Source organism: Alphaproteobacteria bacterium (assembly GCA_019635875.1).
Lineage (GTDB): Bacteria > Pseudomonadota > Alphaproteobacteria > Reyranellales > Reyranellaceae > JAFAZJ01.
The window spans coordinates 228,288-282,513 of sequence record JAHBYP010000007.1 but is presented as its reverse complement, the minus strand read 5'-3'; the positions used below and the strand labels follow the sequence as shown (position 1 = coordinate 282,513).

Genomic DNA, 54,226 nt, shown 5'->3' with positions numbered 1-54,226 from the left:
TCGACTGGACCGACGGCCACGGCAACGCCGTCAGCACCTTCTCGCTGACCACGCCGCATCGCGAGGTCGAGCTGGTGGCGCACGGCGAATATACCTGGTCGAGCGATCACACCTGGCAGCGCTATGCCGGCCCCGATCCGCTGCCGCCCTCGTTCTGGCTGCGCAACACCGGCATGGCCAGGCACGACGCCTCGATCGACGCCGTGGTCGGCGACCTCGCGCCGCGCGTCGCCGATCTGCAGGGCCGCGTGCCGCTGCTGCACGAGATCATGTATCGCATCCGCGCGCGCATCGCCTACCGGCTGGGCGCCTCGACCGTCGACACCACGGCGCTCGAGGCGCTGCAGCGCGGCGAGGGCGTGCGCCAGGACCAGAGCCACGCCTTCATCGCCTGCTGCCGCCGCCTGGGCATCCCGGCGCGCTACGTCAGCGGCTACAAGCGCATCGACGCCGATCCGCCGGTTTCCGGCGCCAGCCACGCCTGGGCCGAGGCGCATGTGCCCGAACTCGGCTGGGTCGGCTTCGATCCGGCGAGCGGCCTGTCGCCGACCGGCGACTACCTCAAGCTCGCGGTCGGTCTCGACTACACCGAAGCCGCACCCGTCACCGGCCGGCGCACCGGCGCGTCCGAGGCGGAGATGACGGTGCGCGTCGAGGTCAGGCGCGTCGACTGAGCGCGAACACGCCGCTCCCCCTGTCTTCCCGGAGCGAACGCATATGGCGTCTTCCCTTCTCCCCGCGAAGGCGGGGAGAAGGTGCCCGAAGGGCGGATGAGGGGCTTCACGGTGCCGCGGTCAAACGCTGTGCCCATTGCAGCGCTGCGAAGCCCCTCATCCGCCTCGCTGACGCTCGGCACCTTCTCCCCGCCTTCGCGGGGAGAAGGGAAGAGCCATAGGCGATCGCTCCGTCTGTCATCCCGAGCGCAGCGAGGGATCTACGACCGGACGGGCACTATCGCTTCGCAAGGCTGAGGATGTAGGCGATGACGTCGCGCATGTCGTCGGCGTCGAGGATCAGGTTCGGCATCCGCTGATGCGAGGTCTGCAGCATCGCCTGCAGCGCCAGCTCGGTCATGCCCGGCGTCGCGGCGACGCGGCTGAAGCTGGCCGCGGCCGCGAGGGGCGAGACGGTCTGCTCCGCGCCCACCGCGTGGCAGGCGGCGCAGCGTTGCTCGGCCACTGCGCGACCGCGCTGCACGGCGGTCTGGCCCTGCGCCGGCACGGCGGCGAGCGATCCGAGCAGCAGGAAGATGACGGCGAGGCGATTGACCATGACAGTTTCCGGCGCAGGCGCGATGGTTGATCCTGAGGCTCGTGCGCGACCGCGGCAAGCCTCGCCTGATCGGCCTACACAAACCGCGGCGCGCTCACCATCTGCAGGCCCATGAGCGCCGACGACACCCACGAGATGACCGCCTGGCTGATCGAGCAGGGCCTCAACGGCACCTCGATCAAGCAATTCCTGCCCGCGCTGGCCGAGCGGCTGAACCAGCGCGGCGCCGGCCTGCGGCGCCTCAACCTGGGCGCCGACGTGCTGCACCCGACCATCGATTCGCGCAGCTTCCACTGGACGCGCGAGCGCGGCGTCGAGATGACCATGCTCGATCGCGGCGCCTTCGACGAGGCCGACGCGGAGTGGGTGCAGAGCCCGTTCCGTCACATGCTGGTCAACCGCGAGCACTTCCTGCGCCGCAAGCTGGGCGACGGCGCGCCGACCGGCGAGTTCCCGCTGCTCGACCGCTTCGCCGGCGAGGGCGCCACCGAGTACGCCGCCTTCGCCACGCGCTACGGCGCCGGCGCCACGCTGGGCGAGACCGACGGCATGTTGAGCTCGTGGCTGAGCGACGCGCCGGGCGGCTTCGGCAATGCGCAGATCACCCTGCTCGAGGCCATCCAGAAGCCGCTGGCGCTGGTCTTCAACCGCAACATCCTGCACGCCACGACGCGCACCCTGCTCGGCACCTATCTCGGCGAGGACGCGGCGAAGCGGGTGCTCGCCGGCAACATCGAGCGCGGCCGCGCCGAGAGCATCCGCGCCGTGATCTGGTTCAGTGACCTCTCGGGCTTCACGCGCGTCGCCGATTCGATCGATCGCCACCTGCTGCTCGGCCTGCTCAACGACTACGCCGGCATCGTCGTCGACACGCTGGAGGCGCATGGCGGCAATGTGCTGAAGTTCATGGGCGACGGCATGCTGGCGATCTTCCCCGGCGAGCGCATGGAGGATGCCTGCGGCCACGCGCTGAAGGCCGCGCGCGAGGCGATCGACGCGGCCGCGGCGCTCAGCGCCACGCGCAGCGTCGACGGCCTGCCGGTCACCGATCTCTATCTGGCGCTGCACGAGGGCGAACTGCTCTACGGCAATTTCGGCGGCCGCTCGCGCCTCGACTTCACGGTGCTCGGACCGGCGGTGAACGAGGCCGGCCGCATGGCTGCCCTGTCGCGCTCGATCGACCAGCGCATCGTCGTGTCGTCGGCCTTCGCCGCCGCCTGCGGCAACAAGCGCGATCGCCTGGTGTCGCTGGGCCGCTACGCGCTGCGCGGCGTGGCCCGCCCGCAGGAACTGTTCACGCTCGATCCGCAACCCGCCGGGACCTGAAGCGGGCGTCATATAGAAGAAACACAATAAATATCGAAAAAGCTCTTGAAAACGTCAGGTGCAATGCCACGTTCTGGAAAATGAACGCCTGACGCAAGATTTGCGGTCAAAGTAGCGTTCCCCCTGCGGACGGCGTGACCATTTGTGGAGCCCGCCGTGCGGATCACCGTCCTCGCGGCGCTGGTAATCGCCGCGCCGCTCCTCTCCTACGCCCGGTCCGGTGACCATGGCGCGGGTCACGCCGAGCACCACGACTGGTACCGGCAGCTGTTGCATCCCAATACCGGCGTCTCGTGCTGCGGCGACCGCGACTGCCGGCCGACGCGCGCATACGTCGACGACAACGGCGCCTGGCGGGCGCAGCTCAACGGGGCATGGGTGAAGGTGCCCAGGGCCGCCGTGCTCAGCACGCGCGCGCCCGACGGCAACAGCCACATCTGCGCCACCGACGCCGGCGTGATCCTGTGCTTCATCGGCGGCGTACCGAAGGCCTGACCATGACCCGTCCTACCATCATCGAGGTAAGCGACATCATCCTCATCGCCGACGATGTCGATCGGGCGCTGGCGAGCCTGCCTGAGGACCTACGTCGCGACATCGCGCCGCTGCTGCGACGCATGGGCGAGTGGCGCCTGGCGACGATCCAGGGCGAGGTCGCCCGCCCCACGACGCTGCTTGTGGCCTTCTCGCGATTCCTCGAACTGCTGGGCGACGAGTACAGCGCGCGCTAGAGCGACGAACGAAAAGGCGGAATCACGCGTCTTTGGGAGCGCCGGCGGGACGCCGGCGCTCCCAGAAAGACGGCTGAGTTCGTTCTGACGCTCGATGCTCAAGGCCGCGCACAAAGTGGCGTGAATCCGGCGAAACGGCGACGGCAAATGGCCGCGAGAAACCTTGTCGGAGACGCGACGTTCAGCAGCCGTCGCCCCCGCAAGCGTTGTCCCCCTCAGCGTGTGGCGCACATCGATAGATGGAGTCTGCCATGCGGGTCACGGTCCTCGCGTCGCTGCTGATCGCTGCGCCGCTCGTCTCCTTCGCGCAATCCGGCCAGCACGGCGTCGGCCATGCCGAGAACCACGACTGGTACTTGAAGCTGGAGCATCCGAAATCGGGTGCGTCCTGCTGCGACAACCGCGACTGCCGCCCGACGCGCGCCTATGTCGACGACGAGGGCGCCTGGCGAGCCCAGCTCAACGGAAGCTGGGTGAAGGTGCCCAAGGACGCCGTCCTGCAGACGCGCGCGCCCGACGGCAACAGTCACATCTGCGCCAACGAAGCCGGCATCATCCTGTGCTTCGTCGGTGGCGTACCGAAGAGTTGACCATGTCCCAATTGCGCTTTGTCGAGATCGGCGATCTCTTCCTCGTCGCCAACGACGTCAATCAGGCGCTCGAGCGCCTGCCCGAGGACGTGCGGCGCGACGTCACGCCGCTGGTGCGGCGCATGGGCGAATGGCGCCTGGCGACCATCCAGGGCGGCGTCGCGCACCCCACGCCGCTGCTGATGGCCTTCTCGCAGTTCCTCGAGCAGGTGGTCGACGAGTACGGCGAGCGCTGATCTCCTGTCGTTCCGAGCGCCGTTCCTGTCATTCCGAGCGAAGCGAGGAATCCTTCCCGGAACGCAGGCTGGCGCGCCCGGAATTCCTCGCTCCGCTCGGAATGACGGAGTTGGGATTGTGCGAGGACAAGATTTCCCGCCCCTCGCCCCGTCCCTCGCCTTGCAGGCGCGGACGGCAGCCATTAGGTTGCGCCGCCCAAAAAAGGGCGCGCGCCCGGCGGTACCCGGGCGACATCCGGGAAGCCCCAGCCATGGCCTTCATCGCCGACCGTCTCAGTCGCATCAAGCCGTCGCCCACGAACGCCGCGCAGGGCAAGTTTCTGGAGATGAAGGCGGCGGGCAAGGATGTCATCGGCCTGGCCGCCGGCGAGCCCGACTTCCCGACTCCCGATCACATCAAGGAAGCCGCCTACAAGGCGATCCGCGAGAACGACACGCGCTACACCGCGATCGCCGGCACGCCGGCGCTGCGCTCGGCGATCGTCGAGAAGTTCAAGCGCGACCACGGGCTCGACTACAAGGTGTCGCAGACCCTGGTCACCAACGGCGGCAAGCAGATCATCTTCAACGCCATGCTGGCGACGCTCAACGCCGGCGACGAGGTGATCGTGCCGGCGCCCTACTGGGTGTCCTATCCGGAGATGGTGGCGATCGCCGACGGCACGCCGGTGATCGTCGATTGCCCAGAGCCCAAGGGCTTCAAGCTGCAGCCCGAGGATCTCGAGCGCGCCATCACGCCGCGCACCAAGTGGCTGATCCTGAACTCGCCTTCGAACCCGACCGGCGCGGCCTATTCCAAGGCCGAGCTGCGCGCGCTGTGCGACGTGCTGCTGAGGCATCCGCATGTCTGGGTGCTGACCGACGACATGTACGAGAAGCTGGTCTACGACGACTTCGTCTTCAGCACGCCGGCCGAGATCGAGCCCGGGCTGTTCGACCGCACGCTCACCATGAACGGCGTGTCGAAGGCCTATTGCATGACCGGCTGGCGCATCGGCTACGCCGCCGGCCCGCAGGCGCTGATCAACGCCATGATCACCATCCAGTCGCAGAGCACGTCGAACGCCAGCTCGATCAGCCAGGCCGCGTCGGTCGCGGCGCTCAACGGGCCGACCGACTTCATCCCGAAGAACAACGCCGTCTTCAGGCAGCGCCGGGACCTCATCGTCTCGATGCTGAACCAGGCCACCGGCATCAAGTGCCCGCGGCCGGAGGGCGCGTTCTACGTCTACCCGTCCTGCGCCGGCACGATCGGCAAGAAGACGCCCGAAGGCAAGACGATCACCAACGACACCGACTTCGTGAACTACCTGCTCGAGGCCGAGGGGCTCTCGGTGGTGCAGGGCTCGGCCTTCGGCATGGGCCCGGCCTTCCGCATCTCCTACGCCACCGCCACCGAGCTGGTCGAGGAAGCCGGCCGCCGCATCCAGCGCGCCTGCGCCGCGCTGCGCTGATCGCACGTCAATACCTTCCCCCGGAGGGGGAAGGTGGCGCGCAGCGCCGGATGGGGGATGTCGAAGACGGACTCCGGCGTTCGGCTTCGACATCCCCCTTCCGCCCTTCGGGCACCTTCCCCCTCCGGGGGAAGGGAATACCTACCTCCTACTCCGCCGCCATCGGCCGCGCTTCGCGGTGCGCGGGCGGCGGCTTGTGGAAGGCGCCGTCCTTCATGATCGCCAGCAGTCGGTTGGCGTCCTGCAGGATCGAGACGTCGACCGACGGATCGCCGTCGACCAGCAGCAGGTCGGCAAGAAAGCCCTCCTTCACCAGGCCAAGCTCGGGCGCGGCGCGTTCGCTCTCGCCCGGCCCGGCGCCCCGGGCCATCAGCTCGCCGCCGTACTTCGTCGCCGCGACGATCGCCTCCATCGGCGTGAAGCCGAACAGGCTGACGAAATGCTCCATGTCGCGCGCGTTGCGCGGCATCGGGTTGAAGGCGAAGCCGTAATCACCGCCGGGCAGCACGCGCACGCCGCGCTTCTTCAGCGCCTTCATGTTCTCGATGCCCCTGACGAACTCGTTGTCGAAGCGGCGCTTCACATCGTCGGGCAGGTTGACGCCGCGCGACGGCGCCTCCTTGTAGGCGCCAACCGTGATGCCGATGGTCGGCGCCACGAAGACGCGCGCCTTCTTCGCCTCCAGCATGTCGAGCGCCTCCTCGTCGCACAGCGTGGCGTGATAGATCACGTCGACGCCGTGGCGCAGGCACATCTTCACCGCGCCGGCGCTGCGCGCATGCGCCGCCATGCGCTTCTCGTGCGCCCGTGCCACCTCGGCCACGGCGGCGACCTCGGCGTCGGTCATCACCGTCATGTGCGCCTTCGAGCCCGGCGTGCCCTCGTCGCCCGAGGGATTGATCTTCAAGACGTCGACGCCCTCGCGCACGAAGAAGCGCGCCCAGCGGCGGAACTCGTCGGCGCCGTCGGCGACCACGGCGAAGGTCTCGCGATGCAGGTGGTTGAGCCGCACGTCGCCCAGCCCGCTGGTCACCGTCATCTCCAGCGACGCCGCCAGCATGCGCGGCCCCACCAGGTCGCCGGCGTTGATGGCGTTGCGCACGGCGACGTCGAGGCGCGGCTTGGCCGCGGCGGCGCTGTGCAGCGCCGTGAAGCCGTGGTCGAGCAGCAGGCGCGCGAACTTTGCCGTGAGCAGGGTGTGCTCCTCCGGCGGCACCTCGCCCAGCGCCGGCGCGGACGGCGTGTTGATGAAGCTGGGATGGGCGTGCGCCTCGACGAGGCCCGGCATCAAGGTGGCGCCGCCGCCATCGACCACGGCGATCTCGGGCCCGACGCCGAGCGTCGCCGGTCGGCGCGCGATCGCCTTGATGCGATTGCCCTGGACCAGCACCTCGCCGGCGAAGGGCGCCTCGCCCGAGCCGTCGATCACCCGCACGTTCCTGAACAGCGTTTCGCCCATGGCCGCGTCCCTCCCCGGTCGCGTTGGCTCCCGGGGCGGACGGTAGGGAAGTTGCGTCGGGCTGTCCAACCGGAGGGGTGCGACGCCCGCCGCCTATCCCCAGGGGAGAGCTCGGGAGTCAGCGGCGGGCGCCGGCGGACAGAATGGATTCCGGCCGACTGCGCGGTGTAACTCCCGAACGGTCACAGGGTTCCCGAAGACCTACGCGGCCTTCGCGGTCTCGATATGGAAGCCCTTGGCGGTGATCAGCCATTCGCCGTCGACGCGGTGCCAGGTGAGGTAGTCGACGTAGATCGTGTCGTTGATGCGCAGGCGCAGCTTGGTCATCGCCTGCGTGTCGGAGGCGAAGTCCATCAGCAGGATCTCGTCGGCGCGCTTCGAGCCCTGCGAGACCGGCGAGGGCCGGCTGAGGAAGCCGTCGCGGAACTCCGCCGCGGTGGTCTTCTTCAGCACGCCGTCGACGAAGCCGTGCAATTGCGCCGTCGGCCGGAAGACCCGGTCGAAGCGCGAGATGTCGTTGTCCTGGCATAGGTCGAGATAGCGCTGGACGGCCCGGGTGAGGCTGGCGTGGCGGTCGGTCATGCGAGGCTCCGTTGCTTGGCGGGCCAACCATGCGACGGACACCGCGAGCGTGTCCTTGCGAAATGTAGCGCGACCTGCTTCTTCTGAGCGATATCCTGCTAATAGACGACAGGTTCGAGACACAAGATGCCAAGCACTGACCTGGACGCCATCGACCGCCGGATCATCGCCACCCTGCAGGCGGATGGCCGGCTGACCAACGTGCAGCTGGCCGAGCGCGTGGGATTGTCGCCCTCGCCCTGCCTGCGGCGGGTCAGGCGGCTGGAGCGCGAAGGCTATATCGGCGCCTATCGCGCCATGCTGGGCCGCGAGCGGGTCGGCCTGGGCCTGACCGTCTTCATCGGCGTGCGCATCGGCAACCACGCCGACGAGCGCTGCGACGATTTCGAGGCGCAGCTGGTGGCCATGCCCGAGGTCGTGGCCTGTCATATGGTGTCGGGCGAGGCCGACTATCTACTGGAAGTGGTGGTCCCCGACCTGCAGCACTACCAGCGCTTCCTGGTCGGCAAGCTCCTGAACCTGCCGGTGATCCGCGAGGTGCGCAGCAACATCGCCATCCAGACCCTGAAGTCAGGCGCGCCGCTGCCTTTGGCGCATCTCGGAGGCTGAGCCTGGAGGCCCTGTCATCCCGAGCGAAGCGAGGGATCCAGGCCCGCCGTAGATCCCTCGCTTCGCTCGGGATGACAGTTCGCGCGGCGGGGAAATATTTTCAGGGGGTGCCGTGCAACCTTCCCGGAGAGCGGCTCGTTGTGCTGTCGGTGGACCGCATTATCTCCCCCCGCGGTACCACATTTCTCCCCCGACTCGGCCCCGCACTTCCCGCGCGGGGCCTATCTTTTTGCGCCGTCAATTGCCCTTGGGCACCCAGGGCAGGCGGCCGAACTCGATGCCCTCGTCGGCCAGCGCCGCGGCCTCCTCGTCCGAGGTCTCGCCGTAGATGCCGCGCTTGTCGGCCTCGCCGTAGTGGATCTTGCGCGCCTCCTCGGCGAACTTTTCGCCGACATAGTCGCAGTTCTTCTCGACCTGGCCGCGCAGCTCCAGCAGCACCTTGCGCAGCTCCGGCGGCATGTTCGGCGGCACAGTGGCGACGGGCTGGGCCGGCGCCTCGGTCGCCGGCGGCGCGCTCTCCTCGACCTGGCGGGGCGGGCGCGCCGGGCCGGTCCTGCGGTTGCCCTTGGCTGTCACGTTGGGCGCGACCAGCGCGCGCTCGACCTTCGAATCGCCGCAGGTCGGGCACTCGAGCAGCCGCCGCTTTTCCTGCTTCTCGTAAGTGGCGCTGTCGCGGAACCAGCTGTCGAACCGGTGGTCTTTCGAGCAACGCAGCGTGTACTTGATCATTCCCCAACCACAGCCTTGGCACTCCGGATGCCGGAGTGCCAATAGATGTGGGGCAAGGCAGGCCGTTTGACAAGCCGGTTACAAGGATGACCGCCTCTTCCTGGATCACCCGCTGGGCGCCGCTGATCGCGCCGGGCGCCGCCATCCTCGATGTCGCCGCCGGCGGCGGCCGGCACACGCGCCATCTCCGCGGACGTGGGCATCCGGTCACGGCGGTGGACCGCGACATCTCCGGCCTGGCGGACCTGAGAGGCGACCCCGGCGCCGAGATAATCGCCGCCGACCTCGAGGACGGCTCGCCCTGGCCCCTGCCCGGCCGCCGCTTCGGCGCGGTGGTGGTGACCAACTACCTCCACCGCCCGCTGTGGCCAGCGCTGCTGGCGGCGCTCGCGCCCGGCGGCGTGCTGCTCTACGAGACGTTCATGGTCGGCAACGAACGCTTCGGCAAGCCGGGCAACCCCGCCTTCCTGCTGCGCGACGGCGAACTGCTCGATGTCGCGCGCGAGGGCGGCCTGTCGGTGGTCGCCTACGAAGCGGTGATGCTGAGCGACCCGCGCCCGGCGATGGTCCAACGCATCGCCGCGCGTCGGTTCTAGGCGCCGACTAGTTCGTCGCGTGCAAGCCGGCGGCGCTTGTGGTGCATCAATGCGACGACAATGATGCCGTTGTTCTCGACCAGATAGAAGAGTGCGTACGGGAACTGCCGCAGGGGTGCGCGCCGGAGATCGCCGTCGACGATTGGATAGATGAGTGGATTCTCCAACAAGAGACGCTCGCTACGGCGCAACCGCTCGACCAATGCGGCATCCAGACGCGCATCGATCGCGCCGTAGTAGTGGCGAGCATCATGGACATCGCCGCGCGCGGGGCCGGTCCAGGATACCTCAAACACCATCTCAGTCGCGGCTGCGCTCGCTCAGAATCTCCTCCAGGGTCCAACGACGGGCATCTTTGTCCGCACGGTAGCGAGCCACTCGCTCGCGCAGCTCCACCAGTTGCTCCTCAGTTAGCGGCGGCGGCGGCATTTCCTCGCCGGCGACACTGTCAATCAGCTCATGCGCCAGACGCAGCCGCTCGCCGGGCGAGAGCTTGCCAAGCTCGCGACGCAGGGGGCCGCCCGTCGCCATGGCTCTACTCCGCCGCCTTCGGCAGCGCGTAGGTGCGCACGGTGGGGCCGCTGTAGCTGCGGTCGTGGGTCAGCGAGGGCACAGCCTGGCGCGCCTCGGCGACCTTGGCCATGTCGATCTGCGCGGTGACGAAGCCCGGGCCGGAATCGCCGGCGTCGGCGATCACCTCGCCCCACGGCGCCACCACGAGCGAGTGGCCGTAGGTCTTGCGGTTGCCGGCGTGGCTGCCGACCTGGGCCGGGGCGAATACGTAGCAGCCGGTCTCGATGGCGCGCGCGCGCATCAAGGTGTGCCAGTGCGCCCGGCCGGTCGGCACGGTGAACGACGAGGGGATCGACAGCATCTGCGCCCCGCCATGCGCCAGCGCGCGATAAAGGTAGGGGAATCGCAGGTCGTAGCAGATGGTCATGCCGAGCCTGCCCCACGGCGTCTCGGCGATCACCGCCTGCTCGCCCGGGCGGAAGGTCGAGGATTCACGATAGGTCTCGCCGCCGGCGAGCTGCACGTCGAACATGTGGATCTTGTCGTAGCTGGCGACGATGCCGCCATCGGGCGCCACCAGGTAGGACCGGTTGGCATTGCGCTCGGCCTCGACCTTCACATGGATCGAGCCGACCAGGAACCACACGCCGCATTCCTTGGCGATCGCCTGCGCCGAGGCCAGCCCGGGATGGTCCTCCTCGGGCAGCGCCTTGGCCAGCGTCTCGCCGCGATTGGCGCCGATCAGGGTGGAATTCTCCGGCGTCATGACGAACTCGGCGCCCGCGTCGCGCGCGCGCCGCGTCTGCTCCTCGATGAAGGCGATGTTGGGCGCCAGCTCGTTGGTGGCGTTGACCTGGATCAGGCCGGCGGTGAACGTGGCGGACATCGGAGGCCCTCCGTCTCAGGCGGCCAGCAGCGGGTCGAGCTTGCCCGCCCGATCGAGCGCGGCCATCTCGTCGCTGCCGCCGATGTGCTTGCCGTCGATGAAGATCTGCGGCACCGAGGTGCGCCCGCCCGAGCGCGCGCGGGCTTCCTCGCGCCTGCCGGCCTCTTCCTCGACGTCGTACTCGGTGTACGGGACGCCCTTGCGCTCCAGCAACGCCCGCGCGCGGGCGCAATAGCCGCACCACTGCGTCGTGTACATCTCGACCTTGGCCATGCGCGGGCCTCTACCTGCTACGCTGACGGACAGCGCGACTATAGCCTCCCCGGTTCCCCGGGGCGAACGCCTTCCGCTCCCTCTCCCCGCGAGCGGGGAGAGGGTTGGGGTGAGGGGCTGCATCGAGTGGCGCACCACCGTCCCACGCAACCTCAATCGACCCCTCACCCCGACCCTCTCCCCGCAAGCGGGGAGAGGGAGTTGTGGCCGTCGCTCAAACGCCACACATGATCGCCCCGCTCAATCGCGGGCGGCGAGCCACTCGACAAGGGTGCGATCGTCGCCGGTTTCCAGGGCGTCGGCGACGCGCCGGCCCACCGCCGTGCCAAACTTGTAGCCATGGCCCGAGCAGGCCGAGATGATCCAGGTGGCGCCGCGGCGCTCGCCATGGAAGTGCCAGTCCTCGGTGAAGGTATAGACGCAGCGCCTCGTGTCGGTGATGCGGTATTCGTCGATGCGGACGAAGAGCGGCGCGAAGATCTCGCGCATCTCAAGCGCCGTGGCGCGGTCGACCTCGAACGGCTCGTCCGGGTGCCACGGCATGCGCGTGAAGCTGGCGCCGAACTTCAGCTGCGTGCCCATCGACGGCGGCAGCACATAGCCGTCGACGCCGAGTCCGGCCATCGACGGCGCCTTCGACCACGCCGATTTCAGGTCGGCCGGCGGCTCCAGGTAGATGACGCAGGTGCGATGGGCGACGAGGGTGCGCGCAAGGTCGGGGAACAGCGTGCCGACCCAGGCGCCGGCGGTGACGACGACGCTGTCGGCGGCGATCCTCTCGCCCGAGCGCAAGGTGACGCTGGCGGCGTCGGTGTCGATGGACTCGACGATCGCGTGGGTGCGGATGGTGACGTTCCTGGCCTGCAGCCACGCCGCCATGTCCGAGGCGATGCGCTGGCAGAGCAGCGCGCCGCCCTCGCGCGAGTAGTAGACCTCGCGCACGTGCTCGGGATCGAGGAACGGGTAGCGCTTGACCGCCTCATCCGTCTTGAACGTCTCGAACGAGAAGCCGTCGCGCGCCATGCCTTCGGCATAGGCCTGCGCACGGTCGCCCTCCTTCAGCGAGACGCTGCTGACGCCGACGCGCGCCATGTGCTCGCGCCCGAGATCGGCCCACAGCTCGTTCCACGCGGCGAAGGACTCCGTCATGCGCATGGCGTAGCCGTGCATGTCGCCATAGGCCCGGCGCGTGATGCGGTGCTGGTCGCCCGAGGCCGCCAGCGGGTTGGGCAGCACGTCGCGTTCCAGCAACGTCACCTTGTGCCCGCGCTTGGCCATCGCCCAGGCGGTGCTCAGCCCGGAGATCCCCGCACCCACGACCACCACATGCATCTTGAGACCTCTCTGTTGCGGCGAGTGTAGAGGGCGGGTCTCAGGAACGGAACTCCGGCCGAACGACGCGGGCCAGGGCCAGCACGTCGACTCGCTCGGCGCCGGCCAGGCGCAGCACGCGGGTGCAGGCCTCGACCGTGGCGCCGGTGGTCAGCACATCGTCGACCAGCACGACGCGACGGCCGCGGATGAAGGGCCGATAGCGCTCGTTGAGCGCGAAGGCGCCGGCGACGTTGCGACGGCGCTCGCGCGCGTCGCGGTCGGCCTGCGAGGGCGTGTTGCGGCGGCGGATCAGCAGGTCGGGCATCACCGTGCGGCCGGACGCCTTGCCGGCGGCATGGGCGAGCAGCGCCGCCTGGTTGTAGCGGCGCCAGAACAGCCGCCAGCGGTGCAGCGGCACCGGCGCCAGGAAGTCGGCGTCGGCCAGCAGCTCGGCGCCGGCCCGCGCCAGCCAGCGCCCATAGGCCGGCGCCGCGTCGGTGCGGTCGCCATGCTTGAAGGCGAGCACGAGGCCGCGCGAACCTTCATCGTAGCGGAAGGCGGCGCGGGCGCGGTCATAGCGCGGCGCGCGCTTCAGGCAGGCGCCGCACAGCGTGCCGGGCCCGGCATCGACCTCGAAGGGAAAGCCGCAGCGCGCGCAGAGCGGCGCGCCGAGGAAGGATACCTTCGGCCAGCAGGCGGCGCACAGCGCGCCCGGCTCGCTGACCAGTGCCGAGCACGACAGGCAGAGCGGCGGCAGCAGCGTGTCGAGCGTGCCGCGCGCGGCGCCCCGCGCCCGACGGACCAGGGCGGTCAGCGGAGCGGCACGCTCGAATTGTCGGCGCAGGGCGTCGAAGGACATCGCGGTCGGGGACCTCAGCGTCGGAATCCGACGATTCGATGGCGCTCAATACTCGACCTTGAATGCGCGCCTGATCTCCTCGATGCGGCCGGCGTCGAGCCCGGCGGGCGGATGGGCACGCAGCATCAGCCAGAGCTTGGCGGTCTCCTCCAGCTCCTCCAGCGCGAAGCTGGCGTTCGAGACCGTGTCGTTCCACACCACCGGGCCGAGCCGCTCCAGCAGCACCGCGCGCACCTTCGGCGCATGCACCAGCACCAGGTCGATCACCTCGGGATCGCCCGGCCGGCGATAGGGAATCATCGGCACGTGGCCGACCTTCATCACGTGATAGGGCGTGATCGGCGGCAGCACGTCCTCGCGGTTCACGTCGGGCAGCATGGTGAGCGCCACGAGGTTGGTCGAATGGGTGTGCACGATGCCGCCGGCATCGGGCCGCGCGTCGTAGATCGCGCGGTGCAGCAGGATGGTCTTCGAGGCGCGATCGCCGCTCACCTGCTCGCCCCTGGCATCGAGCCTGGCCAGCCGCGCCGCCTCGAGGAAGCCCAGGCAGGCGTCGGTCGGCGTGATGAGGAAGCCGTCGTCGAGCCGCGCGCTGATGTTGCCGGCCGTGCCGACGGTATAGCCGCGCCGGTACAGGCTCTCGCCGATGCGGCAGATCTCCTCGCGGATGCGTGCCTCGTCGGCCATGTGACTCTCCTTCCTTGTCTTCTTCCCTCTCCCCGCGAGCGGGGAGAGGGTTAGGGTGAGGGGTTGCAGCAGGTGGCGTACCGCCGTGATGCGCAACCAGGATCAGCCCCTCACCCCGACCCTCTCCCCGCTCGCGGGGAGAGGGAGGCGCGTGGTACACGCGCGCATGAGCATGCCCGATCCGATGCTGGTGTTCGACCGCGCGGTGGTGCGCCTGAGGCGCGAGCGCGTGGCGCGCGGCTGGGACGGCGCGGCCTTCCTCAAGCGCGAGATCGCCGCGCGGCTGGTCGACCGGCTCGACGACATCAAGCGGGCCTTTCCCGTGGCACTCGACATCGGCTGCCACGGCGGCGAGGTCGGCGCGGCGCTGGCCCGGCCCGACGGCAAGCGGCGCGGCGGCGTCGAGATCCTGCTGCAGATGGACCTCGCCGACGGCTTTGCACGCCGCGCCCGTGTGCACGGCCCGGCGCTGGTCGGCGACGAGGAGATGCTGCCGGTCGCACCGGGAAGCGTCGACCTGGCGCTGAGCGCCATGAGCCTGCACTGGGTCAACGACCTGCCCGGCACCCTGCTGCGCATCCGCCAGAGCCTGAGGCCGGACGGGCTCTTCCTCGGCGCGCTGCTGGGCGGCGAGACCTTGTGGCAGCTGCGCCAGGCGCTGGCCCAGGCCGAAAGCGACGTCGAGGGCGGCTTGAGCCCGCGCGTTTCGCCCTTCGCCGATCTGCGCGACGCCACCGGCCTGCTGCAGCGCGCCGGCTTCGCCCTGCCGGTGGGCGATGCGGAGCGCATCGAGGTCAGCTATCCCGACGCGCTGGCGCTGCTGCGCGAGCTGCGCGCCATGGGCGAGAGCAACGCCGTGCGCGGGCGCCGGCCGACGCTGTCGCGGCGCGAGACGCTGCTGCGCGCGCTGTCGATCTACGAGCAGCGTCACGGCGGCGCCAATGAGCGGGTGCCCGCCACCTTCGAGGTGATCTTCCTGCATGGCTGGGCGCCGCATGCCTCGCAGCAGCAGCCGCTGGCGCCCGGCGCCGCGACCCGCCGGCTGGCCGACGCGCTGGGCACCATCGAACGGCCGGCCGGGGAAAAAGCAGGAAGCTGACGCGAGACTGGCACCGCGCGCGTGGGACCGCCATATTGAGGCGGCATGAGCTCGCCGCCGCCGCTGCATTTCCCCGACGTCATGTCGCAGACCTTCCGGTTGTCCTTCGGCAATCTGCGGGCGTTCTTCGACCTGGCGCTGATCCCGACCATCATCTCGGTCGCGCTGATGATCGGCGTGCGTCTGGTGACCGATGGCGCGCTCTCGCCGCAGCTGATGGGCATCGTCAAGCTGCTCGATCTGGTCCCCACCGCGATGTTCGCCGTCGGCTGGTACCGCTGGCTGCTGCTCGGCCCGCCGCAGGCCTCGATCGTCGCCGGGCTGAGCTGGTCGGCGCGCGAGACCGGCTTCCTGCGCGAGTTCCTCGTCATCTTCGGCATACCGATCGCGGTCATGGCCGTGTTCCTGTTCCAGATGCCCGACGACCTGCCGATGACGCAGCAGGACGTGCGCGCGCTGCCGGCGGAGGTGCGGGCACTGGGCATCCTCGTGCCCATCGCCCTGGTCGGCGCGCTGATCGGCATGCGGCTGAGCTTCGGCCTGGCCGCGCCGGCCGTCGACATGACGTGGCGCGCCTCGATGGCCTGGCAGTACAGCAAGGGCAACGCGATGGTGAGCCTCGGCACCGTGTTCGTGGTCACCGTGATCGGCATGATCGGCCAGCTGTTCCTGCTGGGCATCGCCACGGCCCTGATGCGCTCGCTGGTCGGGCCGGGCGCGGGTCTCGGCGCGGCCCTGGTGCTCGGCCTGATCGTCGCCACGCTCGACTACTTCAAGCTGGCCCTGGTCGCCGCGACCCAGGCGGTGATCTTCCGCCAGCTCACCGGCTGGCGCCCCGGGGCGGCGCTGCAGCCGCCGACGACCTGATCCCGATATCGCGGCAAGCGCCGGAGTTTCTCGCTCGCCTCCGTCGTCCATCCTGCGGCCATGCCCGATGCGTCGGGCCGGCCCAAACGAGGAGAGCGACCCATGTCCAGGCAAAGCGACAACAAGGCCATCGTCGGCCGCTGGTTCACCGAGTTCTGGGGCGAGACCTGCGATCTCGCCGTCGTCGACGCGCTTGCCGCGCCCGACATGCTGCTGCGCTACTCGCTGCACGAGCCGCGCCGCGGCCGCGACGACATCAAGGCCTTCATGACCGACTTCCGCACCGCGTTCCCCGACCTGCGCTTCTGGGGCACCGCCGACCTGATCGCCGAAGGCGACTGGGTCGTCGGCCAGTGGGAAGGCGGCGGGACCCATACCGGGCCGGCGTTCGGCGACTTCCTGTCGGGCTCGCTGCCGGCGGCAAGCGGCCGCAGGATGCACTTCACCGGCACGACGGTGCTGAAGCTCGAGGGCGGCCGCATCGTCTCCGAGGTCGGCCTCGACGACGGCGTGACGGCGCTGACCCAGCTCGGCCTGCTGCGCGCCGCCTAGAGCAGGTCGCGCAGCTGGGCGACGAGGGGGATATCGGCGGGCGGCATCGGGTAGTCGCCGAGCGCCCGCACCTCGACCCATTTCAGCACCTGGCCCTCGCGCGGCCGCGGTGTGCCCTGCCACTTGCGGCAGGCGTAGAGCGGCATCAGCAGGTGGAAGCTCTCGTAGCCGTGCGAGGCGAAGGCGATCGGCGCCAGGCAGCTGCCCGTGGTCTCGACGCCCAGCTCCTCGCGCAGCTCGCGCACCAGCGCCTCCTCGGGCGTCTCGCCGGGGTCGACCTTGCCGCCGGGGAACTCCCACAGCCCGGCCATCGGCTTGCCTGATGGCCGCTGGGCGACCAGCACGCGGCCGTCGATGTCGATCATCGCCACGGCGGCGACCAGCACCAGCTTGCGGCCGGCCAGCGGCGGCTGGCCGCCGGGGCAGGGTTCGAACTTGTCCATGTGGAGCGGCCAGCTCTGTCATCCCGAGCGCAGCGAGGGATCCAGGACCGGCCTGGATCCCTCGCTGCGCTCGGGATGACAGGTAACGCGAGACACGAGCCGACGATCAGCTGCGGTAGCTGCCATTGATGTCGATGTAGCGATGCGTCAGGTCGCAGGTCCACACCGTGGAGCGGCCGCGGCCGAGGCCCAGCTCGATGTCGATCACGACGTCCGAGCCCTTGATGTGCTTCACGACGGGCGTCTCGTCGTAGTTGGGCACCACCTGGCCGTTGTCGGTGATGCGCACGCCGCCCATCGAGATGCGCAGCTTGTCGCGGTCGGCCTTCTCGCCGGCCTTGCCGATGGCCATCACCACGCGGCCCCAGTTGGCGTCCTCGCCGGCGATCGCCGTCTTGACCAGCGGCGAGTTGGCCACGGCGAGACCGATCTTGCGCGCCGCCCCGTTGCTCGTCGCGCCGGTGACGTTGATGGTGATGAACTTCGAGGCGCCCTCGCCGTCCTTGGCCACCAGCTGCGCCAGCTCGATCATCAGCTCGTCGAGCGCGCGGCGGAAATCGGCCAGCAGCGGATCGTCGGCCTCCTCGACGCGCGGATGGCGCGCCGCGGCGGTCGAGGCCAGCAGGAAGGTGTCGCTGGTCGAGGTGTCGCCGTCGACCGTGACGCAGTTGAACGACTTGTCGGTCGAATCGGCCAGCAGCTTCTGCAGCACGACAGGCGGCAGCTTGGCGTCGGTGAAAGCGAAGCCCAGCATGGTCGCCATGTCGGGCGCGATCATGCCCGAGCCCTTGGCGAAGCCGTTGATCGTCACCGTGCCGTCGCCGATGCGCGCGGTACGGGTAGCCAGCTTGGGGAAGGTGTCGGTGGTCATGATCGAGGCCGCCGCCTCGTCCCACGATTCCTCGCGCGCCGCCTTGAGCAGGCCGGGCACCGCCTTGGTGATCGGCGCCGGATCCATCGGCTGGCCGATCACGCCGGTCGAGGCCATGAACACCTCGTTGCGGGCGCAGCCCAGCGCCTGGGCCACGGCGCGCGTGGACTCCTCGACCGACTTGTCGCCCAGCTTGCCGGTGAAGGCGTTGGCGTTGCCGGCGTTGACCAGGATGGCGCGCACCTTGCCGCGCGCCAGATTCTTGCGGCACCAGTCGACCGGCGCCGAAGCCGTCTTCGAGCGGGTCAGCACGCCGGCGATGATCGAGCCGACGGGCAGCACGGCGATCATCAGATCAGGGCGGCCCTTGTATCGGATGCCGGCTTCAACCGCGCCGAGCCTGATGCCGGCGATGCGCGGCAGGCTGGGCGTCGTCTTGGGCGCCAGCGGAGAAACCGGGATGGGTGCGCTCATCGTCGCCTCTCGGGCGGCAGGCCATGGAAAGCGGGGTACGCAAGCGTTTCGGCGCGCCCGCAAGGACGCGCCGCAACAGGAGAACGGAGGTTACACCATCCAAGCCACCGATTCACAGTGGCGTGGCGGTGTTTGACCCCGACCCGACCTACTTCTTCTCGGGGGGCTTGGCGGCCGGCGGCGAACCTGGCGGCACCGGCGTCTCGGTGATGCGCGAGCCGTCCATGTTGAACTTCTCGATCTTGGCCGCCTTGCGCAGGCCCTCGATCATGGTCGAGAAGGCCTCGCGGGTGAGCTCGCCCTTGATCTCGTCCTCGAGCTCGGCGAGCGGCGGCGGGCCGGCCTTGCGGCGGTCCTCCAGGCGGATGACGTGGAAGCCGAACTGGGTCTTCACCGGCGCCGTCGTGGTCTTGCCCTTCTCGAGCGCGAAGGCGGCCTCGGCGAACTCCTTCACCATGTCGCCCTTCTTGAACCAGCCGAGGTCGCCGCCCTGGGCGCCCGAGGCCTTGTCGGTCGACTTCTCCTTGGCGATCTTGGCGAAGTCGCCGCCCTTGCCGAGCTCCTCGATGATCTTCTTGGCGTCGTCCTCGGTGACGACCAGGATGTGCTTGGCCGAGACCTCGTCCTCCGGGGGCCGATCCTTGACCTTCTTCTCGTAGCGCGCCTTGATCAGCTCGGGCGTGACGCGGCGCTCGACCTCGCGGGTCAGCCAGACGTCCTGCGCCAGGCGCTCCTCGAGATCGGCGATGCGGCGCTTGTAGTCCTCGGTCTTCTGGATCTCGGACTTGCGCGCCTCGACGATCATCAGGCGCCGGTCGACCATCTGGTCGAGCAGGGCCGGAAAGATCATGTGCAGCGGCAGGGCACGGTATTGCTCGGGCAGGGTGGCCTGCTGGCGCTGCACGTCGGACAGGCGGATCGGCTGGCCGTTGACGGTAGCGACCACCGGGTCGGCGGCCGGGGCCGGAGCGGGTGCTGGAGCCGGGGCGGTCTGGGCGATGGCGCTGGCGGCGAGCGCCGAGCCGCCGGCAAGGCCAAGCACCAGGGCGGCGGCAAGGCCGCGCGGGCTGCGGAACATGATGCGTGAGGCTCCGTATCGAGGGGATTCGCGCTCGACGTCCAGGGACGATCGGCGAAAGGCGGCAGCATAAACCATACGCCCCGGGCGCCCGCAAGTTGCGCCGGGCCGCACGGCCGCGCACGTCGGCGTGAATAACGTCGGAAGTGGCCGCGTTGACACTCACCAGTGGCGTCTCTATGTCTCAGCGGCTGGTCGCGGGCTCCGCCCGCGACCCACTGATTTTTCGAGGTTTTTCAATGCTCGGCGCCCTCGCGCGACAGATCTTCGGGACCTCCAACGACCGCATCGTCAAGGGCCTCGGCAAGCCGGTGACACGGATCAACGCGCTGGAGCCGGAGCTCAAGGGCCTGTCCGACGAGCAGCTGCGGGCACGCACCGCCGCCTTCCGCGAGCGCCTGGCCAAGGGCGAGAGCCTGGACGACCTGCTGGCCGAGGCCTTCGCCACGGTGCGCGAGGCGGCGATCCGCACGCTGGGCCAGCGGCATTTCGACGTCCAGCTCAAGGGCGGCATGGTGCTGCACCAGGGCAAGATCGCGGAGATGAAGACCGGCGAGGGCAAGACCCTGGTCGCCACGCTGGCCGTCTACCTCAACGCGCTCGCCGGCAAGGGCGTGCATGTCGTCACCGTCAACGACTACCTCGCCCGCCGCGACTCCGAATGGATGGGCCAGATCTACCGGTTCCTCGGGCTCACCGTGGGCTGCATCGTGCACGACCTCAGCGACGAGGAGCGCCGCGCGGCCTATGCCTGCGACGTCACCTACGGCACCAATAACGAGATCGGCTTCGACTACCTGCGCGACAACATGAAGTTCAACGCCGACGCAATGGTGCAGCGGCCGTTCAACTTCGCCATCGTCGACGAGGTCGACTCGATCCTGATCGACGAGGCGCGCACGCCGCTGATCATCTCCGGCCCGGCCGAGGATTCCTCCGAGCTCTACCGCAACGTCGACGCCCTGATCCCGCTGCTGGCGGCCGAGCATTTCGAGAAGGACGAGAAGCAGCGCACCGTGTCCTTCACCGAGATCGGCGCCGAGCGCATCGAGGAGCTGATGAAGGAGAACGGCCTGCTCGAGGCCGACTCCAACCTCTACGCCGTGCACAACGTCTCGCTGGTGCACCACGCCACGCAGGCGCTGCGCGCCCACAAGCTGTTCACGCGCGACGTCGACTACATCGTCAAGGACAACCAGGTCATCATCATCGACGAGTTCACCGGCCGCATGATGACCGGCCGGCGCTACTCCGAGGGCCTGCACCAGGCGCTGGAGGCCAAGGAACGGGTCGAGATCCAGCGCGAGAACCAGACGCTGGCCTCGATCACCTTCCAGAACCTGTTCCGCATGTATCCCAAGCTCTCCGGCATGACCGGCACGGCGATGACCGAGGCGGCGGAGTTCGGCGAGATCTACGGGCTGGAGGTCGTCGAGATCCCGACCAACGTCACGGTGGCGCGCAAGGACCACGACGACGAGGTCTACCGCACCGCCAAGGAGAAGCAGACGGCGATCATCGCCGAGATCGAGGCGGCCCGCAAACGCGAGCAGCCGGTGCTGGTCGGCACCGTGTCGATCGAGAAATCCGAGGAGCTGTCGGCGGCGCTCAGGGACAAGGGCGTCCAGCACCAGGTGCTGAACGCGCGCTTCCACGAGCAGGAGGCGACGATCATCGCCCAGGCCGGGCGGCCGGGCGAGGTGACCATCGCCACCAACATGGCCGGTCGCGGCACCGACATCCAGCTCGGCGGCAACCTCGAGATGCGCCTGCGCGCCGAGCTGGCCGATGTCGCCGAGGGCGGCGCGCGCGACCAGCGCAAGGCGGAGATCGAGGTCGAGATCGCCCAGGCGCGCGAGCGGGTGCGCAAGGCCGGCGGGCTCTACGTCATCGGCACCGAGCGCCACGAGAGCCGGCGCATCGACAACCAGCTGCGCGGCCGCTCGGGCCGCCAGGGCGATCCCGGCGCGTCGAAGTTCTTCCTGTCGCTCGACGACGATCTGATGCGCATCTTCGGCACCAACCGCATGGAAGGCGTGCTGCAGAAGCTCGGCCTGCAGGAGGGCGAGGCCATCGTCCATCGCTGGATCAACAAGGCCCTGGAGCGCGCCCAGCAGAAGGTCGAGGCGCGCAACTTCGAGATCCGCAAGAACCTGCTGCGCTACGACGACGTGATGAACGCCCAGCGCAAGGTGGTCTATGCCGAGCGCATCGAGATGATGGCCGAGGACGACCTGTCGACCACCGTCTCGGGCATGCGCCAGCAGGTGGTCGAGGGCATGGTCAAGCGCGCCATCCCCGAAGGCAGCTACGCCGAGCAGTGGGACATCGCCGGCCTGACCGAGCACGCCAATCGGGTCTTCGGGCTGGACCTGCCGATCGCCGACTGGGCCCGGGAGGAAGGCATCGCCGACGACGAGATCCGCGAGCGCCTGCAGGACGCCGCCGACCGCCTGATGGCGGAGAAGGCCGCCAATTACGGCCCCGACGTCATGCGCCAGGTCGAGAAGAGCGTCGTGCTGCAGGTCTTCGACCAGTCCTGGAAGGAGCACCTGCTGCATCTCGACCAGCTGCGCCAGGGCATCGGCCTGCGCGCCTACGGCCAGAAGGATCCGCTCAACGAGTACAAGCGCGAGGCCTTCAACCTGTTCGACGACATGCTCGCCAACATGCGCGAGGAAGTGACGCGGGTGCTGGCCTATGTGCAGATCCGCTTCGAGGAGCCGCCGCAGATGCCGGTCGGCCCCGACCCGTCGATGATGCAGGCGATGCACGAGAGCCCGGCCATGGCCGGTGCCGACGCGCTCTATGCCGACGCCTCCTCGGGCGCGCTGCCGCCGGGCGGCTTCGATCCCGACCCGGCCACCGACAACATGGCCGGACGGCCGCAGCCGGTGCGCAGCGCGCGCGCCGCGGCCAGGGTCGATCCCAACGACCCGGGGACCTGGGGCAAGGTCTCGCGCAACGCCGCCTGCCCCTGCGGCTCGGGCAAGAAGTACAAGCACTGCCACGGCCGTTTCGCCTAGCTGGAGCGGGCATCGTTCACTTGCCCGTCCTGTCATTCCGAGCGCGGCGAGGAATCCAGGCACCTCCACTGGATTCCTCGCTGCGCTCGGAATGACAGGGGAATCGCATTCGCGGCATCGCAGAGCATCGAGCGTTTGGTTAGACGCATCTGTCATCCCGAGCGCAGCGAGGGATCTAGGGAAGCTGCCTGGATTCCTCGCTGCGCCCGGAATGACAGGGGAATCGCGTTCGCGGCATCGCGTCACGACGACAGCGCGATCGAAGCGACCGCGAGGCGCCGCACGCGGTTGGCCTCGGCATAGGCCGCCACCGCGGCGAGGCCGGGCGGGCCCTCGCGATCGGGTGACGGACGCAGGGCGACGCTGATCGCCGGCAGCACGTCGCAATGCAGGTCGCAGCCATCGGCGATCCAGCGGTCGATCCACGCCTCGACGTCGAAGGGCGCCCCGTTGTGGGGCAGGAAGTGGCGCAGCGAGCGGCCGACCGATTTGCGCCAGCGCGCCACCTCGGGTGACACGGCGGGCACCTCCTCGACGACGGGCTGCGCCGGCGCCGGCTGGGCCGGCTCGGCCACCGCCTCGGGCGGCAGCGCGGGATCGCGCGGATAACGCCGCCGGGCGCGCCGGCCGACTCGGTGCAGCAGATGCCAGTCGACGACGGCGAGGTACTCGACGCCCTCGACCGCATAAGCCCGCACCAGCCCGTGCGACGCCAGCTCCTCGACCATGGCGGCCACGCGCGCATCGTCGAGGTCGTCGCCGGGAAAGACCTGCAGGCGGATGGTGCGCGGCCGAAGCGGCTGCACGCCGAAATCGTCGGCGAAGTTCTGCAGGCCGAGGAACAGCAGGCGGCTCATCGGCGCGCAGTCGATGACGGCCTCCCAGGTCCAGAAGTCTGGGGAGATGTGGCGGTTGCGGGACACGATACGGGCTCCAATGGGGAACGATGGGAGCCGGTGTAACGCCGAACGCGGCTATCTCCTATTTGCACCTCTACGTGTGTCGCGCGCACCACTCCGATCGCTGCGAGAGAGGCGATTCTGCCTCCGCTTACGGTGTCGAAAAGCGCGGATGGAAGCCTTCGGCGCCCGGACGCGTTAGGCGGAGGCGCACGCGACGCCCCCCGATGCGATGGAGATGCCCATGGCCGCCCGCCGCAAGACCGCCGCCAGGCGCAAGGCGCCGTCGAAGCGCTACTGGTCGACCGAGGTCACCGAAACCAGCGACGCACTCACGCTCGAGAGGAAGGTCTTCACCCTGCGCTCGCCGCGCGGCATCGCGCAGTCGCTGAAGCGCTCGGCCGAGCGCAGCCGAAGGCGCAAGTCGAGCCCGTACCGATCGGCAATGTCGATGCTGACCTTCTACCTCAACCGCGCCGGCCGGAACCTGCCCGAGGTGCGCAAGCGCACGCTCGAGGCAGCCAAGCACGAGCTGCGCAAGGCCTTCGGCCGCGCATGAGCAAGGGGCGAGGCGCCGCAAAGCGGCTGGGCAATCGCAGATGAGCTTTGGGGTTACCTTCCCCCGGAGGGGGAAGGTGGCGCAGCAGCGCCGGAAGGGGGATGCCTCAACAAAACCACTGTCCGTCTTCGACATCCCCCATCCGCCCTTCGGGCACCTTCCCCCTCCGGGGGAAGGCAAGAATTCAACCCGGTGCCGTGGTGCTCGCGGCGGCTTCCAGCCAGAAGTCCGGGCCGGCGTACCAGACCTTGCCGGCCATCGCCGCCGCGGGCTTGCCGCGATGCAGGGCGGCGATCGGCACGAAGCGCCGATCGACATTCGCCAGCGCCTTCTGCAGCCGCTCGCCCGCCGCCTCGTCGCGGCCGCCGGCACAGGGGAAGATGCCGACGCCGCCGACCGAGCGCGCGCCGAAGGCATCGCCGCGCCGCTCGGCGCGCAGGACGAAGCCCCACCAGTTGGCGCCGGTCAGCGGCATCATCAGACGGCCGCCCTCGGCGAGGCGATCGAGCCACAGCGGCGCCGGATGCGTCGAGCCGGCGAAGACCACGACGGCATTGACGACGCCCGGGTCGTGCTTGCGGCCATCGTCGCCGATCACCGTGACTTGCGGCCAGGCCTTGAGGTTTGCCCGCGCTCGCGCGGCGAGATCCGCATCGTGCTCGACCGCGATGACGCGGCCCTCCCGACCGATGATCTCGCCCAGGATGGCGCTGTAGTAGCCCGTCCCGGCGCCGACCTGCAGCACGCGCTCGCCCGGCCGCAGGTCGAGGTGATCGAGATTGTGCGCCCAGAAGCTCGGCATGCCGTTGTTCAGCTTGCGCTTGACATCGATCGCCACGAGCACGTCGTGATAGAGCCAATGCGGCTCGGCATCGGGCGTCGTGAACGTCTCGTCGGGCCTCGTGTCCGGCCGGATGGTCCACGGGCCCGGCCCGAGGAAGCGTTCGCGCGGCACCGTCGCATAGGCCTCGACGATGCCCAGGTTGCGCCGCACGGGCGCGCGCAGGCGCAGATCCTCGGCGTACCACCGGCGTATCGCAGCGCTGTCGTCGGCCATCGCCTCTCCCTTCGGTTGCTGACGGGAAGGCGGGCGCGGCGGCGCGATGCGGACGGGCGGAGAAATATTTCGCCGCCCTGTCCGCGCCGGACGTCGCCGGGCGCATACTGAAGTGGACATGGAAGGCGCCGAACGCAATCGCCCGCACTTGATCCCGGCCGGCACCACCGATGCCCGCGCCGGCGATGTCGGCATCGCGCTGCGCACCTTGTCGGACGCCGACCTGGTGCGCCTGAAGTCGCTGGCGCGGCTGTGGAGCCGCGGCCTGCCGGGTGGCCTGGGCTGGGCCGATATCCTGAACGAGGCGGTCGTGCGCTGCCTCGACGGATCGCGGCGCTGGCCGGCCGGCGTGCCGTTGCTGGCCTTCCTGTCGGGCGTGATGCGCAGCATCTGCGACGATCACTGGCGCCGCGCACGCCGCGATCACGCCCTGATGGTTGCCGCACCCGATGCCGATGGCTCGATGATCGCGCCCGACAACCCCGAACGCGTGCTGGCCGCCGCCCAGGCGCTGGGCGCGATCAACGTCCTGTTCGCCGACGATCCGGCGGCGCTGAAGATCCTCGCCGGCCTGGCCGAAGGCATGACCGCGACCGACATCCGCCTGCACTACGACATGTCCGAGCGCGACTACGACTCCACCCGCAAGCGCATGCGCCGCGCGCTGCTGCGCCGCGGCCTGGCCTAGAGACACGCCATGAAGAACTGGCACCCCGACACCGACCTCGACCGCCTGCTCGCCGCGCTGGGCACGGAGATCATCGACATGTCCGACGAGGACGTCCGCACGCTCTGCGGCCACGTCGGCACGCCGATCTCCGGCATCGCCCGCGACATGCGTGCACGAGTCGCGGCGATCGACGATGGCGAGGCCCAATCAGCACCGGCGCTCACCGACATCGCGGTGATGCGCGAGCTGCTGCTGCGTTCGCATTGACGGCTACAGCTCCCTTCCCCCGGAGGGGGAAGGTGCCCGAAGGGCGGAAGGGGGATGTCGAAGACGGACTCCTGCGTTCGTCTTCGACATCCCCCTTCCGGCGCTGCGCGCCACCTTCCCCCTCCGGGGGAAGGTAGAAGTCCTAACCTCGCGCCTTCAGCAGCACGCCGGGGTTCATCACGCCCTTCGGATCGACGGCATTCTTCGCGCCCTGCAGCGCGGCGGCGAACAGTTCCGGGCGTTGCTTCTCGTACCAGGGCATGTGATCGCGGCCGACGGCGTGGTGGTGCGTGATGGTGCCCTTGAGCTGGCTCAGCACGTCGGAGCAGGCGCGCTTGATCGCCCACCATTGCTGCTCCATGCCGCCCTTGCGGCCCTTGCCGTAGAAGCTGAAATAGGGCGCCGGGCCGTCGGGATAGACATGGGTGAAGCGGCACGAGGCGCTGGCGCCCGGCCCGCATTCGCGCTTCAGCACGTCGTGCAGCGTGTCCATCACCGTCTGGTGGAAGTCGCCGAAGCGGTCCCAGGTCGTCGCGGTCTCGAAGGTGTCGTAGATCACCTCGAGCGGCGTGGTGATCTCGCGGAAGAACGGCGCGCGGATGAAGGCGTTGCGCCAGGCGCCCGAGCTGCCCTCGCGATGGCCGCCCTTCGACTCGAGCTGGTCCATGTCGGGCTGGCCGCGATGATCGCGCGCGCATTCCAGCGCGCGGGCCATCCACGGGCCGACATCGTGGTCGGCCGATTCGAAGGCCAGCACCATGACGTCGACGCTGCCGTCGCCGGCGCCGGTGGCCTCGGCCTCGACGCGATCGAGCAGGCGCACGTTGGAGGGATAGAGACCGGCCTGGCCGATGGCGCGCACTGCGGCCCAGGCATCCTCGAACTTCGCGAAGGCCACCGAGGTGCCGGCGCGGAAGCGCGGCCGGTCCTGCAGGCGCATCCACGCCTCGGTGATGATGCCCAGCGACCCTTCCGAGCCGATGGCGATGCGGTCGGGGCTGGGGCCGGCGCCCGAGCCCGGCAGGCGGAAGCTCTCCCACGCGCCCCTGGGCGTGATCATGCGCGCGCTTTCGACGAAGTCATCGATATGGGTGTAGAGCGTGGCGAAGTGGCCGCCGGAGCGCGTGGCGATCCAGCCGCCCAGGGTCGAATACTCGAAGCTCTGCGGGAAATGCCGGAGCGTCACGTCGTGCGGCTTGAGCTGCGCCTCGAGGTGGGGACCCAGCACGCCGCCCTGGATGCACGCGGCGCGGCTCTTGCGGTCGACCTCGAGCACCTTGTCGAGGCGCTGCAGGTTGATCGACACCACGCCCCTGAAGGCGCCGCCGACCACCGGCTCGACGCCGCCCACCACCGAGGAGCCGGCGCCGAAGGGGATCACCGCGATGTCGTTGCTGCTGGCCCAGTCGAGCAGCGCCGAAACATCGCCCTCGTCGCGCGGATAGGCCACGACGTCGGGCGGGTTGGGCACCCGGCGCTCGAAGATGCGTACCGAGTCGATGAACGACTTGCCGTAGGCGTGCACCAGCCGGTCGATGCGCGCCGTCGAGCAGATCGCCGCCAGGCTGGCCGGCGGGCTGACGCGCGGCGCGCGTAGCGCGTATTCCTCCTCGCGCGGCGGCGTGTCGTTGAAGTCTGAGACGCCGTAACGCTTGGCGGCGTTGGCGTGGACGTAGGCACGCTCCTGCGGCGTGGCGCCCTCGCCCTCGAAGCCCCAGCCCCAGAACTTCATGCGGCGCGGCAGGAAACCCGACATGCGTGCCCTCCGATTCTCGTTGGCTCCGATCTTGCCCGCCCGATGGTAGCGAAGGCAATCTGCGCCGCCATGAGCGATACCCCAGCCCGCCACGTCACGCCCGAGCCGTTCACCATCGACGTGCCCGAGCGCGTGCTCTCGGATCTCGACGAGCGCCTGCGCAAATGGCGGCCGCCGGTCTTCGTGTCGGGCGGCGCCTGGGACTACGGCACCGAGGAGCATTTCCTGAAGGAGCTGGTCGAGTACTGGCTGCACGGCTACGACTGGCGGCGCTGCGAGGAGAAGATCAACGCCTTCCCCAACTACCTGGTCGACATCGGCGCGCAGCGCCTGCATTTCATCCGCGAGCCGGGCACGCCGGTCGAGGACGCGCCGGCGCCGCTGCCGCTGATCCTCAGCCATGGCTGGCCGGGCTCGATCGTCGAGTTCCTCGACATCATCGACCAGCTCGCCCATCCCGAGCGCCACGGCGGCGACGCGCTCGATTCCTTCGACGTCATCGTGCCGTCGCTGCCGGGCTATGGCTGGTCCGGCCCGCCGATGCGCGATGGCGGCGCCGGCCCGATCGGCCCGCGCGCCATCGGCCGGCTGTGGCATCGGCTGATCACCGAGTCGCTGAACTACACCAGGCCCTATGTCGCGCAGGGCGGCGACTGGGGCGCGGCGATCTCGACCTGGCTGGCGCACGACCATCCGGTGGTCGAGACGGACGGCGTGAAGCTCGGCTGCCAGGCGCTGCACCTCAACATGATGGTGTTCCGGCCGGGCCTCGGCGAGGACGACGCGCTGTCGCCCGAGGAAACCGCGTGGCTGAACATCGTGCGCGCCGAGCGCGAGGCGAAGACCGCCTACCAGCGCATCCAGAGCACCAAGCCGCAATCGCTCGGCGTGGCGCTCAGCGATTCGCCGGTCGGGCTGGCGGCGTGGATCGTCGAGAAGTTCCAGGGCTGGAGCGATTGCGGCGGCGATCCGCGCCGGCGCTTCTCGTTCGACACCCTGATCGACAACATCATGGTCTACTGGCTGAACGCCAACATGGCGAGCGCCGCCTGGCTCTATCGCGGCGTGCGCGAGGAGAATGCGCGGCTGGCGCGGGGCGAGATGGTGCGGACGCCGACGGCCTTCATGGCCTTCCCCGCCGACCTCGCGCCGCCGCCGCCGCGCGCCTGGGTCGAGCGCGCCTACGGCGACCTGCGGCGCTACAGCGCCATGCCCGGCGGCGGCCACTTCGCGGCGCTCGAGGAACCCGGCCTGCTCGTCCAGGACATCCGCGAATTCTGCCGCCCCTTCCGCTTCGGCGCGGCCAATGATTGATGGGGGAATCTCATACCTTCCCCCGGAGGGGGAAGGTGGCGCGCAGCGCCGGATGGGGGATGTCTCAACACACAAGGTGTCCGTCTTCGACATCCCCCTTCCGCCCTCCGGGCACCTTCCCTCTCCGGGGGAAGGCAAGACCGTGAGGAAATGCCGATGATCATCCGTGCCGCGCGGCGCCAGGAGCTGCCGGCCATCCGGCAGATCGAGAATGTCGCCGACGAGATCTTCCGGCGCGTCGCCATGCCGTGGGTGCTGCCCATGACTCCGGCCGATCCCGCGCTGCTGGAAGACGCCCGCCGCGGCGGACGCCTGTGGGTCGCGGCCGACGCCGTCAACCGGCCGGTCGGCTTCGCGCTGCTGCGCACGCTCGACGGCATGGCGTGGCTGCATCAGCTCTCGGTGCTGCCGCGCCACGGCGGGCGCGGCATCGGCGCGGCGCTGCTCGAGCAGGTCTGCGCCAGGGCGCGGCAGGAGCGCCACGCCAGCCTGTTCCTGTCGACCTATCTCGGTGTGCCGTGGAACGCGCCGTTCTACGCCCGGCGCGGATTCACCATCGTGCCGCTGGCGCAGTACACGGCGGCGATGCGCCGCGAGCGCGCGCACGAGCGCCAGCTCGGTCATCCGATCTGGCGGCGCTGCCTCATGCGACGCGAGCTGTCGCCATAGGCGCCTGGGCGCCGTCGGCGGCGGGGAAATGCATGCGGATCGCCGTGCCGCGCTCCGGCGCGCTGTCGACCACCAGGAAGCCGCCGGACTGCAGCACGAAGCCGTGCACCATGCTGAGCCCGAGCCCGGTGCCCTTGCCCGGCCCCTTGGTGGTGAAGAACGGCTCGAAGATGCGGTGGCGGATCTCGCTCGGCATGCCGGCGCCGGTGTCGGACACCGAGATCGCCACCCAGTGGCCGGCACGCAGCGCGGGATCGCCCGCCGCCTGATGCGCGTCGATGGTCCGGTTCTCGACGCTGACCGCGATGGTGCCGGCGCCGGCGATGGCGTCGCGCGCGTTGACGACGAGATTGAGCAGCGCCGTCTCGAACTGCGTGCGATCGACGACGCAGCTGGTGGTATCGGCCGAGGCGCTCACCACCAGCTCGATCGCCATCGGCACCGAGGAGCGCAGCAGGCCGGAGAGCTGGTCGATCACGACCGACGGCTCGATGCGCGCCGGCGCCAGCTCCTGCTGGCGCGCGAAGGACAGCAGGCGCTGGGTCAGGCCGGCGGCCTGCTCGGTCGCGCGCATGGCGATGTCCAGCGACTGCTGCGTCTCGCTCCCCGGCGGCACATCCTGCATGGCGTCCTCGACGCCCGACATGATCGCCGCCAGCAGGTTGTTGAAGTCGTGCGCCACGCCGCCGGTCAGCTGGCCCAGCGCCTCGAGCTTCTGCGACTGGCGCAGGCGCGCCTCGATCGCCTTGCGCTCGGTCAGGTCGCGCACCAGGCCGACGAACATGCGTCGGCCGCCGCCGGTCCTGAACTCGCCCGATGACACCTCGAGCGGCAGCGTGTGGCCGTCCCTGTGCCGGCCCTGCATCTCGCGCGCGACGTTGACCAGCAGCGGCTCGTCCCTGCGGATGTACCGCTGCATGAAGGCGGCGTGCCTGAGCCCCTCCTCCTCGGTCATCAGCATGATCACGTCGCGGCCGACGAGTTCCTGCGGTTCGTAGCCGAAGATGCGCCGCGCCGCGTGATTGACCGCCTCGATCGTGCCCGCCTCATTGACCAGCAGGATCACGTCGACGGCGTTGTCCATCACCTGGCGCAGCCGTTCCTCGCTCTCCGCCAGCGCGCGCATGTTGCGTCGTTCTTCGGTCACGTCGGCGTAGGTGATCACCCAGCCGCCATCGGGCAGCTTGGCGTGGCGCGCGTCGAAGATGCGGCCGTCATGGGTCTCGCGCTCCAGCGTCATGCCGTCATCCGACGACATCAGGAATTGCAGGCGCGCCTGGGCCAGAGTCTCGGTATCGCCCGGGCCGTAGTCGCCGCGCGCGGCGCAGTAGCGGGCGACGTCGATGAAGCCCTTGCCTTCGCTGAACAGCTCGACCGGCACGCCCAGCATGCCGGGAATGCGGTCGTTGCCGCCGAGGAAGCGCAGGTCGGGGCCGAGCACGCAGATGCCCTGGCTCATGGCGCCGAAGGTGACCTCGAGCAGCCCGGTCTTGGCGAGCAGCTGCCGCGTGGCGCCGGCAATCGCCGACAGGTCGGTGATCGCGCAGAGGACCGCCGGCCTGCCGCCATGGTCGATCACCGCGACGCGGGCGTGGCAGGGCAGCAGCGTGCCGTCGGCGCGGCGCAGCGCGATGTCGTACGAGGTCGGCGCGTCGCGGCCCTCGAGGCGCGCGAGATGGCGCGCCCGGTAATGATCGAGCTCCTCCGGTGCCACGAGGTCGGCGAGCGGCAGGCCCGGCATGTCGGCGGGCGCATAGCCCAGCATGCGCGCCAGCGCGTCGTTGACCATGACGACGCGCCGGTCCTGGCCGATCATGACGCCGTCGCCGGTGAGATCGAGGAGATGGGCGAAACCCGTTTCGGCCGGCGTCGGCCCTGCCGAAGGCCGCCGGCCGCGCGCCGCGCGCGACAGCGACGCGCCCAGCGAGCGGGCAGCCGCCTTCAGTCGCGCCGCCCAGCCGCCACCCTCGCGCGCGCGATCCGACGGCGTCGCCGGACGGCCGGCAGCGCGCGTCGACCACCAGCCGTTTCCGGGGCGATCTCTTGGGGGTGGCTCGCTCATCGAAAAACGAAGCGAATGTTCACTGATTTCAAGGACTTCCTTGAACTATCTTATGCGCGAGGTGGCGCTGCGCGCGCCACGCGCAAATGGTTCATTCCTGACGCATTGCGCCACCGGGTCGCGCCCGCGATCGCGGTGTCAGGAACTGGACTTCGTCCCGCCCGGCGCGGGTTGCGGCTCGAGGCGCTCGAAGGTGAAGGCGCCGGCCTTGGCGGTATCGAGCAGGACCATGCCCGGCTCCGGCGCCCGTCCGGCGCCGGGAAGGATGATGCGCATGCGCGCGTAGTAGTCCTTGGCTGTCGGCGCGCTGAAAGAGGCAGTGCGGCGCTCGACGGTGCGCACGAAGGAGCGCGGACGGCTGGCATAGAAGGCGGATGCCTTGTTCTCGCCGGCGATCTGCGCCGCTCGCTGCACCAGGCCCTGCATCATCATGCGGTCGGTTTCAGCCGGCCGGCCGGCGAACGCGTTCGTGTCGCCCGGCGCGCGGTAGGAGGAGAATACATCGTAGACGCCCTCGGAGACCCGCGTGACGCTGGTTGCGACCCCCCCGGCACTGCGCGCCTGTCGCATGGCGGACCCCGGTCCTTCGCGGGCCGTCAGGCCCAGCCACAGCGCCGCCGCCGCGGCGAGCCGCGCCATTCCCAACGCTTGCATTTGCGTCCCCCCAATTCCCCTTTTCCGAGTGCAGCATCGCACGCGGCAGCCCATGCTGCCCATCCCTCGCTTCGCTATATAGTGGCGCCGCTTGCAGAGGACCTTCGATCATGACCGGCGGACGACCACCGAAGATCGCCAAGCTCGACGTCGTCGAGCTGTTTCCCACGCCGCTGTGGATCATCGACCTGGCGCCGGAGGAGCACGGGCCGCTGAACCACCACCTGCGCGGCGAGATCGAGCGCATGCTGACGCCGCGGCCGAAGATCCAGAAGGGCGCCAACTGGCAGACCGACCAGGACCTGCACACGCTGCAGTCCTTTCAGCCGCTGTGCGACCTCGCCCACATGGCCGCCAAGGGCGCCATGCGCTGGCTCGGCCTGGAGGACCACAGGCTGGTGATCACCGGCTGCTGGGCCAACATCAACCCGCCCGGCGCGCACCACCCCCGGCACACGCATCCCAACAACTATCTCAGCGGCACCTACTACGTGCAGGCCGGACCGGACACCGCCGAGATCGTGTTCTCCGATCCGCGGCCGCAATCCTTCGTCATCATGCCCAGGCCCAAGCAGTTCACCGAGCGCACGGCCAACAGCCGGTCGGTGCCGGCGCGCGACGGGCGCATGGTGATCTTCCCCTCCTGGCTGCACCACCACGTGGTCAGCAACCAGAGCGAGACCGAGCGCATCAGCGTCGCCTTCAACTTCATGATCCCGCAATACACCGAGACGCTGGCCGCGCCGATGTGGCAGGCCAACGTGCGGAGCAAGGCTTAGTGGGAGTTCCCTTCTCGCCGCGAAGGCGGGGAGAAGGGAATCACTCCGCGAAGTGCGGGCTCTGCTTGAGCGTGGTGTAGGCCTGGTTGATCTGCTTGATGCGCTCCTCGGCCTCGCGGCCGCCGCCATTGGCGTCGGGATGGTAGCGCTTGGCCAGCTCCTTGTAGCGCGCCTTCACGCCCTGCCGGGTCTGCGGCCAGGTCAGGTCGAGGATGGAAAGCGCCTGCTGCTCGGCGACCGGCAGGTCGTTGGGCTGCGCCTGGGCCCGGCGCTGCCGCGCGCGCGCGCCGGAATCGGCCAGGATGTCGTAGGGATCGAGCAGCAGCTCGAGCGGATCGGCCGCCATCCTGGCCCGCGCCTGGCCGCTCATCTTCCAGGTCGGCCGCCGCCAGGTCTGGTCGGCGCGGATCTGGCGCTCGATCTCGTCCTCCGACATGCCCCTGTAGAAATCCCACTTGGAATTGTACTCGCGCACGTGCCCGAGGCAGAACCAGCGGTACTGGTTGAGGCTCTCGCGCGAGCGCGGTGCGCGGAACTCGCCCGCCTCGGCGCAGCCGGGATGCTCGCAGACGCGCAAATTGGCGGAGGGAGCCTCCGTCGTGCGAACCGATTTGCGCGAACCTCGGACCATCCTACATTTATGAGCGTGCCGCGGGCACGCCTCAAGGAAGTTTCGTTCTTGACTCGGAGACCAGCATGGGCGCCATCGCCGCCGCCATCGACCGCAAGCTCAGCGCCGCCCTGGCGCCGGCACGGCTGGTCATCACCGACGACTCGGCCAGGCACGCCGGCCATGCCGGCGCGCGCGCCGAGGGCGAGAGTCACTTCACCGTCGATATCGTGTCGGCCGCCTTCGCCGGCAAGAGCCGCGTGGCACGGCAGCGCATGGTCTACGGCCTGCTCAAGGACGAGTTCGACGCCGGCCTGCACGCGCTGGCGCTGGTCACGCGCACGCCCGAGGAGGCCGGCGGCTGACGCTCAGGCGCGCAGCGCGACGATGCCGGCGACGACGATCAGGGCCGCGCCGGCGATGGTCCAAAGGTCGGGGAACTGGGCGAAGATCAGCCAGCCCCAGACGATGGCGAAAACCAGGTTGAGATAGCCGAAGGGCTGCAGGATCGCCGCCGGCGCCAGGCGGAAGGCGATCGAATAGAGCACGTGGCCCAGGGTGCCGCAGGCGGCCAGCCCGGCCAGCATCAGCCAGCCTGTGGCGTCCGGCCAGCTCCAGAAGAACGGCCCGACGCAGGTCAGCGCCGCCGCGCCCGCCAATGCCGTCCACAGCGCCGTGGTCGACGGCGGATCGTCGCGGCCGACAATGCGCAGCAGGATCTGGTAGAGCGCCCACAGCGCCGCGCCGATCAGCACCAGCACGTAGCCGAGGTTCAGCTCGCGCAGGCCCGGCCGCACCACGACCAGCACGCCGACGAAACCCAGCGCCACGGCGATCCAGGCGCGGCGCGCCACCGGCTCGCCCAGCGCCGGCGCCGACAGCGCCAGCACGAAGAGCGGCGAAGCGGCCGCCACCGCCTGCATGTCGGCGAGCTGGATGTAGCGCAGGCTGGCGGCGAACAGGCCGGTCTCGACCACCAGCACCAGCGCACGCGCGACCTGCAGGCCGGGCCGCGCCGAGCGCCAGGCGCCGCGATCGCCGCGCCGCCATACCGCCAGCGCCATGACGGCGGCGAAGGCGAGGTAGTAGACCCAAAGGCGCTGCACCAGCGGCAGCGAGTCCGACATGCCCTTGTTGAGCGCGTCGAACATCGAGAACGCCGCCGCGCCCGAAGCGAGGCAGAGGATACCGGTGCGCACCGGGCTTGTCGTCGAGGGGGGAGCCGACATCGGCGCGCCTTGTATCACGCCGGATGGCGTCAGGCCGATTGCGCGCGCGGGGTCCCGGGGCGAGACTTCGCGTCACGACACCGAGGAGGACCTGGCGATGCAGATCGAGTTGCTGTTTCTGGCATTGAGCGCCGCACTCTGCCTGGCTCTCACCCTGCCCTACTCCCTCGCCCTGGTGCTGAAGCTCGGCCTGCCGGTCATGGCCGGCAACCGCGAGGACTTCCCGGCGCTGGAGGGATGGGTCGGCCGTGCCCGGCGCGCCCATGCCAACATGGTCGAGAACCTGGTTCCCTTCGCCGCGCTGATCATCGTCGCCGCGGTCACCAACAAGTTCGGCCAGGGCACGGCGATCGGCGCGCAGCTCTTCTTCTGGGGCCGCGTCGCGCATGGCGGCGCCTATATCGCCGGCGTACCTTGGCTGCGCACAGGCGCCTTCCTGGTCTCCTATGTCGGCATGATCCTGATCTTCGTCGCGCTGGTGCGCTGAGCGGATTCCCTTGCTACGCTGCGCCCGGGGGCCACGCAGGGGGAACGCCGTCGGAGGAGCAACACAGATGCCTGCAATCGCACGCTGGGCAATAGCCACCCTGGTGGCGCTGATCGCCGCCGCCGTCCTTGCGACATCGGCCCTCGCGCAGGTCGATTGCCGCAACGGCAAGTACTGCCCGAAGGGCAATGTCTGCCTCAAGGGCGATATGTGCGGCGAGCGGGTGAACACGCCGCCGGGCAGCACGCGCACCTCGACCGGCAGCTGGTGCGAGCCGGGCTTCCGCGAGCACAAGTACCGGGCGGGCTCCTGCGTGCCGATCGGCTATTCGGACTGCACCACAGGCGGCATCTGCCCGCCCGGCTCGACCTGCACCAACACCGGCAATTGCACCGGCGGCGGGCCGCGCACCGGGCCGGTCTGCGGCGACGGGCGCTGCGAGCAGGGACGCATCTGCAGCAGCGCCGGCCGCTGCATGAACACGACCTACTACCAGGATTGCGGCGGCGGCACGATCTGCTCGAAGAACAAGGCCTGCTCGCTGGACGGTGGCTGCGCCACCGTCGGCATCGGCCGCACGGCGCAGATTCCGTACAACCAGCCGTCGCGCATCCAGAACAAGCTCGAGTAGGAAGCGGCAGCCCCGGGGACAACCATGTCGAGGTCGTTGAAGGCGGCGATGTTCGCCGCATGGGTGGCGTTCACGCCGATCGCGCAGGCCAGCGCCGAGACGCTGCTGCCCTCGGCAACCAGGCCCGAGGATGTCGGCCTGTCGGGCGAGCAGCTTGTCCGGCTCGAGGCGGTGACGCGTGGTCATATCGAGAACGGGCTGCTGCCGGGTGCGATCATGCTGGTGGTGCGCGACGGCAAGGTCGCATGGCACCGCGTGCTGGGCATGCGCGACCGCGACAAGGGCGAGCCGCTGAAGCCGGATTCGCTGTTCCGCATCTACTCCATGACCAAGCCGATCGTCAGCGTCGCCATCATGATGCTGGTCGAGCAGGGCAGGATGCAGATCGGCGATCCGGTCTCGCGCTACATCCCGGAGTTCGCCGAGATGAAGGTCGGTGTCGAGAAGACGGGCACCGACGGCAAGCCGTTGCTCGAGCTGGCGGCGGCGCAGCGGGAAATGACGGTGCAGGACCTGCTGCGCCACACCTCGGGGCTGATCTACGGCACGCGCGGCGACTCGCTGGTCAACAAGGCCTATCGCGAGGCGAGGATCGGCGATCGCACCGTCGACAACGCGGAGTTCGCCAGGCAGGTGTCGAAGCTGCCGCTGCGCTTCTCGCCTGGCACGCGCTGGGAGTACGGCGTGTCGACCGACATCCTTGGCCGCATCGTCGAGGTCGTCACCGGCAAGAGCCTGGGCGTGGCCCTCGACGAGACGATCTTCAGGCCGCTGGGCATGGTCGACACCGCCTTCGTGCTGCCGCCCGGGAAGCTGGCGCGCGCCGCGCAGCCCGCGGTCAGCCGCAAGGACCGGCCGCCGACACCGCGTTTCGACGTCGGCGTCAGGGCGGCCTTCGAGTCGGGCGGCGGCGGGCTGGTCGGCTCGACCGACGACTACCTGCGCTTCATGCTGATGCTCGCCAATGGCGGCACATTCAACGGCAGGCGCCTGCTGGGCGCGCAGACCATCGAGTTCATGACCGCCGACCATGTCGGCATGGCGCCCGGCCGGCCGCCGGGGATGGGCTTCGGCCTCGGCTTCGAGGTGCGCAAGAGCACCGGCATGGCGGCGCTGCCCGGCTCCGTGGGCGAGTACGGCTGGGCCGGCAATGCCGGCACGCTGTTCTGGATCGATCCGAAGCGCCGGCTGATGGCGCTCTACATGGTGCAGGTCAACGACTACGACCGCATCTTCCTGCGCAACCAGTTCCGCACCATGGTGCAGGCAGCGATCATCAGGTGACGCCGCGCCGGGGGAGGCGCCGATGTCCGACTCGATCATGTACCACGCCGGCAACCGCGAGCTTCAGGACCGCTTCGACAGCCGTCGCATCGCCGATCGTCTCGAGGAGAAGCTGACGCGGGTGGCGTTCAGCGAGTCCGATCGCGCCTTCATCGGCGAGTCGATCTACTTCTTCCTCGCCACCGCCGATGCCGAGGGCCGGCCGGACTGCTCGTTCAAGGGCGGCGCGCCGGGCTTCGTGCGCGTCACCGCCGACGACGAGCTGGCGTTTCCCGACTACGACGGCAACGGCCAGTTCAAGAGCCTGGGCAACCTGCTGGTCAATCCGGGCGTCGGCCTGCTGTTCATCGACCTGCACAATCGGCCACGCCGACTGCGCGTCAACGGCACGGCCAGCATCGATCGCGAGGATCCGTTGCTGACCCAATGCGTCGGCGCACAGATGGTGGTGCGGGTGAAGGCGCGCGCCATCTTCCCCAATTGCCCGCGCTATATCCCCAGGCTCAGCCTGGCGGAACCGTCGATCTACATACCGGTCGAGGGCCAGGCGCCGGTCGAGCCGGCGTGGAAGGGCTTCGCCGACTTCAAGGACCACATCCATCCGCGCCAGCCGACGCCGGGCGTGCCGCCCGCCGCCGACAAGAAAGAAGCCTAGAGCGACGAACGAAAAGGCGGAATCACACGTCTTTGGGAGCGCCGGCGCTCCCAGGAAGACGGCTGAGTTCGTTTTGACGCTCGATGCTCTAGCAACCTGCTGTCATCCCGAGCGCAGCGAGGGATCTCGGGCGACCGCGTAGATCCCTCGCTGCGCTCGGGATGACAGGTCGCGGCCTCAATTGCGCGGGATGCCGGCATCCTTGATGACCTGCGCCCATTTCGGGATGTCGCGCGCGACCGCGGCCCTGGTCTCCTCGCCGGTGCTGCCGAGCGGATCGAGGCCCAGCGCGGCCAGCTTCTTCAGCAGTTCCTTGTCCGACAGCGCCCTGAGCGCGGCCTGGCGCACCTTCTCGAGGATCGGCTGCGGCGTGCCGGCGGGCGCCATGATGGCGAACCACGACGCCGCCTCGAAGCCGGGGAAGCCCTGCTCGGCCACGGTCGGCAGGTCGGGCGCCGCGCCGCTGCGCTTGGCCGAGGTCACGGCCAGGCCGCGCAGGCGGCCATCGCGGATCAGCGGCATCGAGGCGCCGGCGTTCTGGATGGCGATCGGCACGACGCCGCTCAGGGTGTCGGTCATCTGCGCGCCGCGATAGGGCACGTGCTCCATCTTGATGCCGGCCAGCTTGCCGAGCAGCTCGCCGGCGATGTGCTGCGGCGTGCCGACGCCCGGGCTGCCGTAGCTCAGCTTGCCTGGATTGGCCCTGGCGTGGGCGATCAGCTCGGGCAGCGTCTTCACCGGCAGGTCGTTGTTGGCCATGATCACCGAGCCGGTGACCAGGGTCGTCGAGATGTAGGCGAAGTCCTTGATCGGATCGAAGGGCAGCGACTGCAGGCTGGGCAGGATGGTGATCGCGGCGTTGCCCGTCCACATCAGGGTGTAGCCGTCGGGCGCCGCCTTGGCGACGCGGTCGACGCCGATGGCGCCGCTGTTGCCCGGCACGTTCTCGACGATCACCGACTGGCCCCACAGCTCGCTGAAGACCTGCGCAAACAGCCGACCCGAGACGTCGGTGGCGCTGCCCGGCGTGAAGCCGACCACCAGCTTCACCGGCTTGTTGGGCCAATTGCTCTGTGCCAAAGCACCGCCCGCAGTCATCGCGCTAAGCGTGGACGCCAGTAGCGTCCGACGATTCAGGGTCATGGCGTTTCTCACCCGACATTATTGAGGGAGAGCGTACGGGTTTCCTGACGTGGCCGCGAGAGGGATCGGCAAGACCGCCCGACCCGACTCAGTCCACCCTACGGGCCCTGTCCAGGAGCCATTTTGCAAAGGCGGTGAACCCGGCCCACGCCACCTCGGACAAGAGGCTTGAAACAGGGAATGAGGGGTATCCAGTCAGCTTGCCTGAGAACCGGATATCGATGTCATGAACCGAGCGCAGCCTATTCACCACTTCGCCCCGCGCCGCATCGGACCTCAGTAATGGCCGGTTCTGCAGATAGCCCAGCGCCACTTCAAGTCGACCGCCACTTCCGTGCCGTACGAAGTAGGCCCACGCATCACGTCCGTCATCACCTCTAACCCGGAAGAACAGTGCATCCTGGCTCGCTGTCGGCCCGCAGTCGCCACCCTGTGCGATATGCCATTCGACCAGTCGCCGGGTGGCTGACGCCGCATCCTCTCCATGTGCTTCGGCGAGCTTCGCGATCCATTCGTCGGTAGAGATCGGTGTTCGCGTGCCGTCGACGCTCTTGACGGCCGTCGCGCGCTCAGTCTCGCCGATAATTTGGGGCACAAGGACGCGTCCGCCGTCGGCACCCTGGAAGTGGGCGATCTGGATCGCCGTCACTTCCGCCGGCCGCATCTGTTCGTTGAGGAACTCGACGATGCGGCGAAGCTCAGGCGGCACATGATCAGCAACAAACACCATGCGCACATGACCTGCGCGCAAATTGGCCTCGACCGTCTTCCAGAACGCCTCGATCGAGACGGAAGAGTCGAGGAACTCGTTCAGCACTTGCTCGGCGTTCTCACCCCGCGCTCTGCATGTCTCCTCGAACGCATCAACTAGCACGTCCAATCGCCAGTACACGACGCCGTTCGCTGCGTAGTCCAGCATCTGGCCGACGACTTCCCGACGTAGACGCGTATCCGTCGATCGCTTGACCTCGACCAGGACCGGAACGCCGCTGCGGTCGACGTACAGATGGTCGAGTGACCATCGGCCTCCGGACTCCGCATTGTCGGGAATAGGCTGTTCGCGCCGGATCAGCAGAGGTGTTCCACCATCGGGACCGCCCAAAATTGCCGGGTGGTCAGCAAGGATGCGTTGGAACACATCCTCGGAGACGAACCCGGCACGCGTCAGTTCGACAAGCTTCTGATCGGCACCAAGTGCGAATACTCGGTCTGCCATGGTGCCTGCCTCCTGACTCTCGGTTTATGCCTCGGGCGGAAGCCCCGCGGCGACCCGCGCCTCGGCCTCTTCGCGCACCGTTTCGCGGTCCGGACCGGTGTAGGACAGCGGCGCCCAGCGGCGGATCACCGGACCGTCCTCCGCCCAGGCGTGGCAGGTGTTCATCACCGAGGGCGCACGGTAGTCCTTCACACCGAGCTTCCTCTTCGCGGGCGGCTGCTCGCCGCGCGCCGCCAGCTGCCGGTGCCAGTGCTCGCGGCTGAGCTCCTCGGCCTTGTCCGAGCCGATGGTCTGGTAGGCCGTGGTGCCGACCGGGCCCAGCAGCTCGACGATGTGCGTGCAGCCCCTGGTGCCGCCGACGCGCTCGCGCGCGGCCTTGAGGAAGCCGCCGGAGATGCGCAGGCCGATCAGCGCCTTGAAATTGGGCGCGACGTCGCCGCAGATGCTGTAGGGCGAGTTGTCGGTGCAGGCCTCGACGTCGTGGATCACCATCTTGCGGTCGATGGTGAGCCTGATCGACATGTTGTGCACGTAGTCGCCCGGCTTGAGCGTGCCACGCCACTCGTTGTCGTGCTCGTAGGTCTTGGCGTCGGTGATCTGGCCTTCGATGTCGAACAGGCCGTCCTCACGGAAATAGCCGGTGCAGGTGACGCGACGCGTGTGCAGGTGCTGGCGCGCGACGGGCGCGGAAAGAGGCATGGAGAGGCTCGCTGGAAGTCTGTCGGATGTGGCCGCGACTATAGCGGCGACGGCGCGACGGGCAATGTCTTGTTCCTTCTCCCCGCGAAGGCGGGGAGAAGGTGCCCGAAGGGCGGATGAGGGGCTTCGCTGAGTCTCGACAGCAGCGGCGTTGGTCGTTGCGCGAGGAAGCCCCTCATCCGCCTCGCTGACGCTCGGCACCTTCTCCCCGCCTTCGCGGGGAGAAGAAATCATGCTGTGGCCGGTGTCACCTTCAGCCTCGCGATGCGGTTGCCCTCGCGGGCCAGCACCTCGAAGCGGAAGCCGTGGAAGGCGAAGGTCTGGCCGACCTCGGGGATGCGCCGCGCCTCGTGCAGGACGATGCCGGCGATGGTGGTGGCGACGTCCTCGGGCAGGCGCCAGCCGAACTCGCGGATCAGGTCGCGCACCGGCACCGAGCCCAGGCAGATGAAGCTGCCGTCGCCCAGCGCCTCGACGCCGGCGACTCGCACATCCGTCTCGTCGTCGATCTCGCCGACGATCTCCTCGAGGATGTCCTCGAGCGTCACCACGCCCTGCAGCGCGCCGTACTCGTCGACGACCACGGCGAAGTGCTCGCGGCGCTTCCTGAAGGCCTGCAGCTGGTCGAGCAGCGAGATGGTCTCGAGGATGAACCAGGGCGCGGTGACGAAGCCCTGCTGGCCCAGCGTGTCGAGCGGACCCTGGTGGTGGTGCACGGCGCGAAACAGCGCCTTGGCGTGCACCACGCCGACGATGTTCTCGGGCTGGCCGCGATAGAGCGGAATGCGCGTGTGCGGGCTGGCCAGCACCTTCTCGACCAGCCCGGCGACCGGCTGCGCCGCGTCGAGCGCCTCGACATTGCCGCGCGGCGTCATCACCGCGGCGACCGTCAGCTCGGCGAGGTCGAGCACCGAGCGCAGCATCTTCTTCTCGTCGGGCGCGTCCTTCTCGTCGCCGGCCTCGTCGTGCAGCTCGATGGCGCCGCGCAGCAGCTGTTCGTGCGCCGCCGAATCGTGGTCGATCCGCAGGCGCGGATCGGGCAGGCGCAGCAGCCGGCGCACCATGCGCGCGCCGCCCTCCATGACCGGCCCGAGCAACGCCGCGGTGAGCTGCAGCGCCGGCGCGAGGAACAGCGCCACGCGGTCGGGGCCGAGCTGGGTGAGGCTGCGCGGCAGGATCTCGCCCAGCAGCAGGATCAGTACCAGGGCCAGCACCGCGGCGTAGACCACGCCATAGACGCCGTACATCGAGGCGAGCAGCGCCGTGGTCAGCGAAGCGACCGCGATGTTGACCACCATGTTGCCCAGGCGCAGCGCGCCGATCACGTCGTCGCGTCGATCGATCAGCGCGCCGACCAGCCGGGCGCGGCGATTGCCCAGCTGCGCCAGGCGATGCATGCGCGGCCGCGCGGCATGGATCAGCGCGGCGCGGCCGGCGGAGAAGTACGCCGAGCCGGCGACGCAGACCGCGACCAGCGGCACCACGACTTCCGGCGTCAGCAGATTCTCGATCATGGCGCCATCATACCTTCCCCCGGAGGGGGAAGGTGCCCGAAGGGCGGAAGGGGGATGCCGGAGACGAACGCCGCAGTCCGTCTTCGACATCCCCTTCCGTCGCTCCGCGCCACCTTCCCCCTCCGGGGGAAGGTAAAGATTCCGTACTCACGCCGCGAGCGCGCGCCGCATGGTGTCGAGCGCAGCCGCGCCGTCGACGCCGCGGCGCACGAAGGACCGGCCGATGCCGTGCGCCAGGATGAAGGTGAGCTTGCCGTCGCGGTTCTTCTTGTCGGCGCCCATGTGCTCGACCAGCCGCGCGGCGTCCCAGCCGCGCACATTGCTGCCGGCGATGGTCAGCGGCGAGACCGGCAGGCCGACCGCCTCGAGATGGGCGCGCACGCGCCGCGCGTCGGCCGCCGGGCAAAGGCCGAGCGCCGCCGACATGTCGAACGCCAGGACCATGCCGATGGCCACCGCCTCGCCGTGCAGCAGCCCGCCGCCGTAGCCGGTTTCCTTCTCCAGCGCGTGGCCGAAGGTGTGGCCGAGATTGAGCAGGTCGCGCACGCCGGCCTGCTCGCGCTCGTCCTGCGCCACGATGCGCGCCTTGCTCGTGCAGCTGCGCGCGATCGCCTCTCCGCGCGCGCGCGCGTCGCCGTCGATCACCCGATGCCCGTTGCTCTCGAGCCAGGCGAAGAATGGCTCGTCGTCGATCAGCCCGTACTTGGCGATCTCGGCATAGCCCGCCAGCAGCTCGCGGCGCGGCAGCGTGTCGAGCACGCCGGTGTCGGCCAGCACCAGGCGCGGCTGATAGAAGGTGCCCACCAGGTTCTTGCCGTGGCGCGTGTTGATCGCCGTCTTGCCGCCCACCGAGCTGTCGACCTGGGCGAGCAGCGTGGTCGGCACCTGGATGAAGTCGACGCCGCGCAACAGCACCGAGGCGGCGAAGCCGCAGAGATCGCCGACCACGCCGCCACCCAGCGCGATCAGCACGGTGTCGCGGTCGGGACGCTGGTCGAGCAGTGCCTCGATCAGCCGGCCGAACTCGCCGAAGTCCTTGCTCGCCTCGCCGGCGGGCACGACCACTGCGGGCGCCTCGATGCCGGCGGAGCCCAGCGCTGCGACCAGCTTCTGAAGATGCAGCTGCGCCACCGCCTCGTCGGTGACGACGATGGCGCGGCGCCTGGGGACGTGCGGCGCGCAATGCTCGCCGGCGCGCGCGATCAGGTCGGGGCCGATCAGGATGTCGTAGGCGCGCTCGCCCAGCGCCACCGGCACTCGCCGCGCCTGCCCGCTCATCACGTGCCTCCCGTCGTCGCGCCGACATGGCGCATCAGCGCTGCATGCACCTCCTCGGCCGTGCGGTCGGCCGGCGCGTCGCGGCTGTCGACCACGAGATCGGCTTCGGCATAGACCGGATAGCGCACGGCCATCAGGCGCTCCAGCGTGCCGCGCGGGTCGCCGTTCTTCAGCAGCGGCCGGTTGGTGCGCCGCGACACGCGCTCGAACAGCACGTTGAGGTCGGCGCGCAGCCAGATGGTGGTCGCCTTCTCGCGCATCACGGCCCGGGTCAGCGGGTCCATGAAGGCGCCGCCGCCGGTCGCCAGCACGTGCGGCGGCCCGTCGAGCAGGCGCTGGATCACGCGGCGCTCGCCGGCGCGGAACGCCGCCTCGCCGAAGCGCTCGAAGAATTCCTCGATGCTGCAGCCGGCCGCCGCCTCGATCTCGGTGTCGGCGTCGACGAAGGGCAGGCCCAGCCGCTGGGCCAGGCGTTTGCCGATGGCGCTCTTGCCCGCGCCCATCAGCCCGACCAGGGCGACGGTGCGGACAATGGCGGGATTCGCCGCGGCGGGGCGCTGATCGTCCACGATTTCGGCCGATTCTGCGATGATTCTCAACATGTTGCGCGCATACGCGCGTTGCCTGTCTTGCTTCTGCGGAGTAGTGTCCCGCCCTATATCGCCGCTTGGCCGTGATCGCACAAGCGGCGGCGTGAGGCGCGCCCCATGCCGGCGCGCCCCGGTTCATCCCTCTCTATCCACCTGCGAGTACCGACAATATGTCGAGACTGGGCTTCGGTACGATCCTCCTCGGCTTTCTCCTGGTGCTGGCACTGGCCGGCTTCGTGATGCTGGCGATCATCGACGTGCCGCCCCCCACGCGCAGCATCGAGATCCAGATCCCCCATGACCGCTTCTCGCGCTAGCGCCGTCGTCGCGACGCTGGTCGGCTGCGTGCTGTCCTGGGGTGCCGTGCAGGCCCAGGACACGCCGCAGCGACACGTCATGCCGCCGTCGGCGCCAAGCAATCCGCTCGACCGGATCGGCCTGGTCGACACGCGCAGCGCCGGGGTCCCGGGCTGGACGTGGCACGGCACGTCGATGGCCGAAGCCCGCGCCCTGGTCCTGGGCCTGCCTTCGGCGCCCCAGTCGCGGGTCCTGCGCGACCTGCAGTTCCGCCTGCTCACTGCGGGGCCGGCGCCGCCCCGGCCCGATGGCGCGCTGCCGCTCCTGTTCAGCCTGCGCGTCGAGAAGCTGGCGGCGATGGGCGAGGCCGAGAACGCCCACGAGCTGCTGCGCCTGGGCAGCGGCGGCGAAGGACCGATGACGGCGCAGATCGTGACCGAGGCGCTGATGCGCGCGCGACAGCGCGACAGCGCCTGCGGGCGCGTCAAGGCGGCGGTCGAGCACATCGACAAGACGTGGTGGCGCCAGGCGGCGGTCGTCTGCCATCTGCACGCGCGCCGCAACGAGGCGGCGCGCGCCGGGCTCGATGCCCTGCGCGGCCAGGGGGACGCCGGCTTCATCGCGCTGGCGGATCGGATCCTGAACGGCGCAACGGCGCCGTCGGTGAGCCCGACCGAGGACGGCCTGATCCTGGCGCTGATCGACATCGCCGGCCTGCCGACGCCGCTGACCGGCTCCGATTCGCCGGGCGTGCTGCGTGCGGCGATCGAGAACCGGGCCATCCCCCTGGCGCATCGCGTCGAGATCGCCGAGCGCGCCGAGCGCGCCGGCGTGACCGAGCCGGACCGGCTCGCCGAGTTCTATGGCGAGCTCTCGCGCGGGCTGAAGGAATCGGCGGCGACCTCGCCGACGGCCTGGCGCGCGGTGGTCTTCGCCCAGGCGCAGGGTGCGGCGAGCAACGAGCAGCGCGTCATCCTCGCCCACCGGCTCTATCAGGTGTCGTACGACACCGCGGGCAGCGCCATCCGCGCGCTGTCCCCGGCGATCGCCGCGGCACGGCCGACGCCGGCGCATGCCGAGTTCGCCGCCGCGGGGCTGCGCGCCGTGCTGACCCTGGAGCGCTTCGATCGCGCCGCCGAGTGGTTCGCGGCGGCACGGGCCGGCGCCGCGCAGCAGACCGATGATCGCGTGGCGCTGCTGGCGCCGCTGGCCGCCATCGCCGGGCTCGGCAACCGCGTGCCGCTCGATCCCGAGCTGATGCAGCGCCGCGCCGCGCTGCGCCCGCGCACCGCGCCGACCCTGCATGCGGTGCTGTCGGCGATGAACGCGGCCTCGCGCGACGCACTGGCCTCGCTCGCGCCCAGCGCCGCCGAGGACACATCCGATCCGGCGATCGCCGCGCTGCTCGCCGCCGCGCAGGCCGAGCGCTTCGCCGAGACGATCTGCCGGGCCGCCGCGCTGGCCGGATCGACGCCGCTGGCCAGCCTGGAGCCGGCGAAGGTCGCGGCCATCCTGCGCGCCTTCATGCGCATCAAGCGTGTCGATCTGGCGCGCTCCTTCGCGCTCGAATACGCGATCCTGGCGGGGCTGTAGCCATGGCCGCCCGCCCGCGTGCCCCCGCCCGGCTGCGCGATCGTCGCGGCCGCCGCCCGCGCGAGGGCCCGCCGCGCGACCCGCAGGTCGAGATGTTCATCGAGATGCTGGTCGCCGAGCGCGGCGCGGCGCGCAACACCGAGCAGGCCTATGGCCGCGACCTCGACGACCTGACGGGCTTCCTGGCGCGGCGCAGGATGCGGCCGCTCGACGCCGACACCGATGCGCTGCGCGCCTACATCGCCAGCCTGCGCCACGCCGGCATGGGCGCCGGCACCGCGGCACGGCGGCTCTCGGCGATCCGCCAGTTCTATCGTTTCCTGCTGGCCGACGGCCGCCGCCCCGACGATCCCTCGGCGACGCTCGATTCGCCCAAGCTCGGCCGGCCGCTGCCCAAGGTGCTGTCGACCGGCGAGGTCGCCGCCCTGATCCAGGCGGCGCACCGACGCGACGCGACCGAGGGCCTGCGGCTCGCCGCGCTGCTCGAGCTGCTCTACGCCGGCGGGCTGCGCGTGTCGGAGCTGGTGAGCCTGCCGCTGGCCGCCGTCGAGCGCGACCCGCGCGCGCTGATCGTGCGCGGCAAGGGCAACAAGGAGCGCCTGGTGCCGCTGGGCGAGCCGGCGCGCGCGGCGATCTTCGCCTGGCTGGGCGCGCGTGGCGCGACGCTCAAGCCCGACCAGTCCTCGCCCTATCTCTTCCCTTCGCGCGCCGCCGAAGGCCACCTCACCCGCCAGCGCTTCGGCCAGCTGCTCAAGGAGCTGGCGATCGAGGCCAATCTCGACCCGCGCCGCGTCTCGCCGCACGTGCTGCGCCACGCCTTCGCCAGCCATCTGCTGGCGCATGGCGCCGACCTGCGCAGCGTGCAGATGATGCTCGGCCACGCCGACATCGCCACGACGCAGATCTACACCCACGTGCTCGACGAGAAACTCAAGGCGCTGGTCCAGGACCACCATCCGCTGGCGGGCGGCGGCACGCCGGACAAGGAGTAGCGCGGAAGGCTATTTCAGGGAGCCGAGCAGCGGCGATGCGAACCACGCCGCGAGGGAGACGAGCGCGACGGACAGAATGTTCATGGCAATTCCCGCGCGCACCATATCGACGACGCGCACGTGACCTGTCGCGAAGACGAGCGCGTTGGGTGGCGTCGCCACCGGCAGCATGAAGGCGCAGCTCGCGGCCATGGCCACCGCCGCCGACAGGGTCACGACATCCATGCCGTGGGCGCCGGCGATCGCGCCGACGATCGGCAGGAACGCCGCGACCGTCGCGGTATTGCTGGCGAGCTCGGTCAGCACGACGACGCTCGTCGTCAGCACGAGCAGGAACGCGGGCGCCGGCATGCCCTCCAGGCCGGCCAGGCCGCCGCCGATCCAGGCGGCGAGCCCGCTGGAATCGATCGCCGCGGCCAGCGACAGGCCGCCGCCGAACAGGATCAGGATCTGCCAGGGGATGTCGCGCGTTTCGCGCCAGACCAGCAGGAAGCGGCGATCGGCAGGCTCGCCGCTGGGGATCACGAACAGCAGCGCGGCGCACAGCAGCGCGATGCCGGGATCGCTCAGCCCCTCGAGGCCCGGCAGGCGGTTGAGGAACGGCCGGCCCACCCACAATCCCGCCGCCAGCAGGAAGAGCGCGCCGAGGCGCCGCTGGGGGGCCGTGAGGCCGCGCCCGACCGACCCTTGCCCGAGCACGCCACCGTCTCCGTCGAGCTTCGCGAGACTGTGCCCGAGCGGAAAGACCAGGCGGGTCAGGATCAGCCAGGCGAGCGGCAGGAAGACCGCGACCAGCGGCATGGCCATCGCCGACCACGCGACGAACGACAGATCGATGTGGTGTCGCTCCAGCAGATAGCCCGCCAGCAGCGCGTTGGGCGGCGTGCCGATCAGCGTGCCGACGCCGCCGATGCTCGCCGCGTAGGCGAGGCCAAGCATCAGCGCGCGGGCGAAGCGCCGGGCGTCCTCGCCGGGTCCGGCGGCTTCCTCGACGGCGGCGATGATCGACGATGCCACCGGCAGCAGGAGCACGACCGCCGCGGTGTTGCTGATCCACATCGACAGGAAGGCCGCCGCGCACATGACGCCGAGAACCAGTCGCCGCGGCCCGCCGCCGATCGATCGCACGGCGACATGCGCCATGCGCACGTGAAGCCCCCACCGACTGGCCGCCGCCGCCAGGAGGAAACCGCCGAGAAAGAGATAGACGAGCGGGTTGGCGTACGGCGCCGCGGCGCCGCCGATGTCGGCGATGCCCATGATCGGCAGCACGATCAGCGGCAGCAGCGCCGTGACGGCGATCGGCACCGGTTCGGTGCTCCACCAGATCGCCATCATCAGGGCGAGGCCGAGCGTGCGCCAGCCGGCGACCGGCAGCCCGGCGGGCGCCTCGATGACGAGCGTGGCGCCGAATGTCACGATCCCCGCGACCAGCCCGATGGCCGCCGGCAGGCTCAACAGCGGCGCGGGAGTCGTGCTGCGTTCCATGACGGGCGACACTAACGCGTATTGCGCGTGGATCGAATCACTCTGTCATGCCGAGCGCAGCGGGGGAATCCAGCAGGGGCACGTGTTCGGGCTTGGCTCTGACCGAACGAATCGCCGAGGCGAAACAGCGCGCCCGCGGCCCGTCCCGCGCTTCGCGTGGATCGCCCTGGCTTGCTATCGTGCCCGCGACGCACGCACGCCGCTCGCCGCTTCGGAGACAACGCCTTGACCGTCACGGACCTCGCCTCCCTGCTCGGCGGCCTCGGCCTGTTCCTGCTCGGCATGTGGATGATGACCGACGGCCTGAAGCTGGCGGCCGGCAGCGCCCTGAAGAGCATTCTCGAGACCTGGACGAGCTCCGCCGCCCGCGGCTTCATGACCGGCGTGCTGATCACGGCGATCGTGCAATCCTCGAGCGCCGTGACCGTCGCCGCCGTCGGCTTCGTCAACGCTGGCCTGCTCACCCTCAAGCAGGCGCTCTGGGTGGTCATCGGAACCAATGTCGGCACCACGATGACCGGCTGGCTGGTCGCGCTGGTGGGCGTCAAGGTCGAGGTCGGCGCGCTCGCGCTGCCGCTGATCGGCATCGGCATGCTGCTGCGCATGGCGGCGCGCGGACGGGTCGAGCTGGCCGGCGCGGGACAGGCGCTCGCCGGATTCGGCGCCTTCTTCCTCGGCATCAGCGTGCTGCAGGACGGGTTCGCCGGCATGTCCGGCCGCATCACGGAGCTCAATCTCGAGCACTACGACTGGTCGACGATCGCCGCCTTCTTCGGCCTCGGCGCCCTGCTCACCGTCATGACCCAGTCGTCGAGCGCGGCGATCGCCCTGACGTTGACCGCGAGCGCCACGGGCGGCGTGCCGCTGCCGCTGGCCGCCGCCGCCGTCGTCGGCACGAATGTCGGCACGACCTCCACCGCCCTGTTCGCGGCGCTCAATGCGACGCCTCCGGCCCGGCGCGTGGCCAGCGCGCACATCCTCTTCAATGTCATGACCGGCGTTGTCGCCATGGCGCTGCTGCAGCCGCTGCTGTTCGCGTGCCGGCTTGTCGCGGGGTGGACGGGCGCGGGCGACGACGTTCCGACGACCCTGGCGCTCTTCCACACCGGCTTCAACCTGCTGGGCGCGGCGCTGATGTGGCCGGCCGGCGAGCGCATCGTGCGCCAGCTGGAGCGGCTGTACGTTTCCGCCGCCGAGAAGCTCGCGCAACCGCGCTTCCTCGACGCGACACTGATCGGCGTGCCGACGCTGGCGCTGCGCGGTCTGGTCCTGGAACTGGAGCGCATGACCGACATCGCCTTCCGCGCCGCGCGCGTGCGGATCGCCGCGATGCCCGGCGCCCACGCCATGCCGACGGGCGAGCGCGACGCGCTGGCGCAGCTCGCGCGTCAGGCCCGGTCGTTCATCGGCAGGCTCAGCGGCAACCCGCTGCCCGAGGACGTCGTCGCCGCCCTGCCGGATCTCATCCGGGCAACGCAGCATCTCGACGATCTCGGCGCCCTCACCCCTGGCCTGGCGGCCGCCCCGCCGCGGGCCGATATCGCCATGCGCAACGAATGGCAGGAGCTGCGGGCGGCCGCCCTGCACAGCCTCGAGATGCGTTCCGGGGTCGAGGCAGCGTCATTCGACGACGAGATCCGGCGAGTGGACACCGCCTATCAGCGCGTGAAGGCCGACCTGTTGCGGACCTGCGCCGCCGGCCTGCTGCCTGTCGAGGCAATGGAGGACGCGCTGGACCAAGCGCGGACATTGCGGCGTAGCGCCGACGTGGCGATCAAGGCGCGGCGGCGGCTGTCGGCGTGGGTCGAACGCGTCGGCGCCCATCCCCAGGATGGCGCCGAGGCGCCGGCGGGTGACGGGACACGCCATTGACTCAAGCCGGCCTTTCCCTCTTATTGCGCCGCACCTTCGCAAGTGCAGCATAGGGAAAGAGCCCCATGAGCTTCACGATCGCCGAGCCGGCGCCCGCGCGCCTGAACCGCAGCGAGCTGGCCGTTCCGGGCAGCCGGGTCGAGCTGTTCGAGAAGGCCGCCAGGGGCCCGGTCGACGTGATCTTCCTCGACCTCGAGGACGCCGTGGCGCCCGACGCCAAGGACCAGGCGCGCAGGAACGTCATCCAGGCGCTCAACGAGGTCGACTGGCGCGGCAAGACCCTGTCGCTGCGCATCAACGGGCTCGACACCCACTGGATGTACCGCGACGTGATCGACGTGCTGGAGGGCGCGGTCGACAAGCTCGACCTGATCATGATCCCCAAGGCCGGCACCGCCGCCGACATCTACGCGCTCGACATGCTGGTCACCCAGATCGAGACCGCGACGAAGGCGAAGAAGCGCATCGGCTTCGAGATGATCATCGAGACCGCGCTCGGCATGGCCAACGTCGAGGCCATCGCCGGCGCCAGCAAGCGCAACGAGTCGCTGCATTTCGGCGTCGCCGACTACGCCGCCTCGACCAAGGCCAAGACGGTGAACATCGGCGGCCCGCACCCGCAATACGGCGTGCTCACCGACAAGGATTCCGAGGGCAGGCGCGACTTCGTCTGGGCCGATCCCTGGCACTACGCGATCTCGCGCATGGTGGTGGCCGCCCGCGCCCATGGGCTCAGGCCAATCGACGGGCCGTTCGGCGATTTCTCCGACCCCGAGGGCTTCCGCGCCCAGGCCAACCGCGCCGCGGTGCTGGGCTGCGAGGGCAAATGGGCGATCCACCCCTCGCAGGTGGCGCTGGCCAACGAGGTGTTCGGGCCCTCGAAGGAGGAACTGGCCAAGGCCAGGCGCGTTCTGGACGCCATGGTCGAGGCCCAGGCCGCCGGCAAGGGCGCGGTGGCATTGGACGGAAAACTGATCGACAATGCCTCGATCAAGCAGGCAGAAGTCCTGCTCGGCATGGCGCGCCGTCTCGGGATCACGGCCTGAGGCCAGCGTCGGGCCATCCCGGGAGTAGAAGCGCCGTATGCCGACCTATCTCGACTTCGAGAAGCCCATCGCTGACCTTGAAGGCAAGATCGCCGAGCTGAGGCATCAGGGCAGCGGCGAGTCCGAGGGCATCGACATCGCCGACGAGGTCAGCAAGCTGCAGGCCAAGGTCGACCGCCAGATCCGCGCCACCTACGCCAAGCTCACCGCCTGGCAGCGCGTGCAGGTGGCGCGCCACCCCGAGCGGCCGCACGCCACGCACTACATCGCCGGCCTGGTCGAGGAGTTCACGCCGCTGGCCGGCGATCGCGGCTACGCCGAGGACGCTGCGATCATGGGCGGGCTGGGCCGCATCGCCGGCCGCCCGGCGGTGATCATCGGCCAGGAGAAGGGCGACGACACCGAATCGCGGGTGAAGCACAATTTCGGCATGGTGAAGCCAGAGGGCTACCGCAAGGCGCAGCGCCTGATGCAGCTGGCCGACCGCTTCGGCCTGCCGGTGGTGACCTTCGTCGACACCGCCGGCGCCTATCCCGGCATCGACGCCGAGGAGCGCGGCCAGGGCGAGGCGATCGCCCGCTCGATCGAGGTCTGCCTCGATCTGCGCGTGCCCCTGGTGAGCCTGGTGATCGGCGAAGGCGGCTCGGGCGGCGCCATCGCCATCGCCGCCGCCAACCGCGTGCTGATGATGGAGCACGCGGTCTATTCGGTGATCACCCCCGAGGGCTGCGCTTCGATCCTGTGGCGCTCGGCCGACAAGGCGCAGGAAGCCGCCGAGGCGATGCGCATGACGTCGGACGACCTGAAAAAGCTCGCGGTCTGCGACGAGATCGTGCCCGAGCCCGTCGGCGGTGCGCACCGCGACCCCGAAGCCGCGGTCAAGGCCGCCGGCGACGCCATCGCACGCCACCTCGCCGACCTCGAATCGCTCGACGGCGACACCGTGCGCCGCGCGCGGCGGGACAAGTTCCTGGCGATGGGCCAGATCGGGTTGTAGTCGCACATCATTTGTGGGCTGTCTTCGGGCCGCGCCGCTCCAGCGGCGCTCATGATGCGTCGCTGGAGCGACGCGGCCCAAACGCGCTGAAAGCCGCTGCCTGGACGGTGCGCGCCCGGGAGCCTCAGCTTCCGCCCGCCACCTGCAGCCGCAGGATCAGCACGTTGATCTCGTCCTGCAGCCGCGCGAACCGGCCGCGCAGGGTGGTGATCTGCGCCGCGGTGTAGGCGTATTCCGGCACGTTGGAGTCGCCGGCGGTGAAGCCGGTCGGCACCAGGTAGCTGCCGTCAAGCGCGCCGGGGCGGAACAGCACGGCGATGCCGTGCACCACGTCGTCGCGGCGCTGGGCGGCGTGGCCGCAGGCCTCGATCAGGCGGCGACAGGTCGCGCTGTCCTCGCTCTCGCCGTCGGCGAAGCGCATCTGCGCCGCCGCGCCCAGCCGGGCGTGGCGCGCGCGCGGATCGCGGTCCGAGGCGTAGACGCTCCAGGCGGTGTGCGGCGCGGCGCCGTCGAGCGCGGCGTAGAGCCGACCGAGCGCGATCTCGACCATCGACCATTCGCTGAGCGCGCGGCCGACGGCGACATAGATGTCGTCGACGTCGATGTCGCCATGGCGATTGGCTGTCGGCCGGGACCAGAAACGCGGGTCGAGTACATCGTCGGACGACACGGGGGACGACACGGGCAACCATGGAGGTGGTGGAACGCGGTGCCCACTCTATCGCAAAGCTAGGGCGACGCGCGCGGAATCAGATTCGCCCGTCACCCTGGGCGTAGCGATCACTCTGTCATCCCGAGCGCAGCGAGGGATCCAGGCCAACCGTAGATCCCTCGCTGCGCTCGGGATGACAGTTGGATCGGATCGGCCTATGCCTTGGCGACACGCTTGCGGCGCAGGCGGTCGTATTGCGGGTTGAACTTGGGCTCGGCGCCGACCAGCTCGGAGACGAAGCGCAGCTGCGGCACGTGGCGGCCGAGCACGGCGAGGCAGACGGTGAGCGGCGTGCTCAGCATCAGGCCGATGCCGCCCCACACCGCGCCCCAGAAGGCGGCGGCGAGCAGCAGCACCAGCGGCGACAGCCCGGCGCGGCTGCCGTAGAGGATCGGCTCGACGAGGTTGCCGATCACCAGCTCCAGCCCGAGGAACAGCACCAGCACGAGGATCGGTACCAGCCAGCCATCGCCCACGGCGATGGCCACGAGAAGCGGGCCGATCGAGGCCAGCGGCACGCCGGCATAGGGCACCAGGCGCAGCACGGCGCCGACCAGGCCCCAGAGCAGCGCGTTGGGCACGCCCAGCGCGAACAGGCCCAGCCCGATGACGACGCCGAAGGTGGTGTTGAGCGCCAGCATGGCCTGCAGGTAGCGGCCGATATTGAGCACGATGTCGTCG

60 protein-coding genes (2 of these 60 only partly in view) are annotated in these 54,226 nt (G+C 69.8%); 30 read left to right on the top strand and 30 right to left on the bottom strand.

The window, feature by feature from the left end; genetic code table 11:
* A protein-coding gene (locus KF889_23915; protein ID MBX3502503.1) for a transglutaminase family protein crosses the window boundary here: on the top strand, positions 1-674 show its 3' portion. It extends 142 nt beyond the left edge of the window; only the last 674 of its 816 coding nucleotides appear in the window; its start codon lies beyond the left edge, outside the window; it ends in the stop codon at positions 672-674.
* A gap of 277 nt (positions 675-951) precedes the next feature.
* Here KF889_23915 and KF889_23910 read toward each other — a convergent pair whose 3' ends face one another.
* Positions 952-1,272, bottom strand: a complete 321-nt coding sequence (locus KF889_23910; GenBank protein MBX3502502.1) for a c-type cytochrome — start codon at positions 1,270-1,272, stop codon at positions 952-954.
* Positions 1,273-1,383: 111 nt separating this feature from the next.
* On the opposite strand from KF889_23910, the gene KF889_23905 reads away from it, so the two are divergent.
* The 6 genes from KF889_23905 to KF889_23880 all read left to right on the top strand — a co-directional run bounded on the left by KF889_23905 (position 1,384) and on the right by KF889_23880 (position 5,609).
* Positions 1,384-2,598, top strand: a complete 1,215-nt coding sequence (locus KF889_23905; protein MBX3502501.1) for an adenylate/guanylate cyclase domain-containing protein — start codon at positions 1,384-1,386, stop codon at positions 2,596-2,598.
* Between the two features lie 156 nt (positions 2,599-2,754).
* Entirely contained in the window at positions 2,755-3,093 is a 339-nt protein-coding gene (locus tag KF889_23900) for a hypothetical protein (protein MBX3502500.1), read from the top strand.
* Between the two features lie 2 nt (positions 3,094-3,095).
* Positions 3,096-3,329, top strand: coding sequence for a hypothetical protein (locus KF889_23895; GenBank protein ID MBX3502499.1), 234 nt, complete (start codon positions 3,096-3,098; stop codon positions 3,327-3,329).
* 251 nt (positions 3,330-3,580) lie between these two features.
* Positions 3,581-3,919, top strand: coding sequence for a hypothetical protein (locus KF889_23890; protein ID MBX3502498.1), 339 nt, complete (start codon positions 3,581-3,583; stop codon positions 3,917-3,919).
* A gap of 2 nt (positions 3,920-3,921) precedes the next feature.
* A complete protein-coding gene (locus KF889_23885) occupies positions 3,922-4,155 on the top strand; it encodes a hypothetical protein (protein ID MBX3502497.1) in 234 nt (77 codons plus the stop codon).
* Positions 4,156-4,406: 251 nt separating this feature from the next.
* Positions 4,407-5,609 carry a pyridoxal phosphate-dependent aminotransferase gene (locus tag KF889_23880; protein MBX3502496.1) on the top strand — a complete coding sequence of 401 codons (1,203 nt, stop codon included), beginning with the start codon at positions 4,407-4,409 and terminating at the stop codon, positions 5,607-5,609.
* Positions 5,610-5,757: 148 nt separating this feature from the next.
* Here the strand turns inward: KF889_23880 and KF889_23875 are convergent, their stop codons facing one another.
* On the bottom strand, positions 5,758-7,068 hold the full coding sequence (locus KF889_23875; protein MBX3502495.1) for an amidohydrolase family protein: 1,311 nt from the start codon (positions 7,066-7,068) through the stop codon (positions 5,758-5,760).
* A gap of 201 nt (positions 7,069-7,269) precedes the next feature.
* Positions 7,270-7,650, bottom strand: coding sequence for a nuclear transport factor 2 family protein (locus KF889_23870; GenBank protein ID MBX3502494.1), 381 nt, complete (start codon positions 7,648-7,650; stop codon positions 7,270-7,272).
* Positions 7,651-7,776: 126 nt separating this feature from the next.
* On the opposite strand from KF889_23870, the gene KF889_23865 reads away from it, so the two are divergent.
* On the top strand, positions 7,777-8,259 hold the full coding sequence (locus KF889_23865; GenBank protein ID MBX3502493.1) for an Lrp/AsnC family transcriptional regulator: 483 nt from the start codon (positions 7,777-7,779) through the stop codon (positions 8,257-8,259).
* Between the two features lie 237 nt (positions 8,260-8,496).
* Here the strand turns inward: KF889_23865 and KF889_23860 are convergent, their stop codons facing one another.
* A complete protein-coding gene (locus KF889_23860; GenBank protein ID MBX3502492.1) occupies positions 8,497-8,988 on the bottom strand; it encodes a DUF1178 family protein in 492 nt (163 codons plus the stop codon).
* 86 nt (positions 8,989-9,074) lie between these two features.
* Here KF889_23860 and KF889_23855 point away from each other — a divergent pair, with 86 nt between their 5' ends.
* Entirely contained in the window at positions 9,075-9,584 is a 510-nt protein-coding gene (locus KF889_23855; protein MBX3502491.1) for a class I SAM-dependent methyltransferase, read from the top strand.
* Here the strand turns inward: KF889_23855 and KF889_23850 are convergent.
* The 7 genes from KF889_23850 to KF889_23820 form a co-directional block, all read right to left on the bottom strand.
* Positions 9,581-9,883, bottom strand: a complete 303-nt coding sequence (locus KF889_23850) for a type II toxin-antitoxin system RelE/ParE family toxin (protein MBX3502490.1) — start codon at positions 9,881-9,883, stop codon at positions 9,581-9,583. The two genes, KF889_23855 and KF889_23850, sit on opposite strands and share 4 nt — an antisense overlap.
* A gap of 1 nt (position 9,884) precedes the next feature.
* Entirely contained in the window at positions 9,885-10,115 is a 231-nt protein-coding gene (locus KF889_23845; GenBank protein ID MBX3502489.1) for an addiction module protein, read from the bottom strand.
* 4 nt (positions 10,116-10,119) lie between these two features.
* Positions 10,120-10,983, bottom strand: coding sequence for a carbon-nitrogen hydrolase family protein (locus KF889_23840; protein ID MBX3502488.1), 864 nt, complete (start codon positions 10,981-10,983; stop codon positions 10,120-10,122).
* A gap of 15 nt (positions 10,984-10,998) precedes the next feature.
* Positions 10,999-11,256 carry a glutaredoxin 3 gene (gene grxC / locus KF889_23835; protein MBX3502487.1) on the bottom strand — a complete coding sequence of 86 codons (258 nt, stop codon included), beginning with the start codon at positions 11,254-11,256 and terminating at the stop codon, positions 10,999-11,001.
* A gap of 240 nt (positions 11,257-11,496) precedes the next feature.
* Positions 11,497-12,588, bottom strand: a complete 1,092-nt coding sequence (locus tag KF889_23830) for an FAD-binding oxidoreductase (protein ID MBX3502486.1) — start codon at positions 12,586-12,588, stop codon at positions 11,497-11,499.
* A 40-nt stretch (positions 12,589-12,628) separates the two neighbouring features.
* The gene (locus KF889_23825; protein MBX3502485.1) at positions 12,629-13,429 is read right to left on the bottom strand and encodes a ComF family protein; all 801 of its coding nucleotides are present in this window, start codon (positions 13,427-13,429) and stop codon (positions 12,629-12,631) included.
* A 45-nt stretch (positions 13,430-13,474) separates the two neighbouring features.
* Positions 13,475-14,116: an aldolase gene (locus KF889_23820; GenBank protein MBX3502484.1), complete on the bottom strand. Its 642-nt coding sequence runs from the start codon at positions 14,114-14,116 to the stop codon at positions 13,475-13,477.
* Positions 14,117-14,288: 172 nt separating this feature from the next.
* Here KF889_23820 and KF889_23815 point away from each other — a divergent pair, with 172 nt between their 5' ends.
* The 3 genes from KF889_23815 to KF889_23805 all read left to right on the top strand — a co-directional run bounded on the left by KF889_23815 (position 14,289) and on the right by KF889_23805 (position 16,634).
* Entirely contained in the window at positions 14,289-15,215 is a 927-nt protein-coding gene (locus KF889_23815) for a methyltransferase domain-containing protein (GenBank protein ID MBX3502483.1), read from the top strand.
* 45 nt (positions 15,216-15,260) lie between these two features.
* Complete coding sequence (locus KF889_23810) at positions 15,261-16,082, top strand: hypothetical protein (GenBank protein ID MBX3502482.1); 822 nt, start codon at positions 15,261-15,263, stop codon at positions 16,080-16,082.
* A gap of 102 nt (positions 16,083-16,184) precedes the next feature.
* Positions 16,185-16,634 carry an ester cyclase gene (locus KF889_23805; GenBank protein ID MBX3502481.1) on the top strand — a complete coding sequence of 150 codons (450 nt, stop codon included), beginning with the start codon at positions 16,185-16,187 and terminating at the stop codon, positions 16,632-16,634.
* Here KF889_23805 and mutT read toward each other — a convergent pair.
* The 3 genes from mutT to KF889_23790 form a co-directional block, all read right to left on the bottom strand.
* Positions 16,631-17,077, bottom strand: a complete 447-nt coding sequence (gene mutT, locus KF889_23800) for an 8-oxo-dGTP diphosphatase MutT (GenBank protein MBX3502480.1) — start codon at positions 17,075-17,077, stop codon at positions 16,631-16,633. The genes KF889_23805 and mutT overlap by 4 nt on opposite strands.
* A gap of 106 nt (positions 17,078-17,183) precedes the next feature.
* Positions 17,184-18,422, bottom strand: a complete 1,239-nt coding sequence (argJ, locus tag KF889_23795; protein ID MBX3502479.1) for a bifunctional glutamate N-acetyltransferase/amino-acid acetyltransferase ArgJ — start codon at positions 18,420-18,422, stop codon at positions 17,184-17,186.
* A 148-nt stretch (positions 18,423-18,570) separates the two neighbouring features.
* Positions 18,571-19,500, bottom strand: coding sequence for a peptidylprolyl isomerase (locus KF889_23790; GenBank protein ID MBX3502478.1), 930 nt, complete (start codon positions 19,498-19,500; stop codon positions 18,571-18,573).
* Positions 19,501-19,739: 239 nt separating this feature from the next.
* On the opposite strand from KF889_23790, the gene secA reads away from it, so the two are divergent.
* Positions 19,740-22,526 (top strand): preprotein translocase subunit SecA, encoded by a 2,787-nt coding sequence (gene secA, locus KF889_23785; protein MBX3502477.1) that lies wholly within the window; start codon positions 19,740-19,742, stop codon positions 22,524-22,526.
* A gap of 242 nt (positions 22,527-22,768) precedes the next feature.
* On the opposite strand, the gene KF889_23780 is transcribed toward secA, so the two are convergent.
* Complete coding sequence (locus tag KF889_23780) at positions 22,769-23,449, bottom strand: hypothetical protein (protein ID MBX3502476.1); 681 nt, start codon at positions 23,447-23,449, stop codon at positions 22,769-22,771.
* A 214-nt stretch (positions 23,450-23,663) separates the two neighbouring features.
* On the opposite strand from KF889_23780, the gene KF889_23775 reads away from it, so the two are divergent.
* Positions 23,664-23,984, top strand: coding sequence for a DUF3175 domain-containing protein (locus KF889_23775; GenBank protein ID MBX3502475.1), 321 nt, complete (start codon positions 23,664-23,666; stop codon positions 23,982-23,984).
* A 184-nt stretch (positions 23,985-24,168) separates the two neighbouring features.
* On the opposite strand, the gene KF889_23770 is transcribed toward KF889_23775, so the two are convergent.
* Positions 24,169-25,041 carry a protein-L-isoaspartate(D-aspartate) O-methyltransferase gene (locus tag KF889_23770; protein ID MBX3502474.1) on the bottom strand — a complete coding sequence of 291 codons (873 nt, stop codon included), beginning with the start codon at positions 25,039-25,041 and terminating at the stop codon, positions 24,169-24,171.
* 250 nt (positions 25,042-25,291) lie between these two features.
* Here KF889_23770 and KF889_23765 point away from each other — a divergent pair, with 250 nt between their 5' ends.
* Both KF889_23765 and KF889_23760 read left to right on the top strand, forming a co-directional pair.
* Positions 25,292-25,729, top strand: coding sequence for a hypothetical protein (locus KF889_23765; GenBank protein MBX3502473.1), 438 nt, complete (start codon positions 25,292-25,294; stop codon positions 25,727-25,729).
* Between the two features lie 9 nt (positions 25,730-25,738).
* A complete protein-coding gene (locus tag KF889_23760) occupies positions 25,739-25,978 on the top strand; it encodes a hypothetical protein (protein ID MBX3502472.1) in 240 nt (79 codons plus the stop codon).
* Positions 25,979-26,120: 142 nt separating this feature from the next.
* Here the strand turns inward: KF889_23760 and KF889_23755 are convergent, their stop codons facing one another.
* The gene (locus KF889_23755; protein ID MBX3502471.1) at positions 26,121-27,734 is read right to left on the bottom strand and encodes an FAD-binding oxidoreductase; all 1,614 of its coding nucleotides are present in this window, start codon (positions 27,732-27,734) and stop codon (positions 26,121-26,123) included.
* A 69-nt stretch (positions 27,735-27,803) separates the two neighbouring features.
* Here KF889_23755 and KF889_23750 point away from each other — a divergent pair, with 69 nt between their 5' ends.
* Together KF889_23750 and KF889_23745 are read left to right on the top strand one after the other, a co-directional pair.
* Complete coding sequence (locus KF889_23750; protein ID MBX3502470.1) at positions 27,804-29,048, top strand: epoxide hydrolase; 1,245 nt, start codon at positions 27,804-27,806, stop codon at positions 29,046-29,048.
* Between the two features lie 156 nt (positions 29,049-29,204).
* Positions 29,205-29,717: a GNAT family N-acetyltransferase gene (locus tag KF889_23745; protein MBX3502469.1), complete on the top strand. Its 513-nt coding sequence runs from the start codon at positions 29,205-29,207 to the stop codon at positions 29,715-29,717.
* Here the strand turns inward: KF889_23745 and KF889_23740 are convergent.
* The gene (locus KF889_23740) at positions 29,692-31,779 is read right to left on the bottom strand and encodes a PAS domain S-box protein (GenBank protein ID MBX3502468.1); all 2,088 of its coding nucleotides are present in this window, start codon (positions 31,777-31,779) and stop codon (positions 29,692-29,694) included. The genes KF889_23745 and KF889_23740 overlap by 26 nt on opposite strands.
* A 138-nt stretch (positions 31,780-31,917) precedes the next feature.
* The gene (locus KF889_23735) at positions 31,918-32,418 is read right to left on the bottom strand and encodes a hypothetical protein (protein MBX3502467.1); all 501 of its coding nucleotides are present in this window, start codon (positions 32,416-32,418) and stop codon (positions 31,918-31,920) included.
* A 125-nt stretch (positions 32,419-32,543) separates the two neighbouring features.
* On the opposite strand from KF889_23735, the gene KF889_23730 reads away from it, so the two are divergent.
* Complete coding sequence (locus KF889_23730; protein ID MBX3502466.1) at positions 32,544-33,212, top strand: hypothetical protein; 669 nt, start codon at positions 32,544-32,546, stop codon at positions 33,210-33,212.
* A 40-nt stretch (positions 33,213-33,252) separates the two neighbouring features.
* Here KF889_23730 and KF889_23725 read toward each other — a convergent pair whose 3' ends face one another.
* Positions 33,253-33,843, bottom strand: coding sequence for a J domain-containing protein (locus KF889_23725; GenBank protein MBX3502465.1), 591 nt, complete (start codon positions 33,841-33,843; stop codon positions 33,253-33,255).
* A gap of 65 nt (positions 33,844-33,908) precedes the next feature.
* On the opposite strand from KF889_23725, the gene KF889_23720 reads away from it, so the two are divergent.
* Positions 33,909-34,187 (top strand): BolA family transcriptional regulator, encoded by a 279-nt coding sequence (locus tag KF889_23720; protein ID MBX3502464.1) that lies wholly within the window; start codon positions 33,909-33,911, stop codon positions 34,185-34,187.
* 3 nt (positions 34,188-34,190) lie between these two features.
* Here KF889_23720 and KF889_23715 read toward each other — a convergent pair whose 3' ends face one another.
* Entirely contained in the window at positions 34,191-35,021 is an 831-nt protein-coding gene (locus KF889_23715) for a DMT family transporter (protein ID MBX3502463.1), read from the bottom strand.
* A gap of 127 nt (positions 35,022-35,148) precedes the next feature.
* On the opposite strand from KF889_23715, the gene KF889_23710 reads away from it, so the two are divergent.
* The 4 genes from KF889_23710 to KF889_23695 all read left to right on the top strand — a co-directional run bounded on the left by KF889_23710 (position 35,149) and on the right by KF889_23695 (position 38,108).
* Positions 35,149-35,538: an MAPEG family protein gene (locus KF889_23710; GenBank protein MBX3502462.1), complete on the top strand. Its 390-nt coding sequence runs from the start codon at positions 35,149-35,151 to the stop codon at positions 35,536-35,538.
* A 67-nt stretch (positions 35,539-35,605) separates the two neighbouring features.
* Positions 35,606-36,169, top strand: a complete 564-nt coding sequence (locus KF889_23705) for a hypothetical protein (GenBank protein ID MBX3502461.1) — start codon at positions 35,606-35,608, stop codon at positions 36,167-36,169.
* Positions 36,170-36,193: 24 nt separating this feature from the next.
* Positions 36,194-37,453, top strand: coding sequence for a beta-lactamase family protein (locus KF889_23700; protein MBX3502460.1), 1,260 nt, complete (start codon positions 36,194-36,196; stop codon positions 37,451-37,453).
* Positions 37,454-37,490: 37 nt separating this feature from the next.
* The gene (locus tag KF889_23695; GenBank protein ID MBX3502459.1) at positions 37,491-38,108 is read left to right on the top strand and encodes a pyridoxamine 5'-phosphate oxidase family protein; all 618 of its coding nucleotides are present in this window, start codon (positions 37,491-37,493) and stop codon (positions 38,106-38,108) included.
* A 177-nt stretch (positions 38,109-38,285) separates the two neighbouring features.
* On the opposite strand, the gene KF889_23690 is transcribed toward KF889_23695, so the two are convergent.
* The 6 genes from KF889_23690 to KF889_23665 form a co-directional block, all read right to left on the bottom strand.
* Complete coding sequence (locus KF889_23690; protein ID MBX3502458.1) at positions 38,286-39,188, bottom strand: tripartite tricarboxylate transporter substrate binding protein; 903 nt, start codon at positions 39,186-39,188, stop codon at positions 38,286-38,288.
* A gap of 151 nt (positions 39,189-39,339) precedes the next feature.
* A complete protein-coding gene (locus KF889_23685) occupies positions 39,340-40,467 on the bottom strand; it encodes a hypothetical protein (GenBank protein MBX3502457.1) in 1,128 nt (375 codons plus the stop codon).
* Positions 40,468-40,491: 24 nt separating this feature from the next.
* Complete coding sequence (locus KF889_23680; protein ID MBX3502456.1) at positions 40,492-41,166, bottom strand: DUF2889 domain-containing protein; 675 nt, start codon at positions 41,164-41,166, stop codon at positions 40,492-40,494.
* 230 nt (positions 41,167-41,396) lie between these two features.
* Positions 41,397-42,680, bottom strand: coding sequence for a DUF21 domain-containing protein (locus tag KF889_23675; protein MBX3502455.1), 1,284 nt, complete (start codon positions 42,678-42,680; stop codon positions 41,397-41,399).
* A 147-nt stretch (positions 42,681-42,827) separates the two neighbouring features.
* Positions 42,828-43,958: a 3-dehydroquinate synthase gene (gene aroB, locus KF889_23670; GenBank protein MBX3502454.1), complete on the bottom strand. Its 1,131-nt coding sequence runs from the start codon at positions 43,956-43,958 to the stop codon at positions 42,828-42,830.
* Complete coding sequence (locus KF889_23665) at positions 43,958-44,560, bottom strand: shikimate kinase (protein MBX3502453.1); 603 nt, start codon at positions 44,558-44,560, stop codon at positions 43,958-43,960. Before KF889_23665 ends, aroB begins: the two co-directional genes overlap by 1 nt.
* A gap of 158 nt (positions 44,561-44,718) precedes the next feature.
* Here KF889_23665 and KF889_23660 point away from each other — a divergent pair, with 158 nt between their 5' ends.
* The 3 genes from KF889_23660 to xerD are packed head-to-tail and all read left to right on the top strand — an operon-like array spanning position 44,719 to position 47,430.
* Positions 44,719-44,865, top strand: a complete 147-nt coding sequence (locus KF889_23660; GenBank protein ID MBX3502452.1) for a hypothetical protein — start codon at positions 44,719-44,721, stop codon at positions 44,863-44,865.
* On the top strand, positions 44,846-46,438 hold the full coding sequence (locus tag KF889_23655; protein MBX3502451.1) for a hypothetical protein: 1,593 nt from the start codon (positions 44,846-44,848) through the stop codon (positions 46,436-46,438). The genes KF889_23660 and KF889_23655 overlap by 20 nt, the downstream gene beginning before the upstream one ends.
* A 2-nt stretch (positions 46,439-46,440) precedes the next feature.
* Positions 46,441-47,430 (top strand): site-specific tyrosine recombinase XerD, encoded by a 990-nt coding sequence (gene xerD, locus KF889_23650; GenBank protein MBX3502450.1) that lies wholly within the window; start codon positions 46,441-46,443, stop codon positions 47,428-47,430.
* Positions 47,431-47,439: 9 nt separating this feature from the next.
* Here the strand turns inward: xerD and KF889_23645 are convergent, their stop codons facing one another.
* Complete coding sequence (locus KF889_23645) at positions 47,440-48,918, bottom strand: SLC13/DASS family transporter (GenBank protein MBX3502449.1); 1,479 nt, start codon at positions 48,916-48,918, stop codon at positions 47,440-47,442.
* A 225-nt stretch (positions 48,919-49,143) separates the two neighbouring features.
* Between KF889_23645 and KF889_23640 the strand changes: the two genes are divergently transcribed.
* From KF889_23640 to KF889_23630, 3 genes are all read left to right on the top strand, one after another.
* The gene (locus tag KF889_23640) at positions 49,144-50,790 is read left to right on the top strand and encodes a Na/Pi cotransporter family protein (GenBank protein MBX3502448.1); all 1,647 of its coding nucleotides are present in this window, start codon (positions 49,144-49,146) and stop codon (positions 50,788-50,790) included.
* 65 nt (positions 50,791-50,855) lie between these two features.
* On the top strand, positions 50,856-51,836 hold the full coding sequence (locus KF889_23635) for a CoA ester lyase (GenBank protein ID MBX3502447.1): 981 nt from the start codon (positions 50,856-50,858) through the stop codon (positions 51,834-51,836).
* 37 nt (positions 51,837-51,873) lie between these two features.
* Positions 51,874-52,833, top strand: a complete 960-nt coding sequence (locus tag KF889_23630; GenBank protein MBX3502446.1) for an acetyl-CoA carboxylase carboxyltransferase subunit alpha — start codon at positions 51,874-51,876, stop codon at positions 52,831-52,833.
* Positions 52,834-52,957: 124 nt separating this feature from the next.
* Here KF889_23630 and KF889_23625 read toward each other — a convergent pair whose 3' ends face one another.
* Together KF889_23625 and KF889_23620 are read right to left on the bottom strand one after the other, a co-directional pair.
* Positions 52,958-53,503 (bottom strand): hypothetical protein, encoded by a 546-nt coding sequence (locus KF889_23625; GenBank protein ID MBX3502445.1) that lies wholly within the window; start codon positions 53,501-53,503, stop codon positions 52,958-52,960.
* 197 nt (positions 53,504-53,700) lie between these two features.
* Positions 53,701-54,226, bottom strand: the 3' end of a protein-coding gene (locus KF889_23620) for an AI-2E family transporter (GenBank protein ID MBX3502444.1). 647 nt of this gene lie beyond the right edge of the window; only the last 526 of its 1,173 coding nucleotides appear in the window; the start codon falls outside the window, past its right edge; it ends in the stop codon at positions 53,701-53,703.

Bases quoted from the DNA above. Each gene is read 5' to 3' on its own strand.
- argJ (MBX3502479.1), bottom strand. From the start codon at position 18,422: ATGAGCGCACCCATCCCGGTTTCTCCGCTGGCGCCCAAGACGACGCCC.
- KF889_23735 (MBX3502467.1), bottom strand. From the start codon at position 32,418: ATGGCGCGGCTCGCCGCGGCGGCGGCGCTGTGGCTGGGCCTGACGGCC.
- mutT (MBX3502480.1), bottom strand. From the start codon at position 17,077: ATGGACAAGTTCGAACCCTGCCCCGGCGGCCAGCCGCCGCTGGCCGGC.
- KF889_23790 (MBX3502478.1), bottom strand. From the start codon at position 19,500: ATGTTCCGCAGCCCGCGCGGCCTTGCCGCCGCCCTGGTGCTTGGCCTT.
- KF889_23660 (MBX3502452.1), top strand. From the start codon at position 44,719: ATGTCGAGACTGGGCTTCGGTACGATCCTCCTCGGCTTTCTCCTGGTG.
- KF889_23680 (MBX3502456.1), bottom strand. From the start codon at position 41,166: ATGCCTCTTTCCGCGCCCGTCGCGCGCCAGCACCTGCACACGCGTCGC.
- KF889_23890 (MBX3502498.1), top strand. From the start codon at position 3,581: ATGCGGGTCACGGTCCTCGCGTCGCTGCTGATCGCTGCGCCGCTCGTC.
- KF889_23815 (MBX3502483.1), top strand. From the start codon at position 14,289: ATGCCCGATCCGATGCTGGTGTTCGACCGCGCGGTGGTGCGCCTGAGG.
- KF889_23645 (MBX3502449.1), bottom strand. From the start codon at position 48,918: ATGGAACGCAGCACGACTCCCGCGCCGCTGTTGAGCCTGCCGGCGGCC.
- KF889_23860 (MBX3502492.1), bottom strand. From the start codon at position 8,988: ATGATCAAGTACACGCTGCGTTGCTCGAAAGACCACCGGTTCGACAGC.
- secA (MBX3502477.1), top strand. From the start codon at position 19,740: ATGCTCGGCGCCCTCGCGCGACAGATCTTCGGGACCTCCAACGACCGC.
- KF889_23880 (MBX3502496.1), top strand. From the start codon at position 4,407: ATGGCCTTCATCGCCGACCGTCTCAGTCGCATCAAGCCGTCGCCCACG.
- KF889_23910 (MBX3502502.1), bottom strand. From the start codon at position 1,272: ATGGTCAATCGCCTCGCCGTCATCTTCCTGCTGCTCGGATCGCTCGCC.
- KF889_23755 (MBX3502471.1), bottom strand. From the start codon at position 27,734: ATGTCGGGTTTCCTGCCGCGCCGCATGAAGTTCTGGGGCTGGGGCTTC.
- KF889_23825 (MBX3502485.1), bottom strand. From the start codon at position 13,429: ATGTCCTTCGACGCCCTGCGCCGACAATTCGAGCGTGCCGCTCCGCTG.
- KF889_23775 (MBX3502475.1), top strand. From the start codon at position 23,664: ATGCCCATGGCCGCCCGCCGCAAGACCGCCGCCAGGCGCAAGGCGCCG.
- KF889_23635 (MBX3502447.1), top strand. From the start codon at position 50,856: ATGAGCTTCACGATCGCCGAGCCGGCGCCCGCGCGCCTGAACCGCAGC.
- KF889_23675 (MBX3502455.1), bottom strand. From the start codon at position 42,680: ATGATCGAGAATCTGCTGACGCCGGAAGTCGTGGTGCCGCTGGTCGCG.
- KF889_23705 (MBX3502461.1), top strand. From the start codon at position 35,606: ATGCCTGCAATCGCACGCTGGGCAATAGCCACCCTGGTGGCGCTGATC.
- KF889_23830 (MBX3502486.1), bottom strand. From the start codon at position 12,588: ATGCATGTGGTGGTCGTGGGTGCGGGGATCTCCGGGCTGAGCACCGCC.
- KF889_23870 (MBX3502494.1), bottom strand. From the start codon at position 7,650: ATGACCGACCGCCACGCCAGCCTCACCCGGGCCGTCCAGCGCTATCTC.
- xerD (MBX3502450.1), top strand. From the start codon at position 46,441: ATGGCCGCCCGCCCGCGTGCCCCCGCCCGGCTGCGCGATCGTCGCGGC.
- KF889_23695 (MBX3502459.1), top strand. From the start codon at position 37,491: ATGTACCACGCCGGCAACCGCGAGCTTCAGGACCGCTTCGACAGCCGT.
- KF889_23655 (MBX3502451.1), top strand. From the start codon at position 44,846: ATGACCGCTTCTCGCGCTAGCGCCGTCGTCGCGACGCTGGTCGGCTGC.
- KF889_23760 (MBX3502472.1), top strand. From the start codon at position 25,739: ATGAAGAACTGGCACCCCGACACCGACCTCGACCGCCTGCTCGCCGCG.
- KF889_23740 (MBX3502468.1), bottom strand. From the start codon at position 31,779: ATGAGCGAGCCACCCCCAAGAGATCGCCCCGGAAACGGCTGGTGGTCG.
- KF889_23820 (MBX3502484.1), bottom strand. From the start codon at position 14,116: ATGGCCGACGAGGCACGCATCCGCGAGGAGATCTGCCGCATCGGCGAG.
- grxC (MBX3502487.1), bottom strand. From the start codon at position 11,256: ATGGCCAAGGTCGAGATGTACACGACGCAGTGGTGCGGCTATTGCGCC.
- KF889_23875 (MBX3502495.1), bottom strand. From the start codon at position 7,068: ATGGGCGAAACGCTGTTCAGGAACGTGCGGGTGATCGACGGCTCGGGC.
- KF889_23865 (MBX3502493.1), top strand. From the start codon at position 7,777: ATGCCAAGCACTGACCTGGACGCCATCGACCGCCGGATCATCGCCACC.
- KF889_23770 (MBX3502474.1), bottom strand. From the start codon at position 25,041: ATGGCCGACGACAGCGCTGCGATACGCCGGTGGTACGCCGAGGATCTG.
- KF889_23700 (MBX3502460.1), top strand. From the start codon at position 36,194: ATGTCGAGGTCGTTGAAGGCGGCGATGTTCGCCGCATGGGTGGCGTTC.
- KF889_23730 (MBX3502466.1), top strand. From the start codon at position 32,544: ATGACCGGCGGACGACCACCGAAGATCGCCAAGCTCGACGTCGTCGAG.
- KF889_23840 (MBX3502488.1), bottom strand. From the start codon at position 10,983: ATGTCCGCCACGTTCACCGCCGGCCTGATCCAGGTCAACGCCACCAAC.
- KF889_23745 (MBX3502469.1), top strand. From the start codon at position 29,205: ATGATCATCCGTGCCGCGCGGCGCCAGGAGCTGCCGGCCATCCGGCAG.
- KF889_23845 (MBX3502489.1), bottom strand. From the start codon at position 10,115: ATGGCGACGGGCGGCCCCCTGCGTCGCGAGCTTGGCAAGCTCTCGCCC.
- KF889_23850 (MBX3502490.1), bottom strand. From the start codon at position 9,883: ATGGTGTTTGAGGTATCCTGGACCGGCCCCGCGCGCGGCGATGTCCAT.
- KF889_23805 (MBX3502481.1), top strand. From the start codon at position 16,185: ATGTCCAGGCAAAGCGACAACAAGGCCATCGTCGGCCGCTGGTTCACC.
- KF889_23810 (MBX3502482.1), top strand. From the start codon at position 15,261: ATGAGCTCGCCGCCGCCGCTGCATTTCCCCGACGTCATGTCGCAGACC.
- KF889_23630 (MBX3502446.1), top strand. From the start codon at position 51,874: ATGCCGACCTATCTCGACTTCGAGAAGCCCATCGCTGACCTTGAAGGC.
- KF889_23665 (MBX3502453.1), bottom strand. From the start codon at position 44,560: ATGTTGAGAATCATCGCAGAATCGGCCGAAATCGTGGACGATCAGCGC.
- KF889_23905 (MBX3502501.1), top strand. From the start codon at position 1,384: ATGAGCGCCGACGACACCCACGAGATGACCGCCTGGCTGATCGAGCAG.
- KF889_23720 (MBX3502464.1), top strand. From the start codon at position 33,909: ATGGGCGCCATCGCCGCCGCCATCGACCGCAAGCTCAGCGCCGCCCTG.
- KF889_23855 (MBX3502491.1), top strand. From the start codon at position 9,075: ATGACCGCCTCTTCCTGGATCACCCGCTGGGCGCCGCTGATCGCGCCG.
- KF889_23710 (MBX3502462.1), top strand. From the start codon at position 35,149: ATGCAGATCGAGTTGCTGTTTCTGGCATTGAGCGCCGCACTCTGCCTG.
- KF889_23750 (MBX3502470.1), top strand. From the start codon at position 27,804: ATGAGCGATACCCCAGCCCGCCACGTCACGCCCGAGCCGTTCACCATC.
- KF889_23685 (MBX3502457.1), bottom strand. From the start codon at position 40,467: ATGGCAGACCGAGTATTCGCACTTGGTGCCGATCAGAAGCTTGTCGAA.
- KF889_23885 (MBX3502497.1), top strand. From the start codon at position 3,922: ATGTCCCAATTGCGCTTTGTCGAGATCGGCGATCTCTTCCTCGTCGCC.
- KF889_23725 (MBX3502465.1), bottom strand. From the start codon at position 33,843: ATGGTCCGAGGTTCGCGCAAATCGGTTCGCACGACGGAGGCTCCCTCC.
- KF889_23895 (MBX3502499.1), top strand. From the start codon at position 3,096: ATGACCCGTCCTACCATCATCGAGGTAAGCGACATCATCCTCATCGCC.
- aroB (MBX3502454.1), bottom strand. From the start codon at position 43,958: ATGAGCGGGCAGGCGCGGCGAGTGCCGGTGGCGCTGGGCGAGCGCGCC.